We start from the raw sequence: 57,671 nt of genomic DNA on the forward strand, positions 1-57,671 counted from the left end.
GACGCTCGGCACGACGATGAAGGCGTCGGACGTGACCGCGACGCTGGATCTGGCGCGAGCGATCGGTCGCTTCGTCGAGCACTACAACCACCGCCGCTACCACGAGTCACTGGACAACGTGACTCCAGCCGATGCATATCATGGGCGGCGCAACGCGATCCTCACGCGCCGAGAACAGATCAAGAAGAAGACAATGGCTCGTCGTAAGCGGCAGAACCTACGCGCCGCGTAGGCGGGCAAACGTGCCGGAAGTGTCTCTTAGTAATCGACCCCAAAGATCCCGACTCAGCTGACGACGTACAGGTCAAATTCTTTTCCCCATTATCGCTCGATGCTAATGTTCATAGGATGGATATTGCCAACCTGGCGATCGTGGACCTCGACGATTCGACCGATCGGGCGACGCTGCGCCAGGGATTGTTCGAAACCGGGTTCTTCCATCTTCGGGACCATACCCTCCCCCCCGAACTGCTCATCAGGATTCGGGCGGAGACCCAAGCGTTCTTCCGCGAATCCGAATCACGAAAAATGGAGTTCCGGGGTGCCCTGCGCGGCTATGCCGCGCTCCGCGAAGAACACCCGGCCGGGGGCGATCGGGCAGAGCAGATCACCGGGGGGGCTGGTCTGCGCCGTGGCCACCCAGCGGCAACATCACCTGCTCGCGGAAGCGAGCCAATTCGTCGGGCAAGGATCCGTCGAGTCGGCCCTTGGGTGGAAGCACCACGATACGCTCGGCTCCCAATTCGGCGCAAAACTCGGCTGTCGCAAGAGCGGTTTTGGCATCACTGGTACTGGTCAACGTGAGGCGCACTGCGTCGCGCGGGCGGCCGGCCTTTTCCGCTTCGTCCTGGACGATCGGCCACAATTTCCGGAGTTCCTCTTCGTCCGGCCCACGCGTGGACCAATGGGGATAGAACTCGTCGCCGTAGCGACCCGCGCGGCGGGCCGCGAATTTACTATGCCCGCCGATCATCAGCGGAATTCCCCCTGGCTGCACTGGCTTGGGATAGCTCAACACGCCCTTGAAATTGAAATACTCGCCTTCGAAATGAGAGATGCCTTCGGCCCACAGCGAGCGCATCACCCGGATCCATTCATTGGCCCGGCGTCCACGGTCCGAGAAGTCCTGTCCCAGATCCTCGACTTCTTCTTTCACCCAACCGATCCCCATGCCGAGCGTCAGTCGCCCCCCGGAATATTGGTCGAGGGTCGCCACCTCCTTGGCGAGAATCACCGGATGGCGCTGCGGCAGGATCAACATCGCGGTACCCAGCCGGATCTTCTCGGTCGCTGCCGCCAGAAACATCAGAAGAAGCAGCGGATCGGGCATATCCGAGTCTGCCGGCAGCGGCGTGCGGCCCGTGGTCTTGTAGGGATAGCGCGAATCGTATTCCGTGTGCATCACGGCATGATCGATCGCCCAGAGCGACTCGAACCCAAACGACTCGACAAGCCTTGCATAGCGTACGACGAAATCCGGGTCACCGATCGGACCCATTTGCGGCGGGGGAATACGAATTCCGAACTTCATGAACGTCTACCCTTTCGAGTCAGCTTGGGTATGGGAGATGGCAGACCAGAACGGAGGAGTTCGACGGCAGGTTCCACTATGCCATCCGAGCGCTCGATCACATGATGACCAAAAGTGATCAAACTAGACTATGCGTGAGAATCTTCAGAATGCGATCCATCGCCTCAACATCCAATGATTTGCCGATCTCGCCCGAGCGGACGCCCCCGCGCAGGAGACTCCGGGTGTCTTCGAGAAGTTCATCACGCGCATCGCGAAAATACTGGCTATGCGAGACCTGCAGCGTCCGATCTTCGATCAGGAGCGTGCGCAAGATCGGACGCTCGAGGGCGAACCTTGCCGTCATTTGGTCCAACCGTCTCTGAACCCGAACAACCGCCGCCCCGTGAGAATCGCCAATAGAACCTCGTTCCGGCCGATTGAACGCACTCCTTTCGAGACTTTCATTCGCTTACGCCCTTTGCTCGCGCAGCCAACCATCAACCATCACCCAGGAGATCATCATGAAACTATCGCTCGTTGTCGGCACCGCCGTGCTGTCTGCCACCCTGCTCGCCGCGCCCGCCCCCGCCTCGGCGCGAGATCTGTGTCTGCAAATGGCCGGGAACTCCTGCGACTTCACAGGCGAATCCGGCTTCTTCCGCCTCATGAAGTTCAAGATGCCCAGGAACGCGAGGAAAGCAGTGCCCGTCCATGGGCGCAACGCGGGCATCACCGGTGTTTACGGAACCGCCGTCATGAACACAGAGGAAAGCATGGTCTCTATCGCAGCCAGTTTCACCCAGGACGGGGTCTTCGGGACTGTGGATATCTCCATTTCTCCAGGGGATCTGTTTCATACAGCCTACAGTTCGTACGGTGATGTAAGCCTCTCGAGCGAATGCCTTGTCTGGATCACGCCCTGTGACTTGGAGCCCTGATTGATTCAGCCTGATGTGCTGGGCCGCCCAGGGGCTTCGCCGCGGGCGGGAGGCTCTACGGGGGAGGACCGGAGTTGACGGCTAGAAGTGACTTGGGGCAAAAGGGCCTTGATGTCCGCTCTCCTCAGCTTTCAGGTCATTCCTGGTTTTCTCCCAGCCGCGAACGAGCTTTCGCGCAGCATTCAGCGAAGGTCGGAATCGCTGCGGGCCAGGAGACCATCGAGGCTTAGTTTCCCTGCCCCCGAAATCAGCAACCAACCCAAAATAAGCGCGTAGAGGACTTCCGGTAGATACAAGAAATTATCAAGCCAGGCGAAAAATGTATCTCCTTGAACACTCTTGATCCGATCCGTAACGATCGCAACTAGCATGTCTCCGCCAAGGAAGATGGCGCAGATCGGCGTCAGGAGACCGATTGCAAGAAGGCCTCCGCCCACGAACTCGACCAGGGAAATGACGACGGCATTCACTTCCGGAAAAGGGACCCCGGAAGCGAGCAAGGTTTTCACCATCTCGGCGCGGGAGTCCGCATCGACCAACTTCGTGGCCCCCGTAATACAAAAAAACACTCCAATCGAAAAACGAACCAACGCAATCCAGTAGCCCTGCAGCGGAAGCAAACGTTGAGCCAAGGCCAAGATACGACGGAGTAAGAAAATCGGATTCACCACGCTTCCCCTTTTGTTCAAGTCGCCCAGAGAGTTCTGTCAGTCTCGATCCTGGTGCAACAAACACCTTGAGTTTCTATACTTCGCGCCCAGAGTGAGAATCACTGCGCAGGCCAGCGCGTGGTACCCTTGGAGTACGGTGAATACCCATTCGGAGCCAACCGCTGCATAGACACACAATAATGAACTCGCTGCGGCCCACAAAGCATTAGCGACGAGGCTAACGCCTTCCCCGCAATGCATCTTGAAAAGATGCTTGATCTGAGGCACGTACGAAATAATGACTAGAGCCGTTCCGAAGATCCCCAACCAGTGCTCTTCTATATCGTAGGGACTCATGCGGTTCGATTCCGGTAGATTAAATGAAGACAGAGAATGAAGAAGGTAGCCGCCAGCTGAAATCCCATGACCAGGGTGAACATTGGCTCGTCGCGCAGAAGGGCATAGGCCAAAAGCGAGCTGGAAGCCGTCATGTTGAGAATGCTCGACCCGATGCTGAGACCTCCCACCTTGCGTTTCCTCAGCAGAATGGCGATCTGGAAAACAAAGGCCGCCATGACAAGCCCTGTCCCAATTGTGCCAACCCAGTGCGGCGTCACATTCCACTCCTTGCCATTCGACAGACCCCTTTTGGGTTTCCGCTATCTCGGGAACTGCCTTCGATCAAACCACGCCGCCCTCTTTCTGCCGGTGCCCGGCAGAAACCCAGAAACGAAGGCGGTCGTAGACGCGCCCCTGACCGCGACGCAAATTCGGAACAGGTACGAGAAGCCCACATTGCTACTTGGAGAAGAGAATGATCAGCAAGCGAATACATCTAGAATATCTCAAAGGCTTAAAGGGGTTTCTCATGCTTCTCCGCGACCCCAAGGCGACGGACTCTGTCTTCGAGATCGTGGAGGGGTTCCGGGAGACCGCGGCCTACCGCCACGCGTGGGAGCATGTACGTTCGGTTCCGGAGAGCGCGCAGATCATCGAGGAGCGCTATATCCCTCCCACCCCAGATCTCAAAAACCTTTCTGCGCTGCCCGAAGGCACGCTTGGGCGGGTCTACGCAGACCACATGATCCGACTTGGCCTCGACCCCGCTTTCTTCCCTAAGATCGAAGCAACGGACGACATCGCGTTCATGATGTTACGGATGCGGGAAGCCCACGATATCTGGCATGTGGTCGCCGGATTCGCGACGGATGTTCCCGGCGAGCTCGGCCTGCAAGCCTTTGGCCTTGCGCAGACTCATAATCCGCTCTCCATCGCTCTAATCGGTGGGGGCCTGTTGCGTACTCTGAAGAGTGCGACCGAGCTCGACGCGATCATGAATGAGGTGAGTCGCGGCTGGCGACGGGGCCGCGAAGCGGCGCCGTTCTTCGCACAGCGCTGGGAGGCCGGTTGGGAGCGTCCGATCGCGGAGTGGCGACGGGATCTTGGCATCGAAGTGTAGGTGCTGCTTGGCGTGAGGTGAGAACCGATTCTGCAGCCAAAGGTTGGCGGTTCTGGTCAGTTCCCCTGTCTGGCTCACGGTGAACGTGTGGGGGATTCGAGCTGCGGTTGCGGGTATGAGGAAACCCAAAAATAAATCTACGATGCACCTTTTTAGGGTGAACGTTCGTCGTTGATGAAACAGACCTTCGGGAGTCATACCCGAGAAACGGAATGCCCGTAGAGGCATCACGAGAGCTCCCAGAACAGGGTCCTTAAACCCAATCTCGCAGAAGTGTGGCGGAAGGCCTCAAGAACCGATCCCTTCGATATCCGGATGCGATGGGGGTAACAAGCTTGCGGTCGGAGGTTTGGGCTGGCCGTAGGAGCGATGAACGGCCTATTTGCCCAGGTCGCCGTGGAGCGGGAAGAGTCGGGACGCCGCGTCCTCGGACGTACGCGGGTGTTGCGCGTACCGCGAGAAAAGCGCTCGGCTCTGCCGCGACCACCGTGGTTCGAGAAGCGCCGCCGCATGATCTGCGGGGCCGCGCGGCGGGCGGTGGCGACGCGAGCGTATCTGCGACTTTATTGGGAGTTCCAGCGAGCGTTTCGTGAGGCATCCCTGCGGTTACTGAGCGGGGAACTCGATGCACGGTTTCCCCAAGGAGCCTTCTGCCCTTCCTCCCTTACCCGCTCTCTTGTGGAGACGAGCTAGGAGCTGGACCAGTCGCGAACGCGGCCGGCCTCATACCGCGGGCCGAACGGCGATCGAGAAGAGCCCTCCGTGTTCTTTTGGGGCCTCCGCTCGCGATTGGGCACCGACGGCCCTCCCGCCCGTCGTTGTGCGTCCGGGAGCCAGTGCGCCCGGACACCAAAGTTGACTGAATATAGTGCCGCGCCTCCTGCAAAGAGGTTCCCGGTCATTCACCAACGCCCACCAACGCACGGTCATTCACCACTCCCCCCTCCCCACTGTTCGGGTTCAGCTGAAGTCGGACCAGTTGGGGGTTTGAAATAAGAGACACTTCCGGCCTGTCACTTCTCACGAAGATGACCCGGGCAGTTCTCACAAGCATGCCCCAGGGGCCCGAGACAGGGTCAGTTCATAGCACGATGTCGGTTTCCGTCATCAGTGAAGCCTCCGGCGACGCCTCTTGGGAGCGACCCTGCAAACCAAAGCGCAGCGACCCGCGACCCAGCGACCCGATGAAGCGCTTGTCGGGGTGCATGCGCAATCCCAGGGAGGCAACCACCACATGCACCTCGGCAATCGCCCGGCGCAACGGCCAGCGCGCGCGAGCAGAACGAAGTCGCCTACGTGGCGCACGTCAATCGACTCTGCCCGATCGGGCGCCATTATGTCGGCTTGGGTCCAAAAAAGGGGCTCCATGTCGGCTATGCGCCCCCCCTCCACCGACTCCTGCTTCCCCCACCCCCGCCTTTTTCTTTTCCCCAGCCTTGCTGGCAGTTGGCCTTCAATTTCGGGACAATAGGGTCTGTGGGGTGGATATGTGGGACCGGCGAGGGAAGTCGCCTGCGCGGGGCTTTTGTCGGAGCGTTTCTCTTCGCCCTCTTTTTCGTCCCCGGGCTGGCGGTGGCGAAACCGGCCGGAACCGAAAACTTCGAGCAGACGCTTGCCCGAACCTACCAGACCAACCCGAGGTTGATGGCTGCACGGGCTTCACTTCGTGCCCTTGACGAGTCCCTGCCCCAGGCTCGCAGCAACTGGTTTCGACCCAAGGTTGCGGGCTCCGTGAGTGCGAACTACCTCCTTGAACGTCAAAGTCAGACGGGCTCTTCGGAGGACCCCTCGGAGCTTGAGCTCTTCCAGCCCCAGATCTGGGCCGAGCTTTCCTTTCCACTGTATCGCGGCGGGCAGACGCGCAATGCCATCTTGTCGGCGCAGAGCTCGATTCGAGCTGGCGAGCAGAGGTTGCGCTCAACGGAACAAGCGGTTCTCGGGTCCGCGGCGGCTGCCTACTTTGCGGTTTCCTACTATCGTTCTCTTGTTCGCATCAGTCTCGAGGAGATCGAGAAGGGGTACCTGCCGCTCGAAAAAATGCTGACGGGCATGGTTCAGAACAGAACCAGCACGATCACGGACCTTGCGCAGGTCCAGCTCCAGCTCCAGCTATCGCGAGCAGCCTACGACGCGAACCTGGGCCTCGTTGGAGCTGCGGAAAGCCGATTCGAGGCCGCCACCGGGGCGCTTCCTGGTGATCTTTTGGTTCCCCAGCTTCCAGCAGTCCCGGCGGAGAGTCTCGCAGCGGCATTGCGGACAGGGCTCGCACTGAATCCCGATGTCCTTGCCGCAAACGCCAGTCAGACCACGGCCGGGTACGGCGTCGCTCTACAGAAGGGAGCGCTTCTTCCGAACCTAGACCTGATCGCCACGGTCGAGCAGACCTGGACGCAGGAGCGAACCATCGATGCGACCAATCGGCGCATCTCTGATGACGAACTCCAGGCGGTCTTTGGTTTTCGTGTCTCTATTCCCATCTATGCAGGCGGCGCGAGATATTCCGAGGTGCGCGAGGCGCGCCAGTCCGAGACGGCCGCGCGAGACCAGGCTCGCTACGCGCGTCGACAGGTGAGGGTCCGCATCGCATCGGCATGGCGTCGCCAGAAAATCCTTCAATCCGAACTGGATTTCTATGAACAATCGGCAACGGCAGCGAGGCAGGCCGTGGAGGGACTCCTTGAAGAATTCCGGAGTGGCTCAACTTCCATGCAAGAGGTGCTTACCGCTCGCGAAACTCTCTACCTGGCCCTAGAAAATGCAGAGACGTCTCGTTTCAAGGTCCGCATGACCCGAGTCGTTCTGCTCGAGGCGATGGGACTCTTCGAAGCGCGATCGCTGAAGTTGCCGGTCTCGTATTACGATCCGGGATTCTACCTCGAAGCGGTAGAGGGCAAGTGGATCGGGTGGGGCATTGACGAGGAACACCCCGAACACGAAGTCGCTGCTACCCAACGGTAGCAGCGGCTTCGATGGAACTATCCAACATTGACGTTAACGTTGACGTTGGTCTGGAGGTTGGCGTTCACGTTGACATTGGTGTTTGCGTCCACGTTGACAACGCCGACGGTGGTGGCTGCTACGACGACCGTTACGAGCACGGCGGTTCCGCCCGCAACGGCGCCGAGCTCTTCGTCGCTCAACGAGCCCGTCGCACCTGCCGGCTCGGGCGGTACCACGAGGAAAATCTCGTTGGGAGACTCCTCGAGGATCTTCACATCAAGATCTGCAGGAAGCGCTGCATCGGGATAGAGCGCCTTCAGCTCTCGCTCGAGAACAGCCTTGGGGTTAGCTTTTAGCTCGTTGCGGAACGCATCGTCTTTCCACGCCTTCGCAACGATCTTGGCTTCGAAATCTCTTCTGCTTGTATAATCTGCCATCAAATTGTCCCCTATTTTAGCATTGGCATCGGTATCAAAATTTCTACCGAAGCTCAACTATTTTTCACTTCAATAATCGCCGTCGGGCCGATCCCGTGTTTCTCCCTCAGGGCGATCAGCCCCCTGCCGGTGCCGGGCTTCGGAACATGTAGGCGTCGAGGATGTTCTCTTGGAAGGGATCCTCAATGGGTTTCAGCTCGCGGAGGACCATGCCCGAGGGGCATTCATCCGACTCGACCCTTGGCGAGAGAGGCGCGCGAAGCACCAGCGCCAAGACCCACCGGTTCTGACGGACCAGGAGCTTGCGCTCCTCGAGGTGGCAGAGGGTCTCCTGGAGCTGCGCCTCTTCACCCCTCCAACCCTCCTCGGTGAGCATTTCGATCAACTGCGCCAGGGTCTTCATCTCCTCGCACGCGAGCAGGACCCGGGCCCCTAACCCGGAAATCCGATGCTCATCCTCGGTTCGAATTTCGCGGCTGTCGAGGATGCGAAGTTCGTCGCCATTCTCCTCGACGATCTCGAGTCGAGCCATGGGCCGGGCACCCGACTGGCGGAGGCTTGCCGCCCAGCGGCTCATCAGTGCGGAAAGCTTTTGGAATTCCTCAGAGTCGAACTCCCCGCGGGGTGCGTCCGTTTCGAAATAATAACTGAGTTTACGTCGTTCCGACTCTGCGAACGGGTAGATGTACTGGTAGTTTCCTGCAGGGCGGAACTCGAGGCCCAGAGCGTCCCGCTGGCGATAATAATACCCGTAGAGATCGAACCGGATTGGGACCAGGCCGGGGTTGCTGCCCGTGCTCCCCGTCGGCGGCTGCAGATGTTGGATCAACGGGAGGACCTCGTTGATTTCCTGGTAGTCTTTTTCCGTTTCGCCCGGGAATCCAACCAACATGTTCCAGGAAAGGAACATCCCAAACTGCTGGGCCCATTTCAGGGTCTGGAGGTTTTGTAAAACGCTGGTTCCCTTGCGCATGCGCTTGAGTGAGGTCTGGCTCAGGGTTTCGATTCCGGGTTGGAGCCATTTCACGCCGGCATCCCTGAGAATCTTGAACTCGGCCAGGCTGAGGTCCGCCTTGATCTCGTAAAAGATCGACCATTTTTCGTCGCGGGCAGCGAGTTCCCGGAAAACTTCCGCAGCGTAGTCTTTGGGCAAAATGTTGTCGACCGCTTCAAAGCGCCGCAAGCCCCATCGCTTGGCAAGGGTTTCAAGCTCCTCGATGAATCGCTCTGGGCTTTTGGACCGGTAGCGGATGCCCTCTCCGTTGAGACCGCAGAAGGTGCAGAGTACCTTCGCGCCCCACCAGCAACCGCGGGAGCCCTCGATGACCAGCCCCGGACGGACGCGTACTCGCGAGGACGAGATCTCGTCGAAGTATTCCGTGTAATCGGGCACGGGCAAATCATCGAGATTGTCCACCACCGCCCGCCGGGGACGGACCTTGGCGGCTTGCTCTCCCGCTTCGGTCGCGAGGCTCCACTTGCGGGTCACGACCCCCTCGGGCTGCGGCCTCTCGAGAAACTTTGCGCCCTCCTCGACAAGCCCTTTGCACAGGGGGGTGATCAGGTCATCAGCCTCGCCCGAGACGACACAGTCTAGGAAAGGAAAGAGTTCGACGAGGGCTTCAGCCAGTGCGCCCTCACAATTCCCTCCCCCCATCATGGTTACGACGGTGGGGTCGATCTCCTTGATTTCACGGAGCAGTGAGAGTGAGGCGCAATTCTGTGCGAAGGTCGAGGTACAGCCAACGATGCGTACTCCTCCCTCGAGGATTCTCTCCGCCGCTTCGCGTATGAAGCGCGATGCTCGCACCCTCATGGGACGAAGCCGAGGTTCGTAATCCGAAAGTTCGGGCACATCCATCAAGGATCCGACCTGGCTTTCCAGATCCGGGAAAAGAACCTTGGCAAAGACCCATTCACCGAGCATCTTCATCGGGTCGGATCCGGCGACCCAGACATAGGGGACCGCACCGACTTCCGCTGCAAAACGAAGCGACTCGTAGTGGACCCTGGAACGGATGCCATTTCGTAAAAGTTCGGCTTTCAGAAGTCCCAACGCCAGAGAGGGGTGATCGAGCCCGGCAAAGGGCATCGCCACGAAGGCCACATCGCTTCGGTCGCTCCCGGATAACAACTCAGACACTTGGCTTGTCCTTCTTTCGGACTGGGATTCGCTGGTAGATTGGGTCGAGCCCGTTCGAGAGACGGCCACCGGCCATTATACCGCCATCGCGGTAGCGATTCAGCAACTGAACCTCGGGATGGGTGGATCGTCGGGCAACGATCGTGGCGAGGAAGAACTGCTCTGCTCGGAGGACTTCACGGAAATGATGGGCAACCCTTTCGGCGATTTCCTCGGCTGAAATATCCTTCGCCAATCGAACCAGCCAGGCCGTAGTCCCTTTGCGTTGTGCCTCTTCGGCGATCTCCCGGTCCACGAAAATATCGATGGCAAGGGAGCGCCGTGCCGCCAGCTCCTCCAGTTCGTCTTGGAAATGAAGACGGTCCCCGTCTCCCGGAAAAAGAGCCACCTGCGCGCAGCTACCGTTTTCCGTCAGGGTGTCCCATACGTTCTCGAACAGCCACCGCACATAACCCAGGCCGTCGGGATCAGGCCCTTGTGCGAAGATCTGGAATAAGTCCAGTCCCTCAGGTGCGACAACAAACGGCGGGTTGCAGCTTACGACATCGAAGCGCTCGGTGCAGTTCGCCAGGGTTTCCTCCATCGGCTCCGCACGGATCTCGATGCGATCCTCGAATCCATTGAGGAGTCTATTCCTGGCTCCCATCAGGAGCGGCGCAGGCGCGATATCGGTCGAGACGACGTCGGCTCCTACGCTTGCGCCAAGCAGCCCGATGACCCCGGTCCCCATGCAAAGATCCAGATGCCGGCCGCCGCCGCGTAGCATTTCAAGGTCGAGGTAATAGCCGAGGAGATAACTGTCTATGCCGATGTAGACTTCGTTGAGTGAGTCCGGTTGAGCGTAGTGGCTTCGTGCATCAAGGAGCAGGTAGAGGTCGTTCCAGGCGATCAGCTCCACGCTACCTGGCCCGAAGCCAACCTCAGACTCCTGGAGGAATCCGGCTTCGACAAGCTTCTCGGCCAGGGTGGCGCTTTCGCTCGACAGCCAGTCGCGTTTGATTTCTCTTCGCGCACTGAGGCAGAGGGCGATATCGAGATCCCGCGACTTCTGATCATGGAGCAGGTGGGCGAGCTTCGTGAGTGGCGGATTTTTTCCAAGCGAACTCGGCGTTGCATAGTACGAGCGGAGGCCGACGAGATTCTTGTAGAACCCCTGGAAGCGTACCCGGTCGAGGTACTCTTTCAGCTCCGAGATCACGGGTTCTGGAGCGACAACCTGCGGTTGCGTAGCGGTCATCGGATGCATCTGCCGTTGGGTCATCCTCGGCGGGCAGCGACTTGCCGCTCGAAGAAGTTTTCGTCGGGCTCTTCTTTCAGAAAACCCCGGTCGAAAAAGTGCCTAAGGACCGCCATCGTTCGAGCCTCGGGTTCACCGTCCTGGTAGCCCGACAAGACTGCAATTTCTTCCGGGGTATTCTTCCCCCGGTGGAGGAGCTTTCCAATGAGGGCGAAACTTCGATCCTCTTCGGTCGGGCGCACATCCGCTCTTTGATGCGTAGTCGATAGAGCGAAGCCGCGTTCTATGGGCTCAAAGTCATAGCCCCGCCCAAAGGCGGTCGGAGTGCCGGCTGGGAGGCATTCCGGCATGTTGCGTTGCATCAATCCTTCGAGCTTCTGCTCGAAGTCTGCGGCATCCTCGAAGTTCACCTCCTCGAAGAGAATCCATCCGCCTGGCCAGATCTCTGAACCATGGGTCGGGCTGGCTAGCCGGATGAAACGCTCGGCCAGGTTGATCCAGAAGCCCGACATGCACGAGTTCGTTCCGGGCAACTCGAATTCCTTGGCGGCGCTTTCCAGTTCGCTGTCGCCGAGCGCCTGCCCGTTTGCATGGTCGAGCATGAAACCCTTGAACTTCGCCTTCTCGCGGTCGATGAGTTTCTCATTCTTTTCCGCCAACCGGTAGAAGCGACCCGCATTGGCCTTGAAAGAGTTCAGGGCCTGGGGTTGCTGCATAACGAGCTCGACGTTTTTCAATTCGTCCGCGGGGAAGAAGCGGAGGACCTCGTCGAATTGCTTCAGGCTCTGAATCGAAAAGCGATCGACGAATTGGCCCTTGCTGCGGGAGAGCTTGAGAAGCTCCCGGACTCGCTCCAGGTGCTTGTCGGGCTGAGCGGTCGTGGTCTGCGGAAACATGCCCGTGACTTCATGGAAGTCAACCATGAAATTCTCATACTCGGGGTTGTCGAGCGGATCGGTTGCCCAGTAACTACAAGCCCACTGGACGGCAGGACCGATCTTTTCCAGGCAGATCTGGACGATATCGCGGTGGAGTTGCGCATTTTCCGGGCTGTACTCGAAAACCTTGCGCAGCTTGTCGGCATCCACCCCGCAGTACCAGCAGCCCACCGAGCACCCCTGCGAATACTCGATGGCGACGGGAGTATGGATGATGAAATTGTCCGCATTTTGACCGTTCTCGGCAACGTTGCGGGCGATTTGGCGTCGTCGCCATGCGCGGAATCCCGGATGGTCCGGTTCGCATTGTACCTTGACCCTCTCCCGATAGGCGATCTTTTCGCCGACGAAATCGGTATACGCTTGGATGTCGTCCCTTATCGCCACCCCATCGCCCGCACCCGAGAGAATCGCTTGCACTTCATCGAGATGCGGCAGTCGCCCGTATAGAGCGACTAGACCCTCATGATCCTCAGTGAGTCGGGCACGCCACTCCTCGCTGGCAGACCAGATTTCGAGGAACCTCTTTATCTCGCCAACGGAAAAATCATCTTTAGGCATGTCTTAGCACCAGGTTTGACGTGATGAGTTGGGGCAGCGGCGACCGGGAACTCGATCCTGGTGCGAGCCTACCACGGCAAATCGGCAACGTCACAACGCCGGGCGCCCCTGGGATCCCGCGCCGGCCCATTTTGCGATCCAACCGCGGAACTGGAAATCACGGATCAGGGCCAGGTCCTCGTTGTAGGCAGGCTCCTCGCTACCCCCCAGGCCGAAGTAGCCGGGGCCCTGCAGGAGAAGCCAGTCGATGCAGGCTTGTGGCGCTTCCCGAGATTCCCCGGGCGCTCGGATGCCCGCTTTTTCGGCCCAGTCCAGCAAGCAGGCATCCCCCGCAGACAAATTCTTGCGTCGGGGGATCGCGGGCTCGTCGGCATCGTTCGGCAAACTTTCAAGCCATTCGCATGTAGCACGACGGCGCCATTCGGCCTCGAATTCATGCCTTCGCATGGCGTTGCGCCCGAGCCAGCACGCCAGCTCCTCGTCATCGGGGACCTCTTGGGTCCAGTGGTTCGGGAGCAAGGCCAACGCCTCGGCCGGGGGTTCTAGCCGCCTCCCCTGCATCCAATGCAGGATCAGGAAGCGTCGCCGAACTCCCCGGATGATGCCCCCGACATCCTCATCCCGGTAGGGCTGCGAGGCGAGCAGGTTCTGCAGAGAATGAAGTTCCCCATCGCCCCGCAGCACCCCTCTCTGCGCCAGTTCGGTAATGCTCTGATCGAGCGGCGACCGGTTTCGAGCCGCTTCGCTTACGAGAGCGTCTCGATGGGTTGCGCAAAAGCGCAGCGCCTCAAGGGCGTCCTCTCGTTTTGCCGTAAAACTCACCCCTTCGATGTAGGCGCGCAGCTTCCGCCCTTGCGTGGCGGCCAATGCGTCAAAGGTCCGGGTCCGAAAAAGGCTTGCCCTGGTACGTTCTCCGAAATAGAGTTCGCCCAACTCAGCGAGCAGCTCCCACCGTTCCTGCGGAGTGACAAGACTTCTTGCTACGGCTCCGTCCAAGGCCACCCGGAATTCCACAAGGGGGTCGGAGATGGGACGATATCCGGACTCCTCGTCCCCGTGGAGGAGAGCGACCTCGTCATCACCCACCAGGTCGCCCGACGAGAATCCCTGGAAGATTCGGCCAATCCCGACCATACCTTCCTTCGACAATTCCGCAGCCCGGATGGCGCCGAGACTGGCCGCTCCGACAACAGCAATACCGGCCCGCAGCGCGGCCAGGATTTCGCGCGGCCAGATCGACGCGCAAGTGTGGAAATATCCGTCGAGGATAACGATCAATTCCACATCGGTCCCGATCAGGCGGTATACGTCACCGAAGGATGCGGGTTGGTAGTAGTTCCCACGCAGTTCCTTTTTGGCCTCGCTCTGGGGAAGGGTCGGTCCAAGGAAGATCGCGGTGCGAGAGGCCGCATCGTACCTCATGCGGGCGCATCTCCCGTGGCTCGGGGGATTTCGCCAGACCTTTCCCCCATGAGGACCAGGAGGCGCTCAAGGACCGCAGCGCCGTGCGCTCCATTGCCGTGAAGGACGCAGGAGGCGGAGCCGGTATACTCGTTTTCCACACCATGCTCGAAAATTCTGTACTGATCGACCTTGCAAGAAAAAAGATTGGAGCAAAGTCTTTGCTCGTGGTCGAGTTTCGCTGCCCCGGGCTGAGATAGGAAGAGGGAGGTCAGAAGTCGCTGGTCGTCGGCATCGGGATGCCGGCGCCCAAGAGCATCGACTTCTCCCCAAGAAAATCTATCTGCTTTGGCGAGGAAGTTTCGCAGGGCCGCTACCCGTCCCATGTAGACCCCGGAATTCGCGAAGCGGAAGGGGCTGACCGATGTCGGATAACGGGCCGCGATTCCGTCATCCCTGTCCGGCCATAACCCGGCCTCGGCCGAAATGAGGATATCGGCTCCTGTTGCCTCGAAGACCTCGACGATGCGTTGCTCGCCTGCGAGCAGAAGAGTGTCATAGGCATCGAGAAAGAGAGCGAGATGATCTCCCGGCCAACTTTCGAGGGAAGCCCGAAATGCCCGGACCTTCTGGTGGTAACCTTCCCATGCCTCGCCGTGACCCCGGAGGTCGACGCAAAGTCCATGTCGCTCTGCGGATTGCTGCAAACGTTTGCAACGTGAAGCGTCGGTGGCATACGAGAAAATATGGAGCACTTGCCTGTTTCCCTCCCGATCCTCCTGGTCTTTTACAACCGACCCGCGATGGTTGCCAAGAGCCTCGCGGCATTGCGCCGGGTCCGACCCCAACGACTCTGGGTATCTGCGGATGCGCCTCGGAAGGGCGACCTGGAGGATGCCCGCCTTTGCCGGGAAGCAAAAGCGGCTCTCGACGGGATTGACTGGCCCTGCGACCTTCGTTGGCAACAAGCCACCGATCACCTCGGGTGCCGCGATGGGGTGATCTCCGCACTCGACTGGTTTTTTGAGAGTGTCGAGGCCGGCGTCATTCTTGAAGACGATTGTGTTCCCGAACCTACGTTTTTCGATTTTTGCACTGAGTTGATCGAGCGCTACGCGAACGCATCCGAGGTGATGATGATCTCGGGGAACAACTTCGAAAAAGAGCAATCTACACCGGAAAGCTACAGCTTCTCACGCTATGGTCATATGTGGGGGTGGGCAACGTGGCGCCGCGCCTGGCGGCTCTTCGATCGCGATCTCGATGACTGGCCGAGGAGAAGGACGTCGGGCTGGCTTCGCACCGTCGCCAACCATCCTTTGTTCCTCGCGCGATGGCGGGAGCTTCTCGATGGCGTCCATGAAGGAGCCATCGACACCTGGGATGTGCAATGGGCCTATACGGTATTCAAGGAAGGCGGCCTTGTGGCGATCCCCTCGCAGAACCTGGTTTCCAACTTTGGCTTTGATGACCAGGCGACTCATACCCGCGAGAAAGGTTCACCGTATCGGGGCATTACTACCAGACCTCTCGACTTTCCCCTGCGGCATCCCACGAAACTTGCCATGCGGGCACGCTCGAGATTGTTACCGTCACGAGGGGAGGTCTACCTGGAGCCCTTTCGTCCCTCTCAGGGGATCGTATCCACGCAAGACGGGACTGGCATGTAGACGATACTCAGTCGGGAATCCTCGCCCCATGGTGCACGATGAATCTCGCCGATGGTTCTCTCATGAAGCCTCGCGACTGGGCTGGTCACTATTTTCTGAAAGCTCGGCTTGAGGGAGTATTCGTCCAGCCTCGCGCCGTGCAGGATGCGGCCGGATTCATCGGCGGCAAACTCGGTCCCACGACCACTGGACCGATCGACAAGTACTACGTGCCACTCCGTCAGCCTCGCCTGCACGAAAGATTCACCGGCTCCCTCTCTCCACAAGTCCGCAGGGAAATGTTCCTTGTCCACGTGCCAGGACTGGGTGATCTCGCGGCGTTTCCGGCACGAACTAGTAGGCCCACGGAACCGCGCTCCGGTGAGGAATCGACACCCCTTCATATCGGGACGATCCTCGAGAATGAGTCGGCGAATCTCGCGGTCCAATCTGTGCGCGAAGGCGCGCATGGATGTCCCCGGTACCGTCCCTTGTATCGGCTGCGCAGATTCAAAGCGCCTTCGACGCCAATCCAGAAGAACTCCCCCGTCCAGCGGAAGGCTCTCGAAATAGACTTCGAGCTGTTCCAATTCGTCGGAGCTCGAGCAGCCCTCGGGGAGAGTTTTCGGCGAAAATTCGGAGAGAGTCCGCATGGTCCCGCTAGGTAAGCTGACGGCGTGCAAGCTCTGCGAAGCGGCCATTGATTGCCATGAGCTCCGAGTAGGTTCCCTGCTCCAGCACGCGGCCCTCGCCGACGTAGCAAATGCGGTCTGATGCCACGATCGTACTCAGGCGATGCGCGATCACGACCCTTGAAACCGCCAACTCTGCGATGGACTCCGTAACCTGCGCCTGCGACTCGTTGTCGAGCGCGCTGGTGGCCTCGTCGAAAAGGATCAGGCTTGGCCGTCTTGCGAGGGCTCGAGCGATGAGGATCCTCTGGCGCTGCCCGCCCGAGATCGTTCCTGCCCCCTCCATCACGACGGTCTGCAGACCCATCGGCATCCCCGCGAGGTCCTTGTCGAGACCCGCGAGGCCCGCTGCGTCCATGGCATCCTCTTCGGTCAGGTTCGTACCGCCTGCGATGTTCTCCAGGATGCTTCCTGCGATCAGCTGCGCATCCTGCATCACCACACCGAACTGCGCGCGAAGAGACTTCGGATCGAGTTGGGCAAGCGGCGTGTCGTCGAGAAGAATTGATCCTTTCTGTGGGGAATCAAACGCAAGCAAGAGCCGGATCACCGTGCTCTTGCCAGCACCTGACTCTCCGACCAGGGCGACCATTTCGCCAGGCTCTACATGAAAGCTGAAATTCTCCAGAATGTTGGGTTCGGATTCCCGGTAGCGGTAGGTCACCCCTTTGAAGGCGATTCGTCCGCGAATGGCGGGCAATTGAATCCGCTGGGCATCGGAAGCTTCCGGCATTGCCTCAAGAATTGGCTTGACTCGCTGGTAGAGTGGCACGGCCGTCAGCAGGGTCATTACCGTTTCACCGAGGGCGAAGATCGAGCCCATGAATTGGCCCATCGCGACGTTGAAGGCGACGAAAGAGGCCGTTGGCATGATCCGGATCAGCGGATTCCGGTTGATTTCGGTGAGACTCGACGGCACGGAGAAGAAGGACTGGAAGGCTCCCGACTCGATCCCGACGATCAGCAGAATCATGGCGAGGGCCAGAGTTTGGAGCACGCCCTTGATCAGGTTGAGGCACAGGTTGACCAGCCGATCGCGGTAGGTGCAGTGCTGCATCTCCTCGTAAAGCTCAGACCATCGGCTAAATGCGATTTTCTCAGCACCCGCCATTCGTATCTTGGTCTGGTTCGTCAGGAGCTGAAAGATCAGGCCCTCGGTCTGGCCCGACAGGCCCTGGATTTTCCTCTTGAGGGAAAGGAAAATGAAGCCGGCCGGAATCGTGGCGGCGAGGTAGATGGTGGCGAGGCCTGCAACGGCAACCGTGATCTTCCAGTTATAGTAGATCAGCAAAGCGACACTGGTAAGGCCGGAGATCGCATGGAGAACCGTGCGTGTCAGGGAACTGCTCAGAAGGGAACGCAGCGAGTCGACGCCATCCGCACGGTTTACCAGGTCGCCGATGACGTAGCGCTCGAAAAAATTCATCGGTAGATCGAGGAGCTTGAGCCACACGGCCGTCTGGATCGAATTGCCCATGCGGCCCTCGACGCGGAGCCCGGCAATTGCCTCTACGAACCCGAAGGCGACCCCGGCTCCTCCGACCACGAACATCAGCCCGAGCAATGCGACCAGGTCGTTCGTCCGAGCATCTGCGGTAATCGGGCCCATGACTTCGCCGGTGACAATCGGTGTGACCATGTTACCCAAGGCCACCAACAACATCATCAGGAAGATCATCACGAAATCGCCGGTGGCACCGCGTGCCCCGAAGCGAAGAAGTGCGAAGGGGGACTTTATCTCCCGCTCGAACGGGCGCAGCAACGCGACTCCGTCGGACGCAAATTCGCCGGCGCATGCGATATCGACCTTCTTCCGCTTTCCCCCCTGCGGATCGATCGACCAATACCCGCGCCGCCCGAATCGCGGGAGCAGGGCGTGCGGTTCCCGCTCGGGCCCACGGAAGCCGAGCAGGGCGCCGTGGTCCTGTCGCCACCAGGGCCCCTCCAGCGCGACGGGGCGAGGCACGATTCCTGACAATTGGAGAATCGCCGCGACCGGATCCGCGGCCGAGAGTCGCGCCTCCATCTCGTCCCGGTTCGCACCCAGGGGGCACCCCTCGGAAATCGCGACCAGCCGCAGGGCGCCTACCAGGGGCTCTTCCCCGGGTGATGCCGAGACCCTACTCTTTGGGACGAGAACGGATCCGAGGGTTTCTTTTGCCTGAAGAAAAATACCCTCAAATTTAGTCGTACGTTCCGAGGTGAGGGAGTTTTCCTGGCGATCTTCGCGGGCAAGACGGCCCACATGGAGGTGCAGGGTATAGGCGAGGAATTCCCCGTATGCGGCAGCCCACTCACCACCGTCGAGAAGAGTCCCGGTAGATTCGCCCCTCGTTTCCCAGGCCCGGGTTACTTTCCAGTCCTGCCCGGGGACGAGGGGCACCCAGCCTTCAGTCGAGCGGGGAAAACCGTCGGCCTCTCCGGACGTCCGTGGTAGCCCGACGGGCAGAAGGCTTCGCGGTGGCAAGCGGAGCCAGGCGAAGCTGGCTGACCCTTGCAACGGGTCTCCGGGCGAAGCGGACAAGGACTCACCAGGAGAGCAGGATCTTGCTGCTCGAGGAAGTGCTCTCCCTTTCTCGAAACTGTGGGCGAACATGGCCAGCGAGGATTCGATCAGCTCGATGAGGAGAGCCCGGTCTGCCGAGCTGCCCTGGGCGAGTTCCCGGACCTGGTGGATGGAAAACCGGGCGAGCCGGGCTCCGTTGGAGGGAACACCGATTGGGTTCAACCCCGGCGGAAGTTCCTGCCCGGGACCCGCAGCCTCGAGCGAGGGTACAAGCTCGCCTTCCCCCACGGAGAGGACGAATCTGCGTCGCCCTTCGCCTCGTTCTTCCACCAGGAAGACGTCGAGCTCACCTTCGAGCAGGCCAAAGATCGACTCCGAGCCTCCCAGGGATACGAGATCTCGTGCGCCCATCGGCGAGACGGACTGATCGGGGTCCAGCCGCGCGAGGAGCCGGGAGGCGAGACTCTGCTCTGAAGGTTTCTTCGAGGAGTCACTCATTGCCGGTTCACCAGGCCTGCGTAGGTGCCCCCGAGGTCCATCAGGTTCTCATGAGCGCCTCTCTCGACGACTTTTCCCTTCTCCAGAACGATGATCTCGTCGCAGTCGCGAATCGTACTCAGCCGATGCGCGATGATGATGCAGGTACAACCTCGTCGGCGAAGATTCCTGTCAATTATCTTCTCGGTATGAGGGTCCAGAGCCGCCGTTGCTTCGTCGAGGATACAGATCGTGGGGTGGCGCACGAGCGCTCGCGCAATTTCGATTCGCTGGCGCTGTCCGCCACTCAAATTGCTACCGCCCTCGCTCACCAGGGCACTGTAGCCACCAGCCTTGGCGCTGATCATCTCGTCGACGGAAGCATCCCGAGCAGCCTCCACGATAGCGGCACTCGAAATGGTCGGATCCCACAGGGATATGTTCTCGCTTACACTGCCCGAGAAGAGGAAGATGTCCTGATCGACGACGGCGACGGACGAAGTAAAGGTTTCGCGCGCAATTTCCGTGCGCGGTTTTCCGTCAAAAAGGACTTCCCCCGCGCTTGGTTGGTAGAGGCCGGCAATCAGTTTTCCGATGGTAGTCTTGCCGCAGCCGGACGGGCCCACCAGCGCGATTCGCTGTCCTGGCTTCACATCGAGATTGAGGTTCTCGATGAGGTTCGGAGACAGGGAATCAAACCGGTAGGAAATCCCTTTCAGCTGGATGCTGCCGGCGAGCTTGGTTGCGGGGGCGTCGACATCTCGTTGGGGAACTTTGGTGGCCAGATCGATCTCGGCGCGCAGAACATCGTCGATACGGGCGAGATCGCCCTTGGCGTGCTGCAGTTGCGCCCCAAAACCGACGAGGCTCACAATGGGTCCCTCGAATTGCCCCATCAGGAACTGAAACGCGACCAGGGAGCCCGCGCTCATCTCTCCGTCGAGGATGCGCCATGCACCGACACCGAGAACGAGGACTCGGGTGAAGAGACTGATTACGGTTGAAGAAATACCCAGCAAAAGGGACACCCGGCCAAGCTGCTGCCGACCCACGACGGAGTTCGTCTGGTAGCCCGCCCACACGCGGAAGAAGGCCTGCTCCGTCCCGCTAGCTTTCAGGGTTTCCATTGCCCGCAAGCCGTTCATCCCGGCACCACGGAGTTTGGCCGACTTGGTCACCAGGTTCATGTTCAAGTCGTAAAGCTGGCCGGCGGCTGCCTTGTAGGCGAGTGCATTGAGGAGGGCAGACATCAGCGAAATGAGGGCAAGCGGCCAGGCCAGCAGGAACATTGCGACCCCGTAGACACCGGTCGTCAGGAGATGGATGGCATTCAGTGCGATCGGTCCGGACAGCAGTCCTGCGACTCGCGAACACGCCTGAACCCTCGCCGAGACATCTCCCACGTAGCGTTGCGAGAAGAAGGCGGGGGGAAGGCGCAGCACACGCCAGACCAACTCCGCGGAGAGGGCCACGGAGAGCTTGATTTCCAGCCGAGCGATGTAGAGGCACCGCAGTCCGTCCAGCACGGCATTCACGATGGCGATGCTGAAAATCGCGCAGACCAACGGAAAGAGCCAGGATTGAAAATCGCGACCGATGACATCGTCGATGAAACTCGAGAGAATCGCAGGGACGACGAGTGCAGGGACGACCAGCAGCAGAGTCGCAATTGCGATCATCGCCACAGCGTCTCCAGACCCGGCCAGCCGGGGGAGCAGCATCTGCAGGATTCCAGGTGGGGGTGGCCGCTTCTTGAGCGTATCGGTGGGCTCGAATACGAGGAGGATCTCGGAAAAATGCTGCTTGAACTCTTCGCGCGAAACGCAGATCTGTCCCCGAGCCGGGTCCATCAGGTGGACTCCCTTACGGGTTTCGCCCTGTACCACCAGAAAATGATTCCGGTTCCAGAAGGCGATCGCGGGAAGTTTTTTCTCGAGAACTTCTTCCGCCGTGCAGCGTTCTCCCGAGGCGTTCAGTCCGTACACTCGCGCGGCGACAAGGATATTCCGCGCATTCGCTCCGTCACGGGATACGCCCGTTTCGACCCGTAGCTCTTCCAGCGGCACCCAGCAGCCGTAGTAGGCAAGAATGGAGCTCAGAGAGACCGCACCGCACTCGACAGCTTCGATGCCGATGACCGTCGGGGTGCGAGCCCGCTTAGAGGATCCCGAAAGTGACGAGGCGATCTGCTGCCACCAATTGCCTGGCATGGGCCTACCAGATCCAGGTGCGCAGGATGGGCATCAGGAGATCGATGGGACGGGCCGTGTAGACTGTCGCGGAAACCTCAGCCTGCGTTCCTGCGGTTATGGCCTGGGGCGGGCCAGTTCTCGAGGTCCAGTCCAGTCCGCTTGCGGAATCGGAGCTTTCAAAGAGCTCTATATTTGCGCGAATCGGCGATCCCGCCGACAAGAGCTGTTTGACCAGCACCGGGTTGCCGAAAGTTCGCATCATATCGGCTTCTGTTTCGGGCATCGGAGAAACCGACCGAACACGGCCCTTGATGGTCCCGTATATATCGCGCTGAACCGACAAGGGAGCGACGCGTGCTGCCATTCCGGCGCTAAGCTTCTTGCCATCCGCGTTCGAAAAATAACCGATGAAACCGAGTCGCTCGCCGCGTGTCGAAATGGTGGCGATCTGTGCTTCCGGCCCGATGCGGGTTCCGGGGTTGACCGCCACCCCGGTAACGACTCCGGCCGTCGGGCTGTTGATCTTGGAATCGACTTCGAAGCCTACCTCGTCAGTTTCGAGGAGGCTGCTTTGTTCAAGCAGTTGCTCTCTCATTTGCCGGAGGGACTCGAGCTGACTGTTTTCAAATTGCTCGGATTGGATCTGCGTTGTGCTGATCTGATTTGTCAGCGAGCGAAGGCTTGTTCTCGTCTGGTTGAGCTCGTTGACTGTCGCCTCTACCTGCTGCCGGGTGATATAGCCCTTGGCTAATTCCTTCTGCTGGGTCTTATTGAGTTGCTCGAGGAAGGAAAGGAATTTTTTTTGGTTCCCGATGTTCTCGCGGAGCGCCTCGATCTCGTTGTCGAGGTTGGCGCGACGGGTCTTCAGACTTTCCTCGACGAACCGTTTCTGACCGAGCAAGGCCTTGTCGAGTTCCGCGACGATCTTGCGCTGCGCCGCAAGGGTGGTCTCGCGACCGGGAAAGCGCATCGTTGCCAAGGGAGTCCCTTCGACAACTTCCTGGCCGACGCTGACGTAGACCTCAGAAACAATTCCGGTTGCTGCGGAAACCACGTCGACCGTCGCGGTTTGGTCCTCCAGGATGATGCCGATTCCGCTGCTGCGGAAGGAGATCTCTCCGAGAAAAGCCCAGACTGCGAAGGCGAGCACCATCACACCGAAAGTTGCCAGTGAAATCCTTCCTGCGGATCCTGTTAGGGTGAAGAGAAGATCGAGGCCCTCAGGGTTTCTGGGAGGATTTTTCGTATCCGGGCTTGGTTTGTCGGCGTCCGTTGGTAATGGCATCGTCATCAGTGCGGGTCGAGAACCGGGAGATCTTCCCGTGCGAGGTTGTTTCGGTATCCCGAAAGCAGATGTACCGATGAACCTAGCCTATCGTTTCGCAGGATCCTACCGATCAACTACACCCGAAAGCACCCTCGCGCGTTTTCTTCCACGAGCCGCAGAGCATGGAATTACGCGCCTAGCCGAGATCACCCATCTCGACTCCCTGGGGATTCCTGCTTGGGCCGCAATTCGTCCAGCGTCGCGTACCGTCCAGGTTGCAAACGGGAAGGGATGGAAGAGCAGCCACGCCAAGGTCTCGGCCTTGATGGAGGCAATCGAGCTTCATCACGCCGAGAATCCGCCTCGCTTGCATAGGGCCAGCCTGGCCGAGTTGCAAGCACAGGGCACGAACTCCCTTGCTCCGCGAGAACTACACGATTTTTCCAACGCCTTCTTCAGCGACGATTATCGGATCGAATGGGTGGCCGGCGAGGACCTGGTTACCGGGAAATCTGCGTGGTTGCCGGCGAGTCACGTTTATTTTGGATGCAGTCCCAGCCTGCACCGGACAAGTTCCAATGGTCTCGCAAGTGGAAACGACCTCACCGAGGCCACGCTGCATGCCCTTTACGAGCTCGTGGAGCGGGAAGCGGTGTCGCGTCTTTTCGACAAGGGCGCCCTGCGCCTCGAGGGAGCCACGGTCATCGATCCGGCGACCTTGCCGGGTTCGATTCTCCCCGATCTGGTCGGGCGGATTTCAGCTGCAAATCTCGAGCTGCGCCTTCTTCGGGTCAGCGCCCCAGTGGCGATCGAGGTGGTCTGGGCGATTCTCCTCGACCCGTCCGCGCAGGATGCCATGACGACCCTGAACATGGGCTGGGGCGCCCAGCCCGACTTTGAAGCGGCATCGATTCGGGCCATCACCGAAGCCGCCCAGACCCGGCTCGCGATCATCCATGGAGCACGCGAGAATATCATTGAAAAACGAGCCTACGGTGCCGGAGGGGCCCAGGATTCGAAAGCCTTCGCGTTTTTCCGCGATCTCCCGACCGGACGCTCATGGCAGGGCCAGGAGATCGAAGCGGCACCCGAGGAAGCGCGGGATCTGGATCGTGACCTCGAAGAACTTATCGATGATCTCCGGAATACGGGATTTCCACGAATCTATCGCGTCGATCTCTCGCGCCCCCCGAGACCCATCCCGGTTGTGAAGTTGGTCGTACCGGGATTCGGCCTGAACGCATCGCTTTTCGGCTAGCAGCTTGTATTGAGCGTTCACGTACCCCATGCTTCCCTGGATACCATCCGGACCGGTTCCTTCGGGTCCTGTCGTCCCGGGTTGAGAAGGGCACTCTTTTGACAGGGCAGTCGGAATATTCTGTTGGCGAGATCAAGCGCTTCCTCGAGCTCTGGTGGGCGGGGGACGAGATGCGGCAGCTACTGTGCGAGCATCACGCCGAGGCCACCGATCGCTACGGGTGTTTGCCAACCCGGGTAGAGATGGCTCCGTTCATCGATCCGGATCGCCGATCGGAGCTCGCGGACGAGAATCTTCGCGCTGATTTCCGTGCGTATTCAGACTTCGGGAAATCGAAATTCCAGCACCTTGCAACCGTTCGCGAGCAATGTCGGCCCAGCGACACTCGTTTCGAGGCGTGGCGCGGCCGGCAAATGGGTCGCAACCGTATGGTCAATGGCATTACCGTCGACCACGCTCTTCCCCATATTCCCTTCGCCATCGAGATCTGTCGCGGCTGTTCGGTCGGCTGTTGGTATTGCGGCTGTGACGCGGGTCCGTTGGAAGCGATCTTTCGATACGGAGAGGAAGAGGCTGAGCTCTATAGAGGAATTCTCCGTATTCTTCGCAAAAAACTTGGGCCAGCGGCGAGATTCGGGAGCAGTTATTGGGCAACCGACCCGTTGGACAACCCGGATTATGAGCGATTCATGGACGACTTCCATGAGATCTGCGGAATGTACCCCCAGACGACGACCGCTCGGCCGGATGCGGATATCGACCGCACGCGTCGATTGTTGCGTGTATCGCAAGCCAAGGGTCGCTTCATCAATCGCTTCTCGATCCAGAGTTTGCGACAGCTTGATGTCGTGATGCGAGGCTTTACCGCCGACGAATTGGTCCGAGTAGAACTGGTCCCGCAATTCCCCCAGGGCGTCGTGGCAAAAGCGAATGCCGGTCGATTCTTTCGGCATGCAGTCGACAAACCGCATCTCATCGAGAAGGAGGTCGCAAAGATTCGACGCCTTCGTGAGGAGAAGGGGCAGCCGGCTCCGGAGGAGATGGTCACGGCAGGGACCAATAGCTGCATGAGCGGCTTCTGGATCAACCTGGTGGATCGCTTTATTCGTCTTGTCAGCCCAACTTCGGCATCCGAGCAATGGCCTGGCGGCTGGATTCTCTTCGAGGAGGTTTCGTTTCGCGATGCCGAGGAACTCGAGGAAAAGGTCGAGGGACTGATCGAGAGGCATATGCCGTCGTCACTGCCTTCGTATCGCAACGTGGCTTTCACATCCGGCCTCGACTTTGCGCCGACCGAGCGCGGTTTTACGGTACGGACTCCGCATGCCCAATTCGCGTTGGAAGCACCTGAAGGGCGGGCCCCGTTGACGGGCGTTGGCGACCTCATCCGTTCGGGAAACCGGCACCCTGAGGAGATCTGCTTTCTCGCCAGGATGCAGTACGGCACCTTCGAAGCCGATGCACAGCGGGCCCTGGACGAATGTTTCGAGCGCGGACTTCTTCGTGAAGAGCCGGAAGTGAACTTTTTCGAGCAGGAGCATATCGAGGGTCCGGCAAAGAAGCTCCGGAGAGTCGGACCGATCGCCTCTCGCGCTCCTGCATGACGCTCTCGGATGACGAAAGTGCCACGGCCGTTCCCGGCACCGATTCCGAGGCGCGGTTTCGCCAGCGAGGACCATCGGCTGAGGATTTCCGCCGCGCCATCCGGGCCCACCGTGAACAGCGAGAGATTCCGTCCGGATCGGACCCATCGCAACTTCTGTTTCTGCCCTTTGCCTTCCAGTGGCGTCGCGAGCTAGCCCTTTACTTGGATTCTTCCGGGATCGATATCCGGTTGACCAACCTTCGAGCTTTGCAGGATCGCTTTCTCGGGTTTCTCTGGCGGAGGGCCGGCCACCCCGTGCGCGGTGAATACCCTGTCGACAATATCGACGACGCTTTTCTCGCACGGTTTGGCGTCCGTAGGGAGGGAGAAGGCCACGAGTCGGTGGCCCGGAAACTTGGTGAGGAACTCGCTTCGTTTCGCCGGGAGATGCCTCGATGGTGGCGGCTCTTAGGGGAAGTCACGGCGCGTTCGAGTCTTTTTGTTGCCCGAGTGGCGAGGCAAAGCGCGGCGATGAGTGCGCGGCTTGGCGGGGCGGACTCGGCGTCGCCTCTGACGATTTCTCTTGAACCCTGGAAATCCGATCCCCACGATGGCAACCGCACCGTCGTCCGTGTCGCCTTCGACGCTAGAGGTCTCTGGTACTACAAGCCTCGTGCCCTCGACATGGAAACCGTGATGGATGAGTTGATGGGACGGGCTCGAGAAATCTTTCCCGAGCTTTTCCCAGAAGTACTGCCTGCTCTCCATGTGGCCGGTCAGGAAGGTTGGATGCAGGCCGTCGGACCATGCCGCGATCTCCCCGAGCGGCTTCATGCGGATTATTTTCAACACGCAGGAGCGCTATTGGCCCTGGTGCGATCGGTCGGTGGTATGGATTTCTACCGGGACAATCTGGTGTCGGATGCCGATGGGTGGTTGGTCCCGGTCGATTCCGAATGCCTTTTTTCCGACGAGACTCTGGACGGAGGGGGGCCCGCAGGAATTCTTGAGAGCGGAATCCTGCCCATTTCTTCGCGCCGTCTGGGTCCACGGGTCGCGGGAATCACGACCGGCTTTCTCGATGTCCCAGATGCGCGTCTGCGGGAAATCCTGCACCGAGGCGCCCCCTTCGTGGAGGCAGGTTTTCGTCGATGTCGTCTCGCCCTTGCGCGCCATGTCTCTGCCTGGCTGGAGGAGAAGGATCTGCGTCTCCGGTGGTCTTCCCTGAGACGACGGCGTCTGCGGGTCGGAACCCTGGGGTATTACACGGCCATTGAAAGGGCACTTTCGCCCGCCAATCTTGTCGACGATTCCTCCTGGCGTGGATCGCTTCGCCGACATCTCGAGGAAGTTAGCCCGGGGCCCCGCGAGAACCCCGCGGAAATGGAATTCGATGTTGAGGATCTCTCGCAGTTGGATATCCCTCACTGGACCGAAGCCCTCGCAGAAGGAGGGGGCGCGGTTTTCGAGAGACTTTCGAAGAGACTCGGCTGCGTCGACGAGCGGTGGGTCGACGAGGAGTGTCGGATTCTCGTCGCGAGCCTGACCGGCAAGATTGCGGAGCGATCATGACCACGGAGGAGAGCAGAATCGGGGAGGCGAGCGACCCGCGGGGGGCCCTTCGTCCCGAGTCCTGCTCGGTTGCCGCCTTCGAGACATTTCCCTTCGAGGTGCCCGTTTCTTCGCTCCCCCTTCATGCCACCGGCTTGCCGGATCCATGGCATCCGCTCCAACGGTGGGCGCCCGACTCGATCGCTTCGCGCCATGGCGAGGTTCTTGTTCCCTTGGCTCGTGGTCGCGAAGGCAACTTCGGGTATCACGCTGATCGTGCGATCGGCGAGTCGCCGGCGGCTTTCGATATTTTCGAAGTACCCCTGGCCGAAGCGGTTGAGCGCGTGAAGTATCCTCGGGGTCGCGATTTGTACGCAATGAAGCAGGTTTCCCTCGATAGAAGCCCGCCGGGGCTTCGACAGGAAGCTCCCTGCCCCTCATTCCTTGCAGGTCGCGGGCACCTCAGCTGGCTCTGGATCAGCGGTGACCATACGCGGACCTGCCTCCATTTCGATCGTGCGAACGGTTTGATCGTCCAGTTGCAGGGCTCCAAGAAGATTACGTTGGCCCCACCGGAAGAGACGGAACGGATCCCGCTCCACCCGGAGCGTTCTGCTTCGGCTCATGGCAGCGACCTGGATCTTGCATCCGAGGCGGCCCGTCGATTGCGTCGCATCGAGGTTCTCCTGGACGCAGGGCAGGCGCTTTTGCTTCCCGCGTTCTGGTTCCACCAGGTGGAAAATCTAGGTGTCAGTGTGTCGGTACATTACTCCTGGCGCCCAAGTATCCCTCAGCGTCTTCTCGCGCCGGCACGTCGGCTTGCCGGACATGATTTTTCTGCGAACCGCCTGCGCTCCTTGCGTACACAACTCACTCTGTCGGGTGATCTCCATGCGAGAGATTACGCGTCGCGGTCTCGAGAACGAGGCGATGAGGTTGCCGCGGCGCTGGTCCTCCTCGCGGACTGGGAGGAGATGTTCTTCGCGACCTGTCCCGGTGCGGCGAACGCCGATGAGGTTTTCGCGCGGTCGGATCTGTCCGCTGAGACTCGCGCAGACTTCCGCTGGATTCTTCAGCAGGTGGGGAAGGCTGATCAGCGGCCCCTTACGTCCCCTGAGGCCGCCTCGATTCTCTCGCGACTGGCCTCTGCTCAGGACCTTCGACCCAAACCATCACATCCTTATGCACACCTGGGTTCGCGATGACGTGTCCATCGTCTTCCCTGGAAAAGCATCCATGGTCGGATCTGGAACGTTCCGGCGCGAACTTCGAGAAGCCTGTTCTGTTCGATTTGGAGGGGGGCGACTGGGACTTGTCGGATTGGAGCCCCGCAGCGCTCGAGGCCCGCCTCGGCGATGAAGAAGCGCCGGTCGCGATCTCCGACGAGCCAGTGTTCGGATATTCTGCGGATGCGAGCGGGACGGAACCCAGCCACCTTTTTCGCTTCGAGACCCTTCCTTTCGCCGCTGCCCTTTCCGAGATGCTCGACCCTAGGCCAGGCCGCCACCTCTACCTCATGCAGGTTCTCGTCCCCCCGTTCTTGCCAAGCCTGGCGGAAATCGCACCCTCGCTGTCCTTTATGGACGCGAAGTTGAACAAGCGCAGCATCTGGATCGGCCCGGAAGGGACTACAACACCTCTTCATTTCGACCGGTTCAGGTCGGTCTTCATACAGCTTCACGGAAGTAAGAAGATCAACCTTTTCCCTCCGGACGACGTCCGAAAGTTGGAAATGTTTCCCGTCGAGTCAACGACTCCGCACCTCACGAAGGTGAATTTAGATTCCCTTGCGCCACAGGAGGCAGCCGCCCTGAACTCCCGGGCGTCTGCGGAAATCGAACTCCGACCGGGAGAAGCTCTCCTTGTGCCCCCGTACTGGTTCCACCAGGTCCGAAATCGGGGACTTTCGATCTCGGTCCACCACTGGTGGGCGTGCAAGATGCAGCGCGAGCTGCCCGCCAATGCCGGCGCACTCGTTCTCCACGAATTCCGACGTTGCCGCCTGCAACGTCTTGCGTGGGCCGCGTGTAACGAAGAGCGTCCGCTCCTTCTCGACCTCGCCCCCTTGTTCTTTAGCCGTGAGGAGCCGGGCAACGCCCTGCTCGTGGTCGCGGCTGCGCTAGAGATGACGGTGCGAGGGCGGGCGGTACGCCATGGGCTGCCCTGGCCACAGGCGGCTACTTTCAGAGTCTTGCTTGACGTCATGCGGGAGAGGGAACTGATCTCGGCGGACGATTTCGGCTGGCTTGTGGAAATCGTTGCGGTTACGGAGAGCGCGGACCGGGGACGCACTCCAAGGCTCCCGCTCGGAGATTGCGAGACTCATCTCGAGCGAGCCAGGCGATTCACGTCAACTTCAACTCGACCGTCGGGGGGCTAATTCTCGTCCAGTCTTACCCAGGGGCTGATGTCGTCGGGAGCCGGGTGAGGTTCGATGTGCAGAACCGAGGTTGCGTTCTGCGCCGAGGCCGATTTCAGGATCCGAAAGCAGGAGAACCGCCGTCTCCCATGATCCGAAAGAATCTCGGGCGGGAGGATCTCCTCGATCGGAGGACCATTGTCGACGAGGATCCAACCACGGTCTGAAAGGTAGGGCAGGTAGAACTCGACCACGTTTCGCGCACCAAGGGTGCGATCAAGCGAAATATTTCTCCCCATGGCGATATCGCTCCAGACCAGGTCGAGGGGCTCATCCGTGGGCACCGGGAGCTTGCTGTCGCGACGTTCCGGGTAAAGAAGTGCCTGCTCAAAGGTGAGGTGGTTTTGTAGACCTAGCTCCTCCGCGAGTTGCAGAAAGTCGGGGTCGGGTTCGCCCCCATCATAGGTCCAGACGTGGCCGTCTCCCGGATTTTCCCTCATCGCCAGTGCACACCAGAGGGCAGAAACTCCGAATCCGGTACCGAGTTCGATCACCCTGCGACACCCCTGCATGCGAAGGAGGGAGTACAGCCAGGTTCCTGTAAATTCGGTACCGAAAACAAGCCCCTTGTGGCTCATCGCGTACTGGAGCAGTTTCTGGTGCGAGGAAGCCGTGAAGTGCATCGCCTCGTAGGGAAATCGCGTGGTCATTGCGGCTCTACCCGGCTGGCGAAAAGTACGCTGAAAATCGGGCGGGGCACAGGATCATCTTCAATACCGCGGGCCCGCAGATATTTCTCTTCCATCCATTCCCGCGCAAAGCAATCTCTCACCTCGGCGAGAGACAGGGGCCCGGGAGTGTCGGCTTCGACGTCCACGCTGACGACGATCGCGTGCTGGCAGTGCAAGGCGAGTTCCGAGACAAACTCCCGGGCTTCCCCGGAATCCATCCAGTAAAGTACATTGGCCAGCAGGGTCACATCGGGTCGGGGGAGTTCACCAAGCGAGATCTTCGGACCTCCGGATTGGACTCGCAGCCGCTGATCATCAACTTCCTGGTGGCTTCCGATTCTCGCGTGGCGGCACTCGATCCGGGCATAGGTCTCTGGCTCGGACCGAGCATGGTGGCCCAGAACGTACTCGGCCTGGCGGTACCATCCGGCGTCCGCCTCAATTCCGAGGACTCCGCCAAATCCTGCTTCTGCGGCGCGGAGGAGATGAAGACCCGCGTTACTACCGACCTCGAGAAAGAACTTCCTCCGACGTTCTCGTTCGGGGAGAAGGGGCTCGATGAAATTCGTCCACTTGCCCTCTCCATGAACCGAGCTTCGCCGGGTGGAGGGATCCTGAACCGGTGCCGGAACGCCCTCGACCGTGATCGGCTGGTACCAGTCTCGCTCGGTCGCGAGTTGTGCCAGCGCCCTCTCGATCTCTTCCTTGGAGGGGTCCGTCATGTCGGCTCCGCTAGGGGAGGGAGAAGCGAGATTCCCTGAAGGCGTTTTTGCATCCAGTCGAGAATGAAGTCGATACGAAGGTCGAATACTTCGCCATCCGGATCAAGACCCCAGACCGGGAACATGCTCTGCACGTCCCGTGCCCCTCGAATCACCATGAGGTCAGCAAAAACCGGGAGCAGAGATCGCTCCTCGGCGTCCATCGGTCGCACGGACTCGTAGGCATCGAGAAAATTCCGGTGGTGTTCCGTTGCCAAGTTGAGCAGGAAGTTTGCGATATCGAGGCCTCTCCAGCCCACGAAGGCGTGATCGAAGTCGATCATGTACGCACCTCTTTCGCGGGAGCAGAGAACATTGCGCAGGTTGGCGTCGCCGTGACAGAGACCGAAGCGCTCCTGGGTACGGGCTAGGTTTTTGAGGGAATCCTTGAGTTCCTCGATCACTCCCCGGAAAAAGTCGATCTCGATTCCCCGCCGGCGCCGGATGGCGCTGGCGAGAAAGTCCATGGGGTCATCAACAAGATCCCGGGTCTCGAGAACCATTCGCGGGTGGCGATTTCCCAGCGCGGTCATGGCCAGGTGGAGTTTGCCGAGATTGCGACCAATCTCCTGTATCCATTCGCCGACCGCATTGGCCTCCAGCGGTGCCCCGGCGACGGCGGGGAAGAGAGCGACGAGGGTTTCCTCACCCGGGAGCGTAACGGCCCATCGCTCTTCCCTGGTGCGGATCGGTGCGCCGACAGGAAGCCCGCGCTTGCTCAGGTCATGAAGAATCTCGAGCTCGGCCAGGCAGTCGTCATGGCCTCGAATCCACCACTTGCCAGGGAGATAGAACCTCGCATACCAGACCTGCTTACCGGCGCCGAGGCGGTAGTGGTCATTGAACCCGCGGCGAACGAACTGGCACTCGCAGTACGGCGGGACATCCCAATAGCTAGCAGCGAAATGAGAGACTGCCGCTCCCGAAAAAACCTTCATCCTGATTCTCTGCCGCGCGCATTCCCCGCGGGTATCGCTCTGAAAGAGCGCCCACTATGACGCCTATAGGAAGGGCGGAATTCTTCAAGGCAAACGAAGGCGGCCGCCTGGACCGCAACCTGGCCCTTGCCCGGATGGCTTTACCGTTCGCCCAACCTCTGGTACGGCGCCTTACATGTGGCGCTTCCTAAACCTGTTGAGTCTTTTTTTCGTGATCCTTCTCCACGGCACGGCAGGGCCCGCCATGGGAGGGAATCTGGAGGGCCCCCCCGAGGCCAAGAATGCTGCCCAGGCTTGGCTGGGCCTCCTCGACAAGGACGAGTTCGCTACGGCCTGGAAGAAGACGGCCCCTCACTTCCAGGAGAAGATGAAGGAAAAGGATTTCGTCGGGGACTTGAAGCGTGCTCGAGCGGATCTCGGAGCGTTCCGCTCTCGACAGCTTGTAGATGTCCAGGCCCTGGTCGATCCGCCCAAAAGCCCTCCGGGCCGCTACGTGGTTCTCCTCTACAAGACCACGTTCGCCAAGCATCTACCGGTCGACGAGAGGGTGTCGATGGTCGCGACAGACAAGGGTGATTGGTCGGTCGCGGGCTATCATTTTGTTCGCTGAAGGGCCGAGGAAATTCATCGCTTCGGACCTGCAAATCCGCGACCCCTGGTTCGCAGTCTGTGCACTCCTGGCGGCAACCTTGTTGGGGCCGGGTGCGAGAATTGCCGAAGCACAGGATGCCGACCCTGGAGGAGCCGGTCTTGTTGCAGACTTGACGACCGCGCTGGGTCGCACCTACGAGAACAATCCGGGGCTCGCGGCATCGCGTGCGGACCAGCGGGCAGTCGACGAGGAGATCCCGCAAGCGAAAGCGGATTGGTTTCGCCCGACGATCAGCGGGAAGGCTGATGGGAACTACACGCTCTATCGCCAGAGCCAGGGGGCTTCCTCCCGCGGGCGCGAGGCGGCACCTGTGCGCGAGGATATTTTTGAACCCAGCCTGAGCGGAAATCTTTCCTTCCCGATATTCCGAGGCGGGTCGACGTTGAATGGCCTCCGCGCGGCGGAGGCATCCGTCGCAGCAGGCAGCAACAATCTCGCGGGAACGGAGCAGTCCCTGCTCGGAGCGACGGCGACAGGCTACGCCAACGTCGCCTATTACCAGACACTGGTAGGGATCAATCGTGAGGAGATCAAAAAAGGCTACGCACCGCTCGCGAAGATGCTGGAAACCATGGTTCGTTCTCGCACCAGTACGGTGACCGACCTGGCGCAGGTCCATGTCCAGTTGGCGAGTGCTCGTGCCGACCTCGAGTCCAATATCGCGGAGTTGGCGACGGCCACGGAGACGTTCGAACGGCTCGTGGGGGCGCCTCCCGGAGAACTCGACCCGAAGGTTCAATTCTCCATTGGCGCAACCGGATTAGACGCGGCTATCGAGATCGGCCTCGCGGAGAATCCGGGCCTTCTTGCTGCCCGGGCCGACGTCGAAAGCAGCCGTTTCGAGGTCGCGAAGCTCAAGGGGGCGCTTCTGCCGGACCTGTCTCTCCAGGCTTTGGTTGACCAGGAGTGGGAGAAGCTCCGCTACGTCGATGATGAGAACAAACGTATCTCTGATTCGGATCGAACCAGCACCTTTGGCGCAGTCGCTTCGATTCCGATCTACGAAGGTGGAGCGCGGTATTCGGAAATTCGCCAACAGCGTCAGGAGCTGGCAGCTGCCCAGGCAAACCTTCAATATGTCCAGCGCGAAACCCGCGTCGGGGTTCGGTCGGGCTGGCAACAATACCGGGCCTACCAGCGAGAATTGGCAGCTTATGACAAGGCCATCCAAGCGGGGCGCGTTGCGGTCGAGGGTAAATTGAAGGAATTCCGCAATGGTACGACCTCGACGCAGGAAGTCCTGATCAGCAGGGAGAATCTCTTCGACGCCATGGAGGCGCAGGCCTACGCGCAGCTCCAGCAGACCACCAGCCTGGTCCAGCTGTTGACCGCGATGGGCAGATTCGATGCGAAATCACTCGAGTTGCCGGTTACTCTTTACGACCCCGGGAAGTATCTCGACGAAGTTCGAGATCGCTGGATTGGCTACGAGATCGATTGAGCGTGCCGTCGCGCTAGGAGGATCGCGGGAGCCAGTCGATCACCAGGTGGACACGGTCTATTTTCCCGTCATTGCGCACCGTGTGCTCGCGCCAATGGTTGATCTCCCATACTTCGCCCGGACCCAGGTGCTTCTCCTCCCCGTCAATCAAAAACCAGACCGCGGGGTTGGTGATGATCGGTATGTGAGAACGCCGGTAAAAATGCGACGGCTCCGTCGGGTAGGGCGGCAAGGATTCCGGTCCGTCGCGATGCAGCGGCAGCGCGGTGTCGCCACAGAGACGCACAAGGCTGATCGTATCTGCGAAACCACATCCATAATGTCGCTCGAGGAGGTCGAGCAGCGGCTCGAGAGCCTGGTCGAAGCGGAGTTCCTTCCACAGGGGACTGGTCGACTTCGGGCGAACCAGAGGAATCGCATCGAGGTGCTCGGAGAGGTAGCTACGCAAGATCTCCTCTCCCCATAGAGACCCAGGAAAACCCTCGACAATCTCCAGGATTGGTTGAATTTCGATCGAACCGATCGCGACGAAATTCCCGTCGAACTTCCAGTTGTCCTTCCGGTTTCGAGCCATACGTTCGCCGTCGAAGATTTTCGCACCATCCAGGTGCGCATGCTCGCACCAGGAGCGTGCTCGTCGTACCCTTCAGAAGTTGCTGACGCCAGTGTCCGGAGTCTGGCGCGACCGCCTTCGGATGGGATAAGGGCGTGTCGGCGCCGTCGCGCGCCTGCCTGATCATGAATAGTATGGAACTCCCAGGTCTACCGGTCGCCGAGATCCCACCCTTTGCCGAGGATCTCCCAGAAGCGCGAAACCATTTGCGAGAATTCGGAATGTGCCTGATCCCCGAGGCCATCCCGGGAGAGCTTGTTCGGGAAATCGACGAACGCATGAAAGAGCAAGCGTCGGGCGAGGAGTCCCTTGGTCTGGGGGCGACGTTTCGTGGGGACGAAGCCTTCGGAGGGCAGGCAGCTCCGGAGGGAAGGGTGAGTCGCCTTCTGTGGAACCTGGTCAACAAGGGATCGGTATTTTTGCCCCTGATCGATCACCCGACCGTCTTCCCGCTCGTCGAGGAAATGCTTGGTGACCGAATTCGTCTTGCGGCCCTCGCCGGCCACATGAACGGGCACAACAACGAGCAGATACCACTGCACCAGGACCAGACGGCGCACATCCCCCGCCCCCTTTCATTCATCGCGTGGGCCAACGTGATGTGGCTGATCACCGACAACAGCGTGCGAACCGGGGGGACGCGGGTAATCCCGGGCTCCCATCTCTGGCCGGAAGTCGATTCCCGGAAGGTGAATTTCCAAGGTGGGCAGGGACTCGCGAAAACGGTTGAAGCCCCCGGAGGAACCGCGCTGGTCTTCGAGGGAAGGCTCTGGCACGGCAATGGGCTCAATCGTTCGGGAGCGGTGCGGAACAACATCCTGGCTTCCTATGTGCCAGGCTGGATTCGCACGCAGGAAAATTACCCGTATACGGTCCTCGACGAGGTCCATAGCAGGGCCAGTCAGCGCCAGCGGGAACTCCTCGGTTTCGGTCATTTCCGCACGCTCGGTGCTCATGACGGATCAAGTTACCTCTCCGCCGGTTTTGATCGCACGATCGAGCCGGTCGGAATTCTCAAGTCGTGAACCGACAGCTGGGACCCTCGGGCCCCGGAATCGGGGCGATCGGCCTCGGCTGCATGCGACTAGGGCTTGCCGGGCAGGACTCCGGGGACGATGTCGGGTCGGTCCTCCGCTCTGCACTTGAAGCCGGCATCCGCCTTTTTGATACTGCCGATATCTACGGACCGCCCGCGACCCCGGTTGGGGAATGCGAGAGATGGATCGGTTCGGCGCTGCGTGGTGTCGCCGGTGTCACCGATTCCCTACTTGTTGCGACGAAGGGAGGTCTGCTGAGGACACGTTCGGGCTTTCGTATTGATGCAAGCCCTCGTCACTTACAAGACGCGTGCGAGAAAAGCCTGACGGCACTGGGGCGCGACACCATCGACCTGTACCAGCTTCATGCCCCCGACCCCGCGGTCCCATTCGAAGAATCGGTCGGTGCACTCTCCCGCCTGCATGAAGTCGGAAAGATCCGCTTCATCGGATTGTCCAATATCTCTCTTTTGCAACTAGAAAAATCCTGCGCGATCACCGAGATCTCGAGTGTGCAGAATCGCTTCGGGCCCGGACACTTTGCGCCTTTGCAGGAGGGCTGGATCGAGGAATGCGAGCGGAGGCGGATCACCTTCCTTGCTCATACCCCTCTGGGAAGTCCGGCGTCGAGGGACGTGATCGAGGAGAATCTGACACTTCGGCAAATCGGGCGGGTTCGGGGTCTCTCTCCGGCCCAGGTGCTTCTGGCCTGGTATCACTCGCGGTCGAACTCGCTCATCCCCCTACCCGGCGCGTCGAGACAAGCAACGGTGCGATCCTGTGGGGCGGCGGGAGAGGCAAGGCTCAGCCCGGCGGAGGTAAAGCAGGTCGAGTTGCTATTTGAGAGCTAGAAATCGCTAGCGAGGCTGTCGAGCGGGCCCCCGGATTTCCTCCACACCCGCGAGCAACTCCACGAGTTCCCGGCGAATCCGGTCCCGGTCCTGCTCCAGTAGGAAGTGCGAACCGCCACGGCGTGTCTTGCGAAGCACCGTGCAACCATTTTGCATGAGTCGAGCTGGCTCGAAGAGCGTGAAACACTCGGCGGGCTCGGAGTCTTTCAACGTGTCCGCAATCCACTCGACATCGGCCTTGTAGTGGGGATTCGACGTCGAATGGAAGACCAGCATTCCGCCGTCCGGATTCAAATGGGGCCAGATCGCAAGAAAGAATTCGCGGTAGAAGTGGTAGTCGTTCCAGGCCAGGTCGATGGGAAGATGATCCTCGGGGATTTTCGCAAGAGCGTGCTGCCCCGCTTCCAGTCCCGAGAATTCGTCTCCGAAATGCAAATCGGTAAGGTTGCCCAGTTCGAGTTCCGAAAGCATCTTCTCAAGGTTCCGGGAATAAGGATGATCTGCGGGCTGTGCCTCGAAACAATGGAAGTAGGGGCCGGGGTCGGCCAGGTAGAATCCTGGCGCCGCCATGCAGGCGTCTTCGCCCCGACTCAGCCAATCGAAAAGGGTGTTGAGCTCTTCGCGGGGTAGCTCGTCGAGCGAACCGCTCCCCCCCGGCAGCCCGACCCCGGTTGATTTCGATTCGAGCTTTCGTTTCTCCTCGTGAAAGTTCGCTGCATTTTCGCAAAGGGCCTGCGCCAGAAAGGCTGTGGAGTAGCCACTACCGAACTCGAGAACGGTCCTGGGGCGAATGCAGCGAATAAGGGAGTAGAGCCACAGAGCCAGTTCGCCGGTCCCCGAGTGCAGCGAATCGGGCCGAAGATATTTGCGGACCGTATCCTGGAAACCCTGGTGGATGAGAGAAGCCTTCACTCCGGATCTCTCCCGGCAGGAACCGCTCTTTTCGCAAGGGCGGAGTCTTCCCTGTTGGATTCGTTCGCCGCCATGCGCTTCGAGCCTTCGGAGCAGAGACAAGCCCACGCTTGCGAACGAAGCAAACCGGGCGGAGAATCATTTTTTGATTCGATTCCAGGGTACAAAAGATGCACCCCTGGCTGAGCAGATTCCGAGGGCCGAATACAATGGACAGCAAACAGTCGGCATTCGGCAGGGTGCCCGAAGCCGGCCCCGGGCTCACGGTCGAAGAGTTTCTCGCGCGCTTCTATGACCGCGGCCGGCCCGTGGTGGTCCGGGGAGGGGCGGCGGACTGGCCTGCACTGGAACGATGGACCTGGAACTACCTTGGAGAAAGATTCTCCGAGTCCTGCGATCACCAGGGTGCGCAACTTCGCAAGGGGACGCAGAGCCGGGACTACCGCGAGGGTCGGCCGGTGCCATCTCCAGAAATCCCGTCGATCGAGATCGTGGATTTCCTGCGGCGCCTCGAAGCGGGGGAGACGAGCGCGAAGGATTACTATTTGCCGATGGTCTTCCTGGGGGCGCTCGAGGGGAAGCCGGTCGGGAGAAGGGCGCCGGTAGGCCGCACGCTTGCCGAGGATCTTCGCCTGCCTCGATGGATGGGGAGCCTCCACCGAGGGCCCTACGGCTGGTTTGGCCCGGCGGATCACTATGAGTTCAATCATTTCGATGCGGACGACAACTTCCTCTGCGCGGTGAAAGGGAGGAAGCGGGTCCGGCTTCTTGCTCCCAGCAATCTTCCTTTCCTGTACGCGGACCCGCATCACGGTTACGCCATTCAATCGCCGGTTGACCTCGAAAGCCCCGACCTCGAGCGTTTCCCCGAGTCCGAGAAGCTGGAGGTCTACGAAGTAACCCTCGAGCCCGGCGATGTGCTCTACATACCCGTCTTCTGGTGGCATCAGGTGAGTTCGTTGACGACCAGCGCGTCCGTCAACTTCTTCTGCAGCGGTATGAATCGCGAGGGGCGCTATTGGGAGCGCCTCTCTTCGGCTGAAAACCTTGCCGCGCTGGAACATCACCTCTTCGTCAATCACCGTTCCTATCGCCGGGATCGAACGATGGTGGTGTTTGGAAAGCGCATGAACCGGATTCCCTCCGAGGATGAACTGCTCGACGCATGCCTTCGAGTCCTGGAGGTGTATCCAAAGGGCTCCATGCCCCGAGATTCCATTGACCGATCCTGCCTGATGGAATTCTGCCGAGGATGGCTATCCTCCGAAACTCCAGCGCGGGATCTTTTCGCAACGCTGCCCTAAAAAAAGGTCAAGGCCCCAACGTGCCGGTAAGATTCTTTGAAAGCGAGTTACGTGATTCGCGCGGGCTGAGCGCCGCCGAGGTGAGTCGCTTCAACGAGCAGGGCTTTCTGAGTCCGTTGGAGGTTCTGAATCCGTCAGAAGCCGACCAGGCACGAAGCTACTTCGATGGCTTGTTCGAGGAGCTTCGACGACGTGACGACGGTCGTAACTCCTACGCGATCCTGGGCTACCAGGCGCGCTGTCGGGGGATCTGGGAGCTGGCCCGGCACCCGCGGATTCTAGACCGGATCGAGGCCCTGCTGGGCCCGGATTTTGTCTGCTGGTCGACGCATTTCTTCTGTAAGCTGCCCGAAGATTCGCGGCCCGTACCCTGGCACCAGGATGCGAGCTACTGGCCGATCCGCCCCACGAAGACCGTCACGGCCTGGCTCGCGATTGACGATGTGGATGCGGAGAATGCACCCATGCGCTTTCTCGCGGGGAGCCATCGCCAGGGTCGCCTTCCGTGGAGACGAGCCGGCGAAACTGCGATTCTCCACCAGGAAATCCCGCAAGCGCATCGCCTCGGCGTGCCGGTGGATAACGTTTTGCGTGCCGGACAGATCTCGATCCATTCGGGTACCATCGTGCACGGCTCGGAGGTCAATCGGTCTCGGCGTCGGCGTTGCGGTCTCGCGCTTCGCTACGTCCCGTCCAGCTGCGACGTCTTGATCGACGACGCACGACATCTTCTCGAGAGCGCGGTTCCTGGCCGGGGAGACACCGGGCGGTGGCGGCGAAACCAACCCCCTTCCGGGGATGATCTCTCGATGGTTCATCATTTCTACTGCGACTGAATAAGCGACAAATAACCAGGGTCATTCCCGCACCCCCCTCCCCTGGTCATTCCGGCTGAGCCTTTTCAGACGGGTTCGATCCCGACGGATCCAGCTCGCCGGAGTAGATCCCGGACGGTCTGTCGTAACGCTCGCCGTCAAGAGCCCAATGCTCCTCGCGTTTTCTCTACCGAGCGTTCGGGTCGGAGACGTCTCATAGCCAGGCTTTCCGGCGGTCGGTGGGTAGACCGCGTAGTCGAACTCTCCCAATCCCGCCTCGATGCTGTCGTTCCCCGTAAGCAACGTCGATCGAGTGACCGAGCAGACGGGTGATGCATGGAAATTCGAGAATCGAACCCCGGCGCCAGCCAGCCAGTTCCTGTTCGGCGTATCGATTTCGGAGCCGAATGCACCCAAATCACCGAAGGCGGTATCGTCCCCGACCCACAAGAGGATGTTTGGGTGGGGGCCCCCGCGTGCGCCACCGTTCCCTCGGGAGACCGTGCCACCGACCGGGAATAGGCACTGGCGTTATCACTGCCTACCGCAGTGACCACGGGACCAGGCGGGCGCTGCACTGGCGCCGTCTTTTCTAGGCCCCTTTCCGTGGCACGAACATTGCGGACTTCGCCTTCAGCTTCGAGAATTTGCTCGAAACCGAGTCCGCAGGAGCCTTGGCCATGAAGATCACAGCACGAATATCGATGACAAGAGTTGCGGCGGCAGCTTGCCTCGCCGTACTACCCACGACGGCTTGGTCCGCGCGCGCCGGTTTTGTCGAGCGTGACGCGCCTTCCCCAAGCGGCCGGGGCCCGGAACTCCATCTGCCGAAGTGGATCGAAAGAAATGTTGAGACGGGTGTCGTTACGGTCACGGGCACGGCTGGGGGCGATGAGGTCACCGTGGCGAAGTTTCATCGCCAAGGAGGCTCGGCACAGATCCGTTTCACATTTGGAAGTTTCGCAAAGTCCTATCCGTACGAGGCAGTCAGCAAGGTCGTGTTCTACGGTGGCGATGGGAATGATCGCTTTTTCAACAAGACCTCGGTTCCCTCCGAGGCGCATGGGAACAACGGAGACGACTCTCTCTCGGGCGGCGGGGCGGACGACTTGCTGGTTGGTGGATACGGCCAGGACAGCCTCTACGGGAATGCCGGCGACGACACGATCCTCGGGTCCGGCGGGTCCGACTACCTCGACGGGGGCAGCGGGGCAGACCTGGTGCGAGGGCACGGCGGCCAGGACTACATGCGAGGGGGAAAGGGTGCCGATCGCCTCGAGGGCGGCTCCGGTGGTGACACGATGTTCGGCGATGCCGGCGCCGACCATCTTTATGGCGGCGACGGAAATGACAAAATCTACGGCAATTCTGGAATGGACACGATTGTGAGCATTCAAGGAGGTCACGATGTGGTCAACGGCGGGGCTCAATGGGACTCGGTATGGGTCGACAGCTCCGACTCGCTGCTCAACGTTTCGGCGGGCGAAAAGAAACTAGGGTACGTCAACCAGGTCGGGTCGTTTCATAAAGTCAGCTCCCCGGGGAGTGGCCCGTGTTGCACGGTGAGCACCCACCTACTGGGTCAGAATCTCCCCGATCCGGATCCGCGCAGCAAGCACCTTTCATTCGTCTCGAAGACCAACTTCAAAGATCGACCCCTCTTCTCCGCTTTCGGCGCGAGCAAGGACGACGTCTTCCAAGGTAGTGTAGGCGATTGCTACTTCCTTGCTGCGCTTTCCATCGTCGCAGACAGCGATCCGGAGCACATCAGAAAGATGGTCGTCGACCTCGGGGACGGGACGTACGCGGTGCGCTTCTACCGAGGAGGCATCCCCACGTATGTCCGCGTCGACGCGGACCTCTACACGAACAAGAATGATTCATCGGATCTCTGGTACGCCGATCTGGGGGTTCAGAATTCTCTGTGGGTACCCATCATCGAAAAAGCTTACGCGGTGTTCCGCAAAGCGAATTCGAGCTATGACGGGATTTCCGGAGGAAGTGCGCCGAAGGGCGAAAAATATCGTGATCACCTCGGCCTCTTCACCGACTCGCGCATGACCATCGATGATGGCCTGACGGCAAAGCAGATTGAATCCTGGTACCAGAACGGGTCTCCGGATGGAGCAATCAAGCAACAGATCAAGGACAGCACCCTCGAGCTCTTATATTGGGTGAAGGCGAAGCGAACGCAGGGCGCCGGACTGCTCACGGGTGCGCTCGGCGGCATCAGCGATGCCACGCCCATCGTCGCCGGGGGCAAGAAGAAGAGTTGGCGGAGAGGGCAGCACATCTACATGATTGATCGCGTCGAGGTGGACGGCCAGGGAACACCGACGGGAATCGTTCTGCGCGATCCGTACGGATCAGAGAGGACTCTGTCCGACTTCACGCGTATCCATTTCTGCATTGGGCGCGCCTCTCAATTAGAGGCGGACCACGGCTGAAAAGTCGGTGTGCGTCGAGACATTCGACACAAATGGGCGAGTCTCCCGCACCGTTATTGCAGGCGCCCTTCGTTGCTACGCTCGAGTTCGTCAGCGGTCTCTGTCTGACGAACTCGAGCGTAGTGTTCGGGTTCAGAGAAAGTTGAACCCTCTGAGGGTTTGAAATGAGAGACACTTCCGGCCCAACCGGGAGGAGCACCCGATGGAAAAGGGAGAGAGCGCTGAGAAGGTCGTTCGCGACATTCAGCGCGAGACCCGCCGCCGTTTTTCGGCGGAGGAGAAGAGCCGAATCTCGGGGTGCATGCGCAATTCCAGGGAGGCAACCACCACATGCACCTCGGCAATCGCCCGGCGCAACTGCCAGCGCGCGTCGGGCTCGGCGAGGCGAGGCGAAACAACAGCCTACCGGTTCCCTCGAGCCATCGCCCACTCGCCTCCTGCAAGCTGAACCCGCTGAGCGTGTAGCGATAGCTATTCCCGCCCTGCGGGTTCGCCGTTGCGCTCGTGGGCAGGATTGGTCAACAGTTACGGTATGTCGGTGGATATCCAGTTCGACGTGGAGAGGCGCTTCACGACCGTGACTGTACGCGGTCCCCTCACTATCGGTGTTGCCCGCGAGACGCTGAGCATCCTGTACGCCGAGGACGTACGGCCCGACCGGGTCCTCTGGGACCTGAGCGAGGGCACGCTGCCCCCCCGACCCGACGCGGTGATGCGTCTCGTCGATTTCATTCGAGAGCACCGCGGCAAAGAGGGCGCGCGCAAAGTCGCGATCGTGGTGTCGAGTCCAGGGGACTTCGGCCTCTCGCGAATGTACGAGGCCCTCTCGTCCGACTTGCCCTTCGAGGTCATGGTCTTTCGAACGTCCACCGACGCGAAGGCTTGGATGGGCGTATAGCCGGCATTGTACGTCGTCAGCTGAGTCGGCTGTAGGAAACATGAACGGCCTATTTGCCCAGGTCGCCGGGTAGCCGCCACCGCGAAGCCTTGAGCCAGGTCCAGTTTTCGAGTCCAGGCAGCGGCCCACTCGACCTCCGGCTGATCGACTTCTGGCGCTGGTTCAACTCCGACCTCGTCAGCAACACCGCCCGAGGAATCCTCGCGGAGCTCCTCGTTGGCAGTACCCTCGGGTGCGCGGATGGCGTCAGGCAGGAGTGGGCTGCATGGGACCTCAAGACGCCGACCGCCGTCACGGTCGAAGTGAAGTCGGCTGCCTACATCCAGACGTGGCACCAGGATCGGCTCTCAACGATCTCCTTCGACATCGCACCTAAACAAGCGTGGAATCCCGAGACCGACGAGTGGTCGGCGCAGAAACGGCGACACGCGATTCAAGGGCTCTGTCTTGGTCAACCGGGAGCCCTCGACCATCAATTCATTCGCTGGCGCACGTCAATCGACTCTGCCCGATAAGGCGCCGTCAGGTCGGCTTGGGGCCAAAAAAAGGGCTTCATGTCGGCTATCCGCACTGCGAAGGAAAGGACAAAGGGCAGAACGAATACCGGAAGGGTTAGAATGCCCAACAACCCGGCAAGCCCAAAGGCAGCCACCGATTGACGCCCCCTGGAGGCAAGGATCGAATCCCCCGCCCAGAGAATGCCGGCGCTGGCGAGGAAGGCCAGCCCGTAGCCACGAGCCTCGCGTGCGTAGTCGAGATGCAGCGGCGACGTGAGCACCAAAAGAGAGAACAGGGCCGCGACGGTCGGGCCCTCGCGACGCCAGAGCCAATGGACGAGCAAGACCACGGCAAGCAAGCTGGGCACGACCCCCCATAGGCGGTAGGTCACCTCGCCTCCGGGAAGAAAGCGGGTCGTGCCCCAAGCAAGAAGGCTGAAGAGCATATGATTGTTGGGAATGTACTCGGAAAAAATGACAGCAGGGCCGGGATCGATAAACTTCAAGACCGACCACACTTCGTCGTGCCAGAAACTCTGCCCCAGGCCCGCGAGGCGGGTGTAGAACAATAGACCCAGGCTCACGAAAAGAAGGAGGTAGACCGCGAACGTTGCAGGTCGACTACAGAAGCCTTCTCTTCGATCTACGCGTAACGGGCCGGACACCCAATGCTCCTACCGGAAAACCCCGCGACACTGCATACTTTCGCTATCCTTCGCCACGTGAAAACTATCCCTTGCCGACCTTTCCCGAGTTAAGCACTGGTACCGGGGCACCGCCTTCTCCGCTACGAAGCTGTCCCTCCAGGTCTTGCTTCGACTACCCATCCTCACACTCGGCAAAAGCGAACGGAAGCGACCCAACTCCTCGAGGGCGATCGAGATCTTCTCGCAATTCGGCGTCGGGCAGTAGTAGAGGTCGAATATCGTCATTCGCTCCAGGTGAGAGGCCGTTACACGCCAAGAGCTTGGTCGGCGAGGTCCCGAGATGCAACTTGCTCGGACGATTCCGGACGGAGCGCCGCCCGGCCGCTACGCCGCCGCGGCTCTGTCCCGAAAACTTGAACTCGCTCCAGGCTTCGCGGCGGCGGCTACCCGTCGACCTGGGCAAATCGACCGTTCATCTCAACTGCAGCCGGCAAATAGGGCCTTCATGTTTCCTACCGTCACCCCTCTCGTCGAGCCAGTTTCTGCTCGGGCAACGTCAGGGGCGGACTGAAGTACCGATCTGTTCGAGGACAATATCCGCCAGTTCGATATCTGAGAATACCATGGCCTTGCCGTGTGTTCTCGGCATTCAATTCTCAGCCAGGCCTTCCACAAACTCCAGCGTATTCTTGAACGGCATCGAGTCGTAGGCCCCAAACAGATCCGTCTGCTGGCGCAGTTTGGCGCGGATCGTTGCTGGGCTCGTGATGCCGCAAAGGAAACGAGTGAGTTGCCTGGGCGTTCGGATCGATTCGTGGCGGTCGGAGATGAGGCCTCGGACGCGCTCTTCGTCTTGCCCGGAGAAAGTTCGTCGATCCGCGTCTCCGAGCTCAGTCGGCTCCACGCCCTGGCAGCGGCAGCAATGTCCGCACTTCTCGCGCTCCTCGCCAAAATAGCTGAGCAGATGTTGGGTGATGCAGCCATCATGCTGTGCCAACTCCAACACCCGTTGAATGCGTTCGATGTCGTTGGTCTCACGTTTCTCAAAGCGCGCATTGAGCGACTCAACGAAGGCGTTCATGTCCTGCGGAATGCGCAGCCTTCGATAGCCCGCGCGGACCCCAGCGACCTGCAGAATCAGATCGCCCTTTTCCTCGAGATAGCTCAGCGCGGCCACGATGCGATCGCGGGGCTGGCCGATCGTCTGACCGACCTCGGTCGTGTCGAGTGTCAGCCACTTGGATCCCTTGCGAGCGTGGCTAAACACGCTTCTTAAAAATTCGGCCTTCTCCCCGCTGGCGCGCCCGAATATTTCGGACGACGGGCGCTGCGGCTGAAACTTGTATTCGCTGTAGAAGGGGCCGGTTGACGCGAGACAACCCTCCAACTCGAGATAGGTCAGCAGCGTTTTCACCACGAGCGGCCGCACATCGAAACGATTGGACAGTTCATATTCCGAAATGTCGAAGGTCTCGCCCGCTTCGAAAATGTGTCGTGTGAACTCACCGACGGTCTCCGGCTCCGGCGTGTCGCCATAGCTGAAATTCTCTAACGTGATGACATCCTCCGCCGAAGCGAGCATCTCGCAGACGGAAGGCTCGCCGTCCCGACCCGCGCGCCCAATCTCCTGCGAGTAGCTCTCCAGTCCCTTGGGCAAATTGTAGTGATAGACGTAACGGATGTTCGACTTGTCGACTCCCATGCCGAACGCGATCGTGGCGACGATCACTGCATCGGGCGAGCTCATGAATGCGTCCTGAATGGCGGCGCGATTCTCGCTCTTCAGGCCGGCGTGATAAGCAGCGGCATTGATGCCGTTGGCGGACAAGAAACCGGCCACTTTCTCCGCCGTGCGTTGCAACGTCACGTAGACAATCGTGGAGCCGGGCGAACGTTCACGAATCCGGTTGAGCAAAATCTCATTTCGGCCGCGACTGGCGACGGCGATGACGCTCAACTCCAAATTCGGACGGTAAAACCCGGTGTGCACTTCGTCGTCGTCGGCGATGTCGAACGCGGCGCGCACATCCTTCGCTACGGCGGGCGTCGCGGTCGCGGTCAGCGCCAACGTCCGCTCCACTTTCAGATCCTTCGCCAACTGCGCGATCTTCAAGTAGTCCGGACGAAAGTTGTGCCCCCATTCGCTGATGCAGTGCGCCTCATCGATCGCGAGCATCGAGATCTTCTGGCGTCCGATTGCCCGTAGGAAGCGCTCATTGCCGAGTCGCTCGGGTGAGATGTAGAGCAACTTCAGGCTTCCCGCGTAAAGGTCGTCAAACAGCTTGCGATTTTCCTCTTTGGTCAGGGTCGAATCCAGCCGGGCGGCGGGTGCGCCCTTGGCGGTGAGAAAGTCCAGCTGATCCTTCATCAGCGCAATCAGGGGCGAGATCACCACGGTCAGTCCGTCGAGCATCAGCGCCGGCAACTGGTAGCAAAGACTCTTGCCTCCGCCCGTCGGAAAAATCGCCAACACCGACTTGCCTTCGAGCAAACGGGAAATCGCGGCCTCCTGTCCGTCGCGAAAGTCGTCGAAACCGAATCGTTCTTTGAGTTGGCGCTGCAGGTCGGTCATGACTGGAAGTTAGCGTGAGACGGTAAGATGATCATGGGAGAATGGAGATTTGCCCACTGGTTGATCGATAAGCAAGCGCTTCCTGCCGCCGTGTGAAATTCTTGTATCGAAATGTCGCGGACTGGATGAAAACCCAGATCAATTCGGCAATTCGCGACGGAGAGACGTGCAGCCGGAGCTGTCCGCCTCCTCTTCGTAACGCTCGAAAAGAAGGACAAGCCCGAGGCCGATCGTTACGAGCACTCACTTCTTTCACCCGATCTCTTCCAGTGGCGGCGGGAGCCGGCGGTGCCTGGGTATCTCCGGGAGAAGCTCCGGGTCGAGGGGTAGCGTCCGGCGAGGCTGCGAATGACGTCCAGCTTCCCAAGCTGGATGTCATTGCGGTGGTCTCGGTCGGTGGTTGTTACTGGAATGTTTCGCTTTGCCGAGGGTTTCTTGCGTTTGCGTGGCGGCGCGCGGGTTTCGTTTTCTGACAGGGTTCCGGGTGGGTTCCGGGTTTTTGGTTTGCTCGGGTGGTTGCCTGCCTCGCCGAGGAGGCGGTCGAGATCGTCTGCATCCGTGCGCGAGGCGCCGTAGTGCTTCTCGATCATGGCGAGGCTTGTGCCGGTCTGGCGGCATACGACGAGGGGCTCTGCGCCGGCTTCGAGGAGCGCCGTGATGTAGGTGACCACATCCCAACGCCCTGGGTGCTCGAAGTCCGCGGGCGCTGGGAAGCTCCTCGGAAGGAAGTTGCTGCAGGAGTATGCGGGCCTCGTCACGCCGGGCACGATCCTTCACTGGCACCGAAGGCTGATCGCCAAGAAGTACGACGGCAGTGCGCGACGTGGGCCTGGTCGACCTTCCAAGCCGCCGGAGATTGCGGCGCTAGTGGTGAATCGCCCCGGGTTCTCCGGAGCCGTTGACGTGCTCAAGCGAGGTGCTGGAGGCCTTCCGAGTGAGTGTTCGACGGCGTTGCTCGCGGAGCTCCACACGCCGGCGGGTGTGCGAACTCGATCAAGGTTACGGGCTTTCGCTGGAAGCCGCTCGGCGTGCTTCCAACAGCTCGATATGATCCGGGGCAGACGCGAACTCCAAGCCGGGGCTAAGGCTACCGTTCGGTCACCCACAACTCTGCCATTACGGCGCAGTGGTCGGAGATCTTCGGCCACTGTCCCCGGTCCGCCTGCCGGAAGGTCACCTGCCGGAACGAGGTGCGATCAAACCATGTTGCCGAACGTCGGTCGAAAACGAGATGATCGACGAATTGGGTGTAGCGGTTCTTGGCGCAGGAGATTGGCATGTCCTTCGTCGCGCTCGTGAGATCCGCGTGCTTGGGGACCCCATCGTCTAATTCTGCCCAAACTCGGTCGCCCGGCTCGTTCAGAGTACGGTTGAAGTCGCCGAGGACGATGAAGGGACTCTCTTTCGCGGCTGCCTCGTCAATCCACTCCTCAAGTTTCGCTACCTGTGAGTCGAGCTTCGCGCAGGCGCTACCGCTCCTGGGGTTGGAGAAGCAGCCACTCTTGAGGTGGATGCTCAGGAGCTTGATGGTCTGCCCGTTATGCAGGACGTCGAGCCGAGTTCCGTAGCGCAGGCCCCGGCTGGTTCTGAGGGTGGTCAGGTCGGGCTTTGGTGTGGCGCGCAGACCTTTCTTGTACGCGAACCCGGTGTTCTGTTGCCCAGGGACCTCTGAATTCCGGCGGGAGACGTGAACGTTGTAGACGTCCGTATCGACTATTCGCTCCAGCGCTTCGAGTCGGTCAACCTCCTGGACTGCAAGGATGTCTGGGTCGAACATGCGCACGTAGCAGCGAATCCGATCGTAGTCTTCGGTCTGGCGCTTCGGGGAATCGGGGAAGATGGAACGGCCGTTTTCCGCGTGAAGTGCCTTCAAGTTCCATGTCGCGATTCGGAGCCGACCGCTTGGATGCGCCTCGGGGCTGCCCTTGGGCGGACACCAGGCATCTGGCTCTGGGGCGTGATCGACGCTGAGGACTGCGCGCTTGATGTACCTCGGGGTCACCCATCCGGTGCCCGCGGTGCCGCGAGTCGTGACGCCAACGAGTTCGATCCAGCCGCTGTCCGTGTCAACGTTGGTAACGTTTGCAGCCGTGCCGCCTTGGAAGCGCAGGTGAACGCGGTTATCTCGGGGTTTAGGATGTGCTGGGATCGCGGCAGCTCGTACTTTGAGCTCTACAGTCTCGCCGACTACTGGCTGAGCCAAGGCACTGCTTGGAAGTGCGACTGCTAACGCCGCCAAGGTTAGAGTCGTGCGCAGGACCGGGTACACTCTCACCCCTGTACCAGTCAAAGCGGGTGGCTCCACAACGATCAGGAGCTGCGAGTGGGGGGGGGCATCAGACTGCCGGGGCGGGAGCGGCTTCAGCTAGGATGCCTGTTCGAATGACTGTTGGCCGCTGAGGGCCCGTTCATGCGCCGGTTATCGCGTGTCGCTCATCGACTGTTGGTACAGGAGTCGGTCCACTCGGGCGACATGTGTCGCAGCGCCGGAAGAACCAATGGTCACAGCGGTGGCCAGCAGTAGCACTAGCGATCCATGCCTCGTTGATCGAGAACAAGATCCTCGGCAAGTCCGATCGGGTCGATCATTGGTATGCGCAGTATGATGATGACTCCGCCCTGGCTGAGGTGAAGAGCCTTCGGCCTCGGGTGGAACGAAGCCTCGCGGCCCTGAAACAGGCGCTCCCAGAAGATTCCCGGTTCCCCCGGAACGTGTCGGACCTCTACACAACGGTTCGGGTCGTGAAGTTGCTGGAGGACGAGTACGGCAAGCTCGCCAAGGCGAACGCGGACGCGATCGGTGAGGCGCTGAGTGACTTCGCGAAGCGGTTCGGCCTGTGGGAGGGCGCACGTCGGTCGCTCGTCGGGAGGGCGCTGGCCAGATACAAAGAAAAGTCGCCTGTGTTTCAGCGCTACCGCAACACGATCCAGGCCCCGCAGCGCGAAGCGGGTGCTCGTCGAGATCGAGAGGACATCCTCCTCGGAATCGTGAAGCCGTCGATTGTACGTCGTCAGCTGAGTCGGGATCTTCGGGGGCGTTTTCCTAGAGACACTTCCGGCACGTTTGCTCGCTTGGTCGTAGAGGTGGCTGTAGGAAACATGGGGCGGTTCCGCCGTTCTCCATTCTGCCGCCAACGGACGCGTTCGACGATCCGGTCGATGTCGTTCGCGGGTTTGTCGATGGACGATTTCGGCCGGCTCCGTGGCCCTCCTGGCGAACCTGATGGGGAGGATGGCATCCCTCACCCTCCTTCCGCGCGCCACGCATTTCGGCGGACTCGAAGGGCATATCCGAATGGTTCGACCCGTCGCGGCCGCGGTGTAGCGGCAGCGGTGATACACTCCGTGATGAGCCGTGGGCTCGCCCACCTCCCAGATCACGACAGACTCGGGCGTGCTGATCGTCCACTGCTCCCGGCTCGGAGCCATGCCCATCACGGTCGTCGTGCGCTTCTCGTGCCGGGCCATTCTTCCCCCATCGAGAAACACGGTGCCGCCCCCGCTCATCCTGCCGCCGAACTCGACGCGGCAAAAAAGATCTCGGACTGCCACGTGAACCACGTCGTGAGATAGGCGTTCACGTCGCTGGTGAAGTATTGGAAGATCTGGCACCGCTATGCCGGAACTGCCTGAGCGGTCTCACGATGAATGGTAGACCACACGGTTGGTGACGACGTGTGGCCGCTCGCCGTCGAAAAACCTGCTGGAACCGAACGTAAACCGCACGCACGCGGCCTTCGGGCCGCGGAGTCGAGGCCCACGGCATCAGCTTCGGCAGGGGCCGCAGGAAGGTGGCGAGACCCGCGCGCTGGGCCGGCAGGGAACGCCCGAGAAAGTTGGCACGTACCCATCGGTCGAAGGTGTCTCGCTGCTGCGGATCGAAACCTACGGCTCCGTGCTGCTCCACCCAGGCCCGAGCAGCCGAAACGCCTTCCTACCGCCAATTCCGCTCCGACCCCCTACTTTTTGGCTTCCGCGCCGCGGCCCAACCCTATAGCGGATGAGCTACCCAAACCCGGCTCGGCCGGGAACACGTTCCACCCCAAGAGGAGAAAAAGATGAATGCCAAAGGATTCGTCGGCGCCATCGTTGCGTCGGCGGTCCTCGTCGGGGCGTCTCCCGTCGAGGCCGAAGACCTGCCGATCGCCGGCCGCGTCCTCAAAGTGAATACGTCGGGCGAGGATCCGAAACACCTCTTCGTCTTCAAATCGGAGACCGGGCGGGTCCCCGCCGCCTTCTGGAATCCGGACTCGACCGCCGAAGGCGGCGCATCGCTCCTCTTCCGGTGGCGCACCGCCACCGGAGAGGGCCGCACCGAGCTCATCCGGTTGCCGGCGGAGTACTGGCAGGGACTGGGCAACCCCGCGGGGACCAAAGGCTGGAGATACAAGGACAAGAGCTCCTCTCACGGCGGCGTGAAGAGCATTCTCGTGAAGCTCGACGACCGCGGGAGCAGCGTGCGGGTCAAGGCCCGCGGAGACGGCTGGGCCTGGGATCTTCCCGGCGACGTGCAGGAGGGCTTCGTCCACCTTCGTCTCGGAGAGGGCGAATACTGCGCGAGCTTCGGTCCCGACCGCGGCCTCATCCGGCCACGCACCGACGGTGACCTCTACGTGACCCGCATGCCCGCCCCCGCCGCCTGCGCCTCGGATGTCTGCGGCGACGGCCGGGTCGAGGGCTCGGAGCAGTGCGACGACGGGAATCTCGACGACCTCGATTCTTGTACGAACGCCTGTACGCAGAACGATGTCGCCCCCACGCCCGAACCCACCGCCCAACCCACGCCCGAACCCACGCCCGAGCCGGGCCCGGAAGACTGGGACCTCGTATGGGCCGACGAATTCGAGGGCCCCGCGGGCGCGCCACCCGACGGCAGCAAGTGGAACACCGAGGTCGGTGGCTGGGGCTGGGGGAACCAGGAGCTCCAGTACTACACCGACGCGCCCGCCAACGCGTCGCTGGACGGAGCGGGACATCTGCGCTTGACGGCGCGTGAGGAGACGGTCGCGGGCTCGAGCTGCTGGTACGGCGACTGTCTGTACTCGTCGGCTCGCCTCTCGACCGAGAACCTCTTCGACCAACGCTACGGGCGCATCGAAGCTCGTATTCGCGTCCCGTTCGGACAGGGCCTATGGCCCGCCTTCTGGATGCTGGGGAACGACTTCCGCGACGTCGGTTGGCCGGCTTGCGGCGAGATCGACATCATGGAGAACGTCGGGAGAGAACCTTCGACGGTACACGGCACCGTCCACGGCCCGGGATATTCGGGCGGCGGAGGGCTGAGCGGCTCCTTCTCCCTGGCCGACGGTGCGCGCTTCTCGGACGACTTCCACGTCTTCGCGATCGAGTGGCAAGCGGGTGAGATTCGCTGGCTCGTCGACGGCCAGATCACCCACGTTCTGCGGCCCGACAGCGTGCCGGGTGGAGCCCCGTGGGTCTTCGACCATCCCTTCTTCCTGATCCTGAACGTGGCGGTGGGCGGCCTTTGGCCCGGAAGCCCCGACGCGACGACGAACTTCCCGCAACAGATGACCGTCGACTACGTGCGGGTCTACGAGAAGAAGGAGATCATCCCGGAGCCGTTCACCTACGTCGTCCTGCCCGACACGCAGTTCATGACGATGGGACACAACCAGAGTCAGGCCGAGATGTTCTACCGCCAGACCGAATGGGTGGTCGAGAAGGCCGACGAGCTGAACATCAAGTTCGTCTCCCACCTCGGAGACATCGTGGAATTCGGCGGCGCCCGGGAACAATGGGAGGTTGCCGATCAAGCCCTGTCCGCTCTGGACGGCAAGGTGCCCTACGGCCTCACCTTCGGAAACCACGACGCCGACGACCAGGTCTGGGGACGCAGCGACGGCCTCTTCAACGAGTATTTCCCGGCCTGGCGCTACGAAGGCGAGAGCTGGTACGGCGGCGGATACCCCGCGGGCAAGAACACGAACAGCTACCAGCTGTTCCGCTCGGGTGACGCCGAATACCTCGTTCTTCATCTCCAGTGGGATCCCCCCACCGACGTCCGTGCGTGGGCCGGCGGAATCCTCGCGGCACACCCGGACCGGAGGGCCATCGTCTCGACGCACGAGTTTCCGGGGAATTGGGTGCTGTGGAACGAGGTGCTCAAGCACCAAGCGAACGTCTTCCTCATCGTCTCGGGCCACGAGTGCGCTCGGGAACGTCTGCTCACGCTCGAAAACGATTTCGGCGGTCGGGTCTACTCGATTCTCACCGACTACCAGTGCGACAACCCGGCCAAGGCCTTCCTGCGCTACTACGAGTTCTGCGCCGACGGCTCGGTCGACGCGGTGACGTACTCTCCCTGGACGGACGAGTACGAGATCGACGACAGCTCGAGCTTCACCTTCGTGCCCGACCACGGCACGGGAATCGCGTGCGAGAACGCGAGCCAGCCGTGGGGCGGAACCGCCCACCCAATTCCAGGGCGGATCGAGGCGGAGCAGTACGACGAAGGCTGTGAGGGCGTGGCCTACCACGACCTCGACGGCGTGAACGAGGGCGGCGCCTATCGTACCGACGGCGTGGACCTCGAGCCCACGAACGATGGAGGGGTCAACCTCGGCTGGACCCGCGACGGCGAGTGGCTGAACTACAACGTCGAGGTGGCCGAGGAGGGACGCTACGACCTCCGAATCCGGGTCGCATCCGAGGGAGACGGCTCCGTATTCCGCCTGGACTTCGACGATGCGCCGCTCACCGGCCCCATCGCCGTCGCGCCCACCGGCGGCTGGCAGATCTGGACGGAAGGAACCGTGGCCGACCTCGCGATGAGCGCCGGCACCCATGTGCTCACGGTCCACATCGAGGACGGGGATTTCAATCTCGATTGGATGGAATGGACGCTCGCGAGCCCGGCACCCACCGCGACACCCGCGCCGACCGCCTCCCCCGGACCCACCGCAACTCCGGCGCCCACCGCGACTCCGTTGCCGACCGCGTCGCCGGCGCCGACCGGCACGCCGTCGCCCGGCCCCACCCCCGATCCAGGGTCCGCCGAGATCCTCTACTTCCAGGCGAACCGGCTGCATCTCATCGGCCAGGCGAGCACCACGACGGCAGGGACGCTCTCTCGAGCTCCCGGCACAGGAGGTCGCTTCGACCGGCTGCCGGTCGGACCGACCCCTCTGGTCTACGAGATCACGAACCTCACCGTGCCCTACGATCCGGCCCTACAAGACACCCGGCTCTCCCTGTACCTCGAGGGAACGAGCACCGCGGGCGTCATCGCGCAGGCGCGGGTGCGCTACGACTTCGAAGGCGACGGTACCTTCGACCGGGAGGAGACGTTCACCGCCGGCGTCGCCCATGCAACGCAAGGGCTTCATCGATACGACTCGGAGACGTTCCCCTTGGCGGCTTCGGTGGGAGACTACCGCGACCTCGACGGCGGCACCGTCCGGCTCGAGCTCTGGAATCCGCTCGTCCCGGTGCGTGAGGGGCCGGACGTTCGGACCGGCTCGGCACCGGCCGAGCACTCGCCGTCCCACATCGTGATCCCGTTCGCCTTCCCGCCGACCGAGATCGTCGCAGGAGAGACTCCCAGGCGACGGGTCGACTACCCCGAAGGCGTGTTGTGCCCCACCGACGCGCCAGACCCACGCTGCGGGCCCGGCTTCTCCGACGAAACGGCCCTGGAGGAAGCCGCCCTCGAGCAAGCGATCACGCAGGGCCTCGCGGCCTTCCGCTTCGACGGTGCCCACGGTTCGTGCGCCGGCTGTCACGTGGCCGACGCCTTCGACCTGGCCGTGATCGGCTACTCGGACGCCGACATCCGGAGGCGCGCTCTCGAGCACGTTTCCTCCGAGCAGGCCGAGCAGATCGTCCAGCTGGTGCACGCACAGCGACAACGGCACGGACTGGATCGGGTACTTCACCCCGGGCACTTCCGCCCCCTGCAGCCTGGCTTCGAACCGCTTCCCGGGGACACCGTTCGGGAGCGGGACTTCGCGTTCCTACAGCACCTCGCCGACGAGCAGAACCTGATCCTGATGAACGACGTCATCGACTCGCGCGAGAAGGCTCTTCTGGCCGAGCAACAGCTGCTGGCTCTCGACGTGCACAGCCTGCGCATCGGCGTCCGGCTGGACCGATGGTCGGAGGACTCCTTCCACGGACCGAGCCACGTGGGCCAGGCGCCGTACGCCGAAGCCCAGGGCCAGGACGGCAGCGTGGCGGAATGGCTGCCCAACATGGCAACGGTGCCGCTCGCGAACCGGGCGCAGGAGTTCTACGCCCTCTTCGACGCCTACGCGGCCAATCCGACCGACCTCGCCTTCTGGCGCTTCTACGACTCGATCGCCGAGATCACCGAGAGCCACGAGCCGCTGCTGAACGACGACGACTCCTGGGCGTACGAGTGGATGCGCACCAAGTACGAATCCATCCAGGTCATGGGGCACATGCTCCGACATCAGACGCTGGACTTTCCCGACCTAGCGATCGACCAGCCGGAACCGGAGGGGCTGGATGCACTGGCAGCCTCGATCCTGCGCAACCCGCTGTGGCGCGTCGGTGACATGATCCGGCAACGCCCGCTCGACTGTCCGACGCCGGAGCTGTGCACGACCTTCCCACCCTTCGTCCCCAACGAGACCGACCCCGCGAAGCTAAACGTGCAATCGCGAGTGCTGCAACGCGCCTGGTTCTGGGCGGGTTGGATGGTGGACCGGGCCCTTCTCCGTTCGGACGAGTCGTTCGCCACCATCTCGGGCGACTACTTCTATCCGCTGCACCACGGCTTCTGGAACGGGCACTACGCGTTCATCACGGCGAAGATGTCCGTTGAAAAGGCGAACGAAGCCAGCATGAGCGAGTCCTGGGACAATGCCCGGGCCGGACACGGGAAGTGGGCGAGCATCCGCCCCTTCCTCGTCTACAAACACAGCGAGTTCCAGCGTCCTCTACCCGGGCCGACGGATCCGGCCTACGAGCTGAACCGTCGCCTGATGACCAACCTCGCGCGCATGTGGATCTATCTCGTCCACGCGGATCTCGAGCGCACGGGGCAGGCCTTCGACCGGGCGGGCACCGCCAAAGCCGTGAATTTCGCGCGCCTCAACTGGCTGGACTCGGTCGATCCGGGCGGACCGCGCGAGGACATCGAGGCCCGGTTCACCGAGATCGTCGACATGCTTCGCACTGCCGAAGAGCTGCGCCAGCCGCACCACCGCTTCGACCTCTACGAATATCTCCCGGTGGCGGACGTCGACGTGGGCCCGGCACCCTGAATCCAGGGAGTCGCAATTCCGATGCATGCCCCGGCGGGGAGGTTCGACCGCCGGGGCATGCTTTAGGAATTACAGACCTCTTCGGACAATCGGGTGTATGAGTTTCACCCCTGAGCCGAGAGGAGATCGCTCCTGTCGTGTCCGGAAACCCAGCCCGCGTTCTCATGCAGCCTCGCGGTAGTAGTGGTTCAGGATTCCGCCGACTCGCTCGCGATGTCGGATCGGTACATCGGCCGCCGGTGGGTCTTGGCGCGTGATGATGGAGCTGTCGAGCCCCTGGTGATGGCGCTCCCGGTGATAGTGCTCGGCGTACTCCTTGATCGCGTGCCGCAGGTGCCGTTCTCCGAGCGGCACGATCTTGTCGAGACACTCCGACTTGATCGAGAGTACGAAACGCTCCGCGGAGGCATTCAGATTCGGGCTTCTCGCTGGCAACCGCAGCGGCTCCACGCCACTGCCCCGTAGGATCTTACGGAAGCGTCGGCTGGAGGGCCTTGTCTGGATCTTCCTGGTCGCCCTCTGGGCTGCCGAGCTAGGCGATCTGCATTCCTTCTTCCCGTCCGACACTCCCCAGATGAAAACAACTCGTATGGGAGTCCTGTTCGCGGTGGTCTTTGCCGTCCAGCTCTGTCGCCTCGGCTACAGATGGCACAAAAATCGGGGAAGCGAGGTCACGCTCGCGAGCTACCATCTCGATGGCGCGTGGCAGAGCGGCTTCCGTTGGATGTCATGCGACCTCCGACTCGTCCAGCCGCCCCCCGGGTTCAGGGGACTGTGCCTTCGCCTGAAGCTGAACGGACTGCGGCTCCATACCGAATGGAGCCCCAACGCCGGGTGGTGTACTCAGCTGAACCTGACCTTCTCTCAGGCCACCGAATTCATTTCCCTGCTCGAAAGAGTTTCCACGGAGGTCCGGCGATAGGAAGGATGCGGCGACGCTCGACGACGACCGGTGCGGTTTGGCGGTTTGGCGGTTTGGCGGTAGCAGCGGATAGGCGACATAACGGCGCCTTATCGGACGTATGCGTGCGCCTCGTTCTACCTCATGGAGCCTCACGCAGGATTTTCGCCCCTTCGCGCGCCCTGGTTTCACCGGCTCGAGCGTACTACTTCTGCGCCTTGAACAGCGTCGCGCTATTCTTGCTGACATCGTCCAGCATCACCGCGAAGCACTTTGGTATGTCGTGGCCGTAGACCTCGATCCTGGCGCTGGTCGAGCCCTCTAGCGCCGCGGCCATACCCGTGGGGAGACTTTCGTATCCCTTGGCACTGTTGTTCGCGCCGCGCAGCTGGATGATCGACTTGCCGGCCTTGCCGCCCTTGAGCTTCCAGATCTTGATGCCGTCAGAAGCGAACTCGGTGTCCTTGAATACGTAGCCGTTCTTCCCGGCGGCCTTCCAGCAGGGACGCTTGCCGCACTGGTCCGCGGCACGGCCTACGCGAACTTCTCCAGCCAGCGAATCGCCGTCGTCGAACAAACACGCGGTATACGCCGTGCCAGATGCCTCGAGCGGGTTGCCGAAATCCGACTGGCTCAGGGCCGGCCCCTTGAGG

The 57,671-nt window shown here is 60.9% G+C and carries 43 protein-coding genes and 3 pseudogenes (1 of these 46 running past the window's edge); 21 read left to right on the forward strand and 25 right to left on the reverse strand.

Going from position 1 to position 57,671, the window contains the following annotated elements; genetic code table 11:
* On the forward strand, positions 1-232 hold a 232-nt coding region (locus P8R42_11465), incomplete at its 5' end, for an integrase core domain-containing protein (protein MDG2305250.1).
* A 375-nt stretch (positions 233-607) separates the two neighbouring features.
* Here the strand turns inward: P8R42_11465 and P8R42_11470 are convergent.
* Entirely contained in the window at positions 608-1,531 is a 924-nt protein-coding gene (locus P8R42_11470; GenBank protein ID MDG2305251.1) for an LLM class F420-dependent oxidoreductase, read from the reverse strand.
* Positions 1,532-1,649: 118 nt separating this feature from the next.
* Positions 1,650-1,877, reverse strand: coding sequence for a hypothetical protein (locus tag P8R42_11475; GenBank protein MDG2305252.1), 228 nt, complete (start codon positions 1,875-1,877; stop codon positions 1,650-1,652).
* Between the two features lie 157 nt (positions 1,878-2,034).
* Between P8R42_11475 and P8R42_11480 the strand changes: the two genes are divergently transcribed.
* Positions 2,035-2,451 (forward strand): hypothetical protein, encoded by a 417-nt coding sequence (locus tag P8R42_11480; protein MDG2305253.1) that lies wholly within the window; start codon positions 2,035-2,037, stop codon positions 2,449-2,451.
* A gap of 182 nt (positions 2,452-2,633) precedes the next feature.
* Here P8R42_11480 and P8R42_11485 read toward each other — a convergent pair whose 3' ends face one another.
* On the reverse strand, positions 2,634-3,119 hold the full coding sequence (locus P8R42_11485; GenBank protein MDG2305254.1) for a DoxX family protein: 486 nt from the start codon (positions 3,117-3,119) through the stop codon (positions 2,634-2,636).
* Between the two features lie 335 nt (positions 3,120-3,454).
* Positions 3,455-3,718 carry a PQ-loop domain-containing transporter gene (locus P8R42_11490; GenBank protein ID MDG2305255.1) on the reverse strand — a complete coding sequence of 88 codons (264 nt, stop codon included), beginning with the start codon at positions 3,716-3,718 and terminating at the stop codon, positions 3,455-3,457.
* Positions 3,719-3,969: 251 nt separating this feature from the next.
* Here P8R42_11490 and P8R42_11495 point away from each other — a divergent pair, with 251 nt between their 5' ends.
* Positions 3,970-4,560, forward strand: a complete 591-nt coding sequence (locus P8R42_11495; protein MDG2305256.1) for a Coq4 family protein — start codon at positions 3,970-3,972, stop codon at positions 4,558-4,560.
* A 1,572-nt stretch (positions 4,561-6,132) separates the two neighbouring features.
* Positions 6,133-7,518, forward strand: a complete 1,386-nt coding sequence (locus P8R42_11500; protein ID MDG2305257.1) for a TolC family protein — start codon at positions 6,133-6,135, stop codon at positions 7,516-7,518.
* 17 nt (positions 7,519-7,535) lie between these two features.
* Here the strand turns inward: P8R42_11500 and P8R42_11505 are convergent, their stop codons facing one another.
* The 6 genes from P8R42_11505 to P8R42_11530 all read right to left on the reverse strand — a co-directional run bounded on the left by P8R42_11505 (position 7,536) and on the right by P8R42_11530 (position 14,972).
* The gene (locus P8R42_11505; GenBank protein MDG2305258.1) at positions 7,536-7,937 is read right to left on the reverse strand and encodes an NHLP leader peptide family RiPP precursor; all 402 of its coding nucleotides are present in this window, start codon (positions 7,935-7,937) and stop codon (positions 7,536-7,538) included.
* 115 nt (positions 7,938-8,052) lie between these two features.
* The gene (locus P8R42_11510) at positions 8,053-10,080 is read right to left on the reverse strand and encodes a RiPP maturation radical SAM C-methyltransferase (protein ID MDG2305259.1); all 2,028 of its coding nucleotides are present in this window, start codon (positions 10,078-10,080) and stop codon (positions 8,053-8,055) included.
* Positions 10,073-11,317 carry a methyltransferase gene (locus P8R42_11515; protein MDG2305260.1) on the reverse strand — a complete coding sequence of 415 codons (1,245 nt, stop codon included), beginning with the start codon at positions 11,315-11,317 and terminating at the stop codon, positions 10,073-10,075. The genes P8R42_11510 and P8R42_11515 overlap by 8 nt, the downstream gene beginning before the upstream one ends.
* Positions 11,318-11,337: 20 nt before the next feature.
* A complete protein-coding gene (locus P8R42_11520) occupies positions 11,338-12,816 on the reverse strand; it encodes a radical SAM family RiPP maturation amino acid epimerase (GenBank protein MDG2305261.1) in 1,479 nt (492 codons plus the stop codon).
* Between the two features lie 90 nt (positions 12,817-12,906).
* Positions 12,907-14,100: a TfuA domain-containing protein gene (locus P8R42_11525; GenBank protein ID MDG2305262.1), complete on the reverse strand. Its 1,194-nt coding sequence runs from the start codon at positions 14,098-14,100 to the stop codon at positions 12,907-12,909.
* Positions 14,101-14,234: 134 nt separating this feature from the next.
* Complete coding sequence (locus P8R42_11530) at positions 14,235-14,972, reverse strand: hypothetical protein (GenBank protein ID MDG2305263.1); 738 nt, start codon at positions 14,970-14,972, stop codon at positions 14,235-14,237.
* On the opposite strand from P8R42_11530, the gene P8R42_11535 reads away from it, so the two are divergent.
* Positions 14,964-15,887: a hypothetical protein gene (locus P8R42_11535; GenBank protein MDG2305264.1), complete on the forward strand. Its 924-nt coding sequence runs from the start codon at positions 14,964-14,966 to the stop codon at positions 15,885-15,887. The two genes, P8R42_11530 and P8R42_11535, sit on opposite strands and share 9 nt — an antisense overlap.
* A 639-nt stretch (positions 15,888-16,526) precedes the next feature.
* Here the strand turns inward: P8R42_11535 and P8R42_11540 are convergent.
* Complete coding sequence (locus tag P8R42_11540; protein MDG2305265.1) at positions 16,527-18,320, reverse strand: ATP-binding cassette domain-containing protein; 1,794 nt, start codon at positions 18,318-18,320, stop codon at positions 16,527-16,529.
* Positions 18,321-19,142: 822 nt separating this feature from the next.
* Between P8R42_11540 and P8R42_11545 the strand changes: the two genes are divergently transcribed.
* The gene (locus P8R42_11545) at positions 19,143-19,538 is read left to right on the forward strand and encodes a hypothetical protein (GenBank protein MDG2305266.1); all 396 of its coding nucleotides are present in this window, start codon (positions 19,143-19,145) and stop codon (positions 19,536-19,538) included.
* 20 nt (positions 19,539-19,558) lie between these two features.
* Here the strand turns inward: P8R42_11545 and P8R42_11550 are convergent, their stop codons facing one another.
* On the reverse strand, positions 19,559-21,751 hold the full coding sequence (locus tag P8R42_11550) for an NHLP family bacteriocin export ABC transporter peptidase/permease/ATPase subunit (GenBank protein MDG2305267.1): 2,193 nt from the start codon (positions 21,749-21,751) through the stop codon (positions 19,559-19,561).
* Between the two features lie 4 nt (positions 21,752-21,755).
* Positions 21,756-23,024 (reverse strand): NHLP bacteriocin system secretion protein, encoded by a 1,269-nt coding sequence (locus P8R42_11555; GenBank protein MDG2305268.1) that lies wholly within the window; start codon positions 23,022-23,024, stop codon positions 21,756-21,758.
* A gap of 70 nt (positions 23,025-23,094) precedes the next feature.
* On the opposite strand from P8R42_11555, the gene P8R42_11560 reads away from it, so the two are divergent.
* The 3 genes from P8R42_11560 (at position 23,095) to P8R42_11570 (ending at position 27,415) form a co-directional block, all read left to right on the forward strand.
* Positions 23,095-24,258, forward strand: a complete 1,164-nt coding sequence (locus P8R42_11560) for a YcaO-like family protein (protein MDG2305269.1) — start codon at positions 23,095-23,097, stop codon at positions 24,256-24,258.
* Positions 24,259-24,356: 98 nt separating this feature from the next.
* Entirely contained in the window at positions 24,357-25,862 is a 1,506-nt protein-coding gene (locus tag P8R42_11565; GenBank protein ID MDG2305270.1) for a radical SAM family RiPP maturation amino acid epimerase, read from the forward strand.
* 428 nt (positions 25,863-26,290) lie between these two features.
* Positions 26,291-27,415, forward strand: a complete 1,125-nt coding sequence (locus P8R42_11570; protein ID MDG2305271.1) for a DUF4135 domain-containing protein — start codon at positions 26,291-26,293, stop codon at positions 27,413-27,415.
* A 2,355-nt stretch (positions 27,416-29,770) separates the two neighbouring features.
* On the opposite strand, the gene P8R42_11575 is transcribed toward P8R42_11570, so the two are convergent.
* Genes P8R42_11575 through P8R42_11585 form a run of 3 tightly spaced genes read right to left on the reverse strand, consistent with a single transcriptional unit; the run spans position 29,771 to position 32,183 of the window.
* Positions 29,771-30,463 (reverse strand): class I SAM-dependent methyltransferase, encoded by a 693-nt coding sequence (locus P8R42_11575; protein ID MDG2305272.1) that lies wholly within the window; start codon positions 30,461-30,463, stop codon positions 29,771-29,773.
* The gene (locus tag P8R42_11580) at positions 30,460-31,206 is read right to left on the reverse strand and encodes a hypothetical protein (protein MDG2305273.1); all 747 of its coding nucleotides are present in this window, start codon (positions 31,204-31,206) and stop codon (positions 30,460-30,462) included. The genes P8R42_11575 and P8R42_11580 overlap by 4 nt, the downstream gene beginning before the upstream one ends.
* Positions 31,203-32,183, reverse strand: coding sequence for a phosphotransferase (locus P8R42_11585; protein MDG2305274.1), 981 nt, complete (start codon positions 32,181-32,183; stop codon positions 31,203-31,205). Before P8R42_11585 ends, P8R42_11580 begins: the two co-directional genes overlap by 4 nt.
* A gap of 196 nt (positions 32,184-32,379) precedes the next feature.
* Here P8R42_11585 and P8R42_11590 point away from each other — a divergent pair, with 196 nt between their 5' ends.
* Both P8R42_11590 and P8R42_11595 read left to right on the forward strand, forming a co-directional pair.
* Complete coding sequence (locus P8R42_11590; GenBank protein ID MDG2305275.1) at positions 32,380-32,793, forward strand: DUF4019 domain-containing protein; 414 nt, start codon at positions 32,380-32,382, stop codon at positions 32,791-32,793.
* Positions 32,783-34,276 (forward strand): TolC family protein, encoded by a 1,494-nt coding sequence (locus P8R42_11595; GenBank protein ID MDG2305276.1) that lies wholly within the window; start codon positions 32,783-32,785, stop codon positions 34,274-34,276. The genes P8R42_11590 and P8R42_11595 overlap by 11 nt, the downstream gene beginning before the upstream one ends.
* Positions 34,277-34,289: 13 nt before the next feature.
* On the opposite strand, the gene P8R42_11600 is transcribed toward P8R42_11595, so the two are convergent.
* The gene (locus tag P8R42_11600) at positions 34,290-34,850 is read right to left on the reverse strand and encodes an aspartyl/asparaginyl beta-hydroxylase domain-containing protein (protein ID MDG2305277.1); all 561 of its coding nucleotides are present in this window, start codon (positions 34,848-34,850) and stop codon (positions 34,290-34,292) included.
* 260 nt (positions 34,851-35,110) lie between these two features.
* Between P8R42_11600 and P8R42_11605 the strand changes: the two genes are divergently transcribed.
* On the forward strand, positions 35,111-35,914 hold the full coding sequence (locus P8R42_11605; protein ID MDG2305278.1) for a phytanoyl-CoA dioxygenase family protein: 804 nt from the start codon (positions 35,111-35,113) through the stop codon (positions 35,912-35,914).
* Positions 35,915-36,783: 869 nt separating this feature from the next.
* On the opposite strand, the gene P8R42_11610 is transcribed toward P8R42_11605, so the two are convergent.
* Entirely contained in the window at positions 36,784-37,689 is a 906-nt protein-coding gene (locus P8R42_11610; protein ID MDG2305279.1) for a class I SAM-dependent methyltransferase, read from the reverse strand.
* A 209-nt stretch (positions 37,690-37,898) separates the two neighbouring features.
* On the opposite strand from P8R42_11610, the gene P8R42_11615 reads away from it, so the two are divergent.
* Both P8R42_11615 and P8R42_11620 read left to right on the forward strand, forming a co-directional pair.
* Positions 37,899-38,993 (forward strand): cupin-like domain-containing protein, encoded by a 1,095-nt coding sequence (locus P8R42_11615; GenBank protein ID MDG2305280.1) that lies wholly within the window; start codon positions 37,899-37,901, stop codon positions 38,991-38,993.
* An 80-nt stretch (positions 38,994-39,073) separates the two neighbouring features.
* Positions 39,074-39,829, forward strand: coding sequence for a phytanoyl-CoA dioxygenase family protein (locus P8R42_11620; protein MDG2305281.1), 756 nt, complete (start codon positions 39,074-39,076; stop codon positions 39,827-39,829).
* Positions 39,830-40,021: 192 nt separating this feature from the next.
* On the opposite strand, the pseudogene P8R42_11625 reads toward P8R42_11620, so the two are convergent.
* A pseudogene (locus P8R42_11625) lies at positions 40,022-40,270 on the reverse strand (sulfatase-like hydrolase/transferase).
* A 440-nt stretch (positions 40,271-40,710) separates the two neighbouring features.
* Here P8R42_11625 and P8R42_11630 point away from each other — a divergent pair.
* From P8R42_11630 to P8R42_11640, 3 genes are all read left to right on the forward strand, one after another.
* Positions 40,711-42,255, forward strand: a complete 1,545-nt coding sequence (locus P8R42_11630) for a C2 family cysteine protease (protein MDG2305282.1) — start codon at positions 40,711-40,713, stop codon at positions 42,253-42,255.
* A gap of 538 nt (positions 42,256-42,793) precedes the next feature.
* The gene (locus P8R42_11635) at positions 42,794-43,153 is read left to right on the forward strand and encodes a hypothetical protein (protein ID MDG2305283.1); all 360 of its coding nucleotides are present in this window, start codon (positions 42,794-42,796) and stop codon (positions 43,151-43,153) included.
* Between the two features lie 89 nt (positions 43,154-43,242).
* Positions 43,243-43,668: a hypothetical protein gene (locus tag P8R42_11640; GenBank protein ID MDG2305284.1), complete on the forward strand. Its 426-nt coding sequence runs from the start codon at positions 43,243-43,245 to the stop codon at positions 43,666-43,668.
* On the opposite strand, the gene P8R42_11645 is transcribed toward P8R42_11640, so the two are convergent.
* The 4 genes from P8R42_11645 to P8R42_11660 form a co-directional block, all read right to left on the reverse strand.
* A complete protein-coding gene (locus P8R42_11645; protein MDG2305285.1) occupies positions 43,626-44,234 on the reverse strand; it encodes a hypothetical protein in 609 nt (202 codons plus the stop codon). The two genes, P8R42_11640 and P8R42_11645, sit on opposite strands and share 43 nt — an antisense overlap.
* Before the next feature lie 712 nt (positions 44,235-44,946).
* A complete protein-coding gene (locus P8R42_11650) occupies positions 44,947-46,869 on the reverse strand; it encodes a RecQ family ATP-dependent DNA helicase (protein MDG2305286.1) in 1,923 nt (640 codons plus the stop codon).
* 233 nt (positions 46,870-47,102) lie between these two features.
* Positions 47,103-47,627: a hypothetical protein gene (locus tag P8R42_11655; protein ID MDG2305287.1), complete on the reverse strand. Its 525-nt coding sequence runs from the start codon at positions 47,625-47,627 to the stop codon at positions 47,103-47,105.
* Positions 47,628-47,956: 329 nt separating this feature from the next.
* Positions 47,957-49,072 carry an endonuclease/exonuclease/phosphatase family protein gene (locus P8R42_11660; GenBank protein ID MDG2305288.1) on the reverse strand — a complete coding sequence of 372 codons (1,116 nt, stop codon included), beginning with the start codon at positions 49,070-49,072 and terminating at the stop codon, positions 47,957-47,959.
* Between the two features lie 2,419 nt (positions 49,073-51,491).
* On the opposite strand from P8R42_11660, the pseudogene P8R42_11665 reads away from it, so the two are divergent.
* The 3 genes and pseudogenes from P8R42_11665 (at position 51,492) to P8R42_11675 (ending at position 56,117) form a co-directional block, all read left to right on the forward strand.
* Positions 51,492-51,599 (forward strand): annotated as a pseudogene (locus P8R42_11665) (DUF4215 domain-containing protein).
* 93 nt (positions 51,600-51,692) lie between these two features.
* Positions 51,693-52,421: pseudogene (locus P8R42_11670) on the forward strand (glycoside hydrolase family 16 protein).
* Complete coding sequence (locus P8R42_11675; GenBank protein MDG2305289.1) at positions 52,398-56,117, forward strand: carbohydrate-binding protein; 3,720 nt, start codon at positions 52,398-52,400, stop codon at positions 56,115-56,117. The pseudogene P8R42_11670 and the gene P8R42_11675 overlap by 24 nt, the downstream one beginning before the upstream one ends.
* Positions 56,118-56,279: 162 nt before the next feature.
* Here P8R42_11675 and P8R42_11680 read toward each other — a convergent pair whose 3' ends face one another.
* Positions 56,280-56,567 (reverse strand): integrase core domain-containing protein, encoded by a 288-nt coding sequence (locus tag P8R42_11680; GenBank protein ID MDG2305290.1) that lies wholly within the window; start codon positions 56,565-56,567, stop codon positions 56,280-56,282.
* A gap of 124 nt (positions 56,568-56,691) precedes the next feature.
* On the opposite strand from P8R42_11680, the gene P8R42_11685 reads away from it, so the two are divergent.
* Positions 56,692-57,039, forward strand: coding sequence for a hypothetical protein (locus P8R42_11685; GenBank protein MDG2305291.1), 348 nt, complete (start codon positions 56,692-56,694; stop codon positions 57,037-57,039).
* 184 nt (positions 57,040-57,223) lie between these two features.
* On the opposite strand, the gene P8R42_11690 is transcribed toward P8R42_11685, so the two are convergent.
* Positions 57,224-57,671 carry the end of a M12 family metallopeptidase gene (locus P8R42_11690; GenBank protein ID MDG2305292.1) on the reverse strand. It continues 1,694 nt past the right edge of the window, so 448 of the gene's 2,142 nt are visible here — the last part of the coding sequence; its start codon lies beyond the right edge, outside the window; its stop codon occupies positions 57,224-57,226.

The sequence above is a fragment of the Candidatus Binatia bacterium genome (assembly GCA_029243485.1).
Lineage (GTDB): Bacteria > Desulfobacterota > Binatia > UBA12015 > UBA12015 > VGTG01.

Bases quoted from the DNA above. Each gene is read 5' to 3' on its own strand.
- P8R42_11580 (MDG2305273.1), bottom strand. From the start codon at position 31,206: ATGACGGACCCCTCCAAGGAAGAGATCGAGAGGGCGCTGGCACAACTC.
- P8R42_11555 (MDG2305268.1), bottom strand. From the start codon at position 23,024: ATGACGATGCCATTACCAACGGACGCCGACAAACCAAGCCCGGATACG.
- P8R42_11560 (MDG2305269.1), top strand. From the start codon at position 23,095: ATGAACCTAGCCTATCGTTTCGCAGGATCCTACCGATCAACTACACCC.
- P8R42_11470 (MDG2305251.1), bottom strand. From the start codon at position 1,531: ATGAAGTTCGGAATTCGTATTCCCCCGCCGCAAATGGGTCCGATCGGT.
- P8R42_11480 (MDG2305253.1), top strand. From the start codon at position 2,035: ATGAAACTATCGCTCGTTGTCGGCACCGCCGTGCTGTCTGCCACCCTG.
- P8R42_11615 (MDG2305280.1), top strand. From the start codon at position 37,899: ATGGACAGCAAACAGTCGGCATTCGGCAGGGTGCCCGAAGCCGGCCCC.
- P8R42_11650 (MDG2305286.1), bottom strand. From the start codon at position 46,869: ATGACCGACCTGCAGCGCCAACTCAAAGAACGATTCGGTTTCGACGAC.
- P8R42_11475 (MDG2305252.1), bottom strand. From the start codon at position 1,877: ATGACGGCAAGGTTCGCCCTCGAGCGTCCGATCTTGCGCACGCTCCTG.
- P8R42_11605 (MDG2305278.1), top strand. From the start codon at position 35,111: ATGTGCCTGATCCCCGAGGCCATCCCGGGAGAGCTTGTTCGGGAAATC.
- P8R42_11515 (MDG2305260.1), bottom strand. From the start codon at position 11,317: ATGACCGCTACGCAACCGCAGGTTGTCGCTCCAGAACCCGTGATCTCG.
- P8R42_11600 (MDG2305277.1), bottom strand. From the start codon at position 34,850: ATGGCTCGAAACCGGAAGGACAACTGGAAGTTCGACGGGAATTTCGTC.
- P8R42_11505 (MDG2305258.1), bottom strand. From the start codon at position 7,937: ATGGCAGATTATACAAGCAGAAGAGATTTCGAAGCCAAGATCGTTGCG.
- P8R42_11585 (MDG2305274.1), bottom strand. From the start codon at position 32,183: ATGAAGGTTTTTTCGGGAGCGGCAGTCTCTCATTTCGCTGCTAGCTAT.
- P8R42_11520 (MDG2305261.1), bottom strand. From the start codon at position 12,816: ATGCCTAAAGATGATTTTTCCGTTGGCGAGATAAAGAGGTTCCTCGAA.
- P8R42_11575 (MDG2305272.1), bottom strand. From the start codon at position 30,463: ATGACCACGCGATTTCCCTACGAGGCGATGCACTTCACGGCTTCCTCG.
- P8R42_11570 (MDG2305271.1), top strand. From the start codon at position 26,291: ATGCCTCGATGGTGGCGGCTCTTAGGGGAAGTCACGGCGCGTTCGAGT.
- P8R42_11550 (MDG2305267.1), bottom strand. From the start codon at position 21,751: ATGCCAGGCAATTGGTGGCAGCAGATCGCCTCGTCACTTTCGGGATCC.
- P8R42_11535 (MDG2305264.1), top strand. From the start codon at position 14,964: ATGGAGCACTTGCCTGTTTCCCTCCCGATCCTCCTGGTCTTTTACAAC.
- P8R42_11495 (MDG2305256.1), top strand. From the start codon at position 3,970: ATGCTTCTCCGCGACCCCAAGGCGACGGACTCTGTCTTCGAGATCGTG.
- P8R42_11675 (MDG2305289.1), top strand. From the start codon at position 52,398: ATGACCGTCGACTACGTGCGGGTCTACGAGAAGAAGGAGATCATCCCG.
- P8R42_11685 (MDG2305291.1), top strand. From the start codon at position 56,692: ATGAAAACAACTCGTATGGGAGTCCTGTTCGCGGTGGTCTTTGCCGTC.